The 56,881-nt window shown below is 50.1% G+C and carries 56 protein-coding genes (2 of these 56 only partly in view); 32 read left to right on the forward strand and 24 right to left on the reverse strand.

Annotation, left to right across the window (positions count from 1 at the left end; genetic code table 11):
• The 4 genes from L2712_RS01735 to L2712_RS01750 form a co-directional block, all read left to right on the forward strand.
• A protein-coding gene (locus tag L2712_RS01735; RefSeq protein WP_248976705.1) for a Fe(3+) ABC transporter substrate-binding protein crosses the window boundary here: on the forward strand, positions 1–358 show its 3' portion. 650 nt of this gene lie to the left of the window's left edge; the window shows 358 of its 1,008 coding nt (coding positions 651–1,008); its start codon lies beyond the left edge, outside the window; the stop codon is at positions 356–358.
• A gap of 154 nt (positions 359–512) precedes the next feature.
• A complete protein-coding gene (locus L2712_RS01740) occupies positions 513–2,144 on the forward strand; it encodes an ABC transporter permease (protein ID WP_033537945.1) in 1,632 nt (543 codons plus the stop codon).
• 1 nt (position 2,145) lies between these two features.
• Positions 2,146–3,174 (forward strand): ABC transporter ATP-binding protein, encoded by a 1,029-nt coding sequence (locus L2712_RS01745; RefSeq protein ID WP_033537946.1) that lies wholly within the window; start codon positions 2,146–2,148, stop codon positions 3,172–3,174.
• A gap of 174 nt (positions 3,175–3,348) precedes the next feature.
• Positions 3,349–4,293 carry a Dyp-type peroxidase gene (locus L2712_RS01750; RefSeq protein ID WP_248976706.1) on the forward strand — a complete coding sequence of 315 codons (945 nt, stop codon included), beginning with the start codon at positions 3,349–3,351 and terminating at the stop codon, positions 4,291–4,293.
• Positions 4,294–4,360: 67 nt separating this feature from the next.
• Here L2712_RS01750 and L2712_RS01755 read toward each other — a convergent pair whose 3' ends face one another.
• On the reverse strand, positions 4,361–4,819 hold the full coding sequence (locus L2712_RS01755; RefSeq protein WP_033537948.1) for a cupin domain-containing protein: 459 nt from the start codon (positions 4,817–4,819) through the stop codon (positions 4,361–4,363).
• A 140-nt stretch (positions 4,820–4,959) separates the two neighbouring features.
• Positions 4,960–5,430 (reverse strand): transcriptional regulator ArgR, encoded by a 471-nt coding sequence (argR, locus tag L2712_RS01760; protein ID WP_033537949.1) that lies wholly within the window; start codon positions 5,428–5,430, stop codon positions 4,960–4,962.
• Between the two features lie 309 nt (positions 5,431–5,739).
• On the opposite strand from argR, the gene mdh reads away from it, so the two are divergent.
• On the forward strand, positions 5,740–6,675 hold the full coding sequence (mdh, locus tag L2712_RS01765) for a malate dehydrogenase (protein WP_033537950.1): 936 nt from the start codon (positions 5,740–5,742) through the stop codon (positions 6,673–6,675).
• 108 nt (positions 6,676–6,783) lie between these two features.
• On the opposite strand, the gene ispB is transcribed toward mdh, so the two are convergent.
• Complete coding sequence (gene ispB / locus L2712_RS01770) at positions 6,784–7,755, reverse strand: octaprenyl diphosphate synthase (protein WP_248976707.1); 972 nt, start codon at positions 7,753–7,755, stop codon at positions 6,784–6,786.
• 275 nt (positions 7,756–8,030) lie between these two features.
• Between ispB and rplU the strand changes: the two genes are divergently transcribed.
• The 7 genes from rplU (at position 8,031) to L2712_RS01805 (ending at position 12,261) form a co-directional block, all read left to right on the forward strand.
• Positions 8,031–8,342, forward strand: a complete 312-nt coding sequence (rplU, locus tag L2712_RS01775; protein WP_033537952.1) for a 50S ribosomal protein L21 — start codon at positions 8,031–8,033, stop codon at positions 8,340–8,342.
• Between the two features lie 15 nt (positions 8,343–8,357).
• Complete coding sequence (gene rpmA / locus L2712_RS01780; RefSeq protein ID WP_033537953.1) at positions 8,358–8,612, forward strand: 50S ribosomal protein L27; 255 nt, start codon at positions 8,358–8,360, stop codon at positions 8,610–8,612.
• Positions 8,613–8,831: 219 nt separating this feature from the next.
• A complete protein-coding gene (gene cgtA / locus L2712_RS01785; protein WP_248976708.1) occupies positions 8,832–9,995 on the forward strand; it encodes an Obg family GTPase CgtA in 1,164 nt (387 codons plus the stop codon).
• Between the two features lie 35 nt (positions 9,996–10,030).
• On the forward strand, positions 10,031–10,792 hold the full coding sequence (locus tag L2712_RS01790; RefSeq protein ID WP_248976709.1) for a threonine/serine exporter family protein: 762 nt from the start codon (positions 10,031–10,033) through the stop codon (positions 10,790–10,792).
• Positions 10,789–11,259: a threonine/serine exporter family protein gene (locus L2712_RS01795; protein WP_033537956.1), complete on the forward strand. Its 471-nt coding sequence runs from the start codon at positions 10,789–10,791 to the stop codon at positions 11,257–11,259. Before L2712_RS01790 ends, L2712_RS01795 begins: the two co-directional genes overlap by 4 nt.
• A gap of 40 nt (positions 11,260–11,299) precedes the next feature.
• Positions 11,300–11,782, forward strand: coding sequence for a type 3 dihydrofolate reductase (gene folA / locus L2712_RS01800; protein WP_248976710.1), 483 nt, complete (start codon positions 11,300–11,302; stop codon positions 11,780–11,782).
• A gap of 86 nt (positions 11,783–11,868) precedes the next feature.
• Positions 11,869–12,261, forward strand: coding sequence for a DUF3718 domain-containing protein (locus L2712_RS01805; protein ID WP_248976711.1), 393 nt, complete (start codon positions 11,869–11,871; stop codon positions 12,259–12,261).
• 71 nt (positions 12,262–12,332) lie between these two features.
• On the opposite strand, the gene L2712_RS01810 is transcribed toward L2712_RS01805, so the two are convergent.
• From L2712_RS01810 to lptD, 7 genes are all read right to left on the reverse strand, one after another.
• Complete coding sequence (locus L2712_RS01810) at positions 12,333–14,357, reverse strand: methyl-accepting chemotaxis protein (RefSeq protein ID WP_088905351.1); 2,025 nt, start codon at positions 14,355–14,357, stop codon at positions 12,333–12,335.
• Between the two features lie 103 nt (positions 14,358–14,460).
• Complete coding sequence (locus tag L2712_RS01815) at positions 14,461–15,285, reverse strand: symmetrical bis(5'-nucleosyl)-tetraphosphatase (protein ID WP_248976712.1); 825 nt, start codon at positions 15,283–15,285, stop codon at positions 14,461–14,463.
• A 25-nt stretch (positions 15,286–15,310) separates the two neighbouring features.
• On the reverse strand, positions 15,311–15,691 hold the full coding sequence (gene apaG / locus L2712_RS01820; RefSeq protein ID WP_248976713.1) for a Co2+/Mg2+ efflux protein ApaG: 381 nt from the start codon (positions 15,689–15,691) through the stop codon (positions 15,311–15,313).
• Positions 15,692–15,742: 51 nt separating this feature from the next.
• Positions 15,743–16,552, reverse strand: a complete 810-nt coding sequence (rsmA, locus tag L2712_RS01825) for a 16S rRNA (adenine(1518)-N(6)/adenine(1519)-N(6))-dimethyltransferase RsmA (RefSeq protein ID WP_088905349.1) — start codon at positions 16,550–16,552, stop codon at positions 15,743–15,745.
• A gap of 2 nt (positions 16,553–16,554) precedes the next feature.
• Positions 16,555–17,553, reverse strand: coding sequence for a 4-hydroxythreonine-4-phosphate dehydrogenase PdxA (gene pdxA / locus L2712_RS01830; RefSeq protein ID WP_033537963.1), 999 nt, complete (start codon positions 17,551–17,553; stop codon positions 16,555–16,557).
• Between the two features lie 5 nt (positions 17,554–17,558).
• A complete protein-coding gene (surA, locus tag L2712_RS01835) occupies positions 17,559–18,863 on the reverse strand; it encodes a peptidylprolyl isomerase SurA (protein ID WP_248976714.1) in 1,305 nt (434 codons plus the stop codon).
• 126 nt (positions 18,864–18,989) lie between these two features.
• The gene (gene lptD / locus L2712_RS01840; RefSeq protein ID WP_248976715.1) at positions 18,990–21,311 is read right to left on the reverse strand and encodes an LPS assembly protein LptD; all 2,322 of its coding nucleotides are present in this window, start codon (positions 21,309–21,311) and stop codon (positions 18,990–18,992) included.
• A gap of 156 nt (positions 21,312–21,467) precedes the next feature.
• On the opposite strand from lptD, the gene L2712_RS01845 reads away from it, so the two are divergent.
• The 5 genes from L2712_RS01845 to L2712_RS01865 are packed head-to-tail and all read left to right on the forward strand — an operon-like array spanning position 21,468 to position 25,585.
• Positions 21,468–22,469, forward strand: coding sequence for an aminoglycoside phosphotransferase family protein (locus L2712_RS01845; RefSeq protein WP_248976716.1), 1,002 nt, complete (start codon positions 21,468–21,470; stop codon positions 22,467–22,469).
• Positions 22,469–23,185, forward strand: a complete 717-nt coding sequence (murU, locus tag L2712_RS01850) for an N-acetylmuramate alpha-1-phosphate uridylyltransferase MurU (protein WP_248976717.1) — start codon at positions 22,469–22,471, stop codon at positions 23,183–23,185. Before L2712_RS01845 ends, murU begins: the two co-directional genes overlap by 1 nt.
• Positions 23,182–23,958 carry a co-chaperone DjlA gene (djlA, locus tag L2712_RS01855; RefSeq protein ID WP_088905343.1) on the forward strand — a complete coding sequence of 259 codons (777 nt, stop codon included), beginning with the start codon at positions 23,182–23,184 and terminating at the stop codon, positions 23,956–23,958. Before murU ends, djlA begins: the two co-directional genes overlap by 4 nt.
• A gap of 25 nt (positions 23,959–23,983) precedes the next feature.
• Entirely contained in the window at positions 23,984–24,610 is a 627-nt protein-coding gene (locus L2712_RS01860; RefSeq protein ID WP_033537968.1) for an outer membrane beta-barrel protein, read from the forward strand.
• 21 nt (positions 24,611–24,631) lie between these two features.
• The gene (locus L2712_RS01865; RefSeq protein ID WP_248976718.1) at positions 24,632–25,585 is read left to right on the forward strand and encodes a D-2-hydroxyacid dehydrogenase; all 954 of its coding nucleotides are present in this window, start codon (positions 24,632–24,634) and stop codon (positions 25,583–25,585) included.
• Positions 25,586–25,679: 94 nt separating this feature from the next.
• On the opposite strand, the gene purT is transcribed toward L2712_RS01865, so the two are convergent.
• Both purT and L2712_RS01875 read right to left on the reverse strand, forming a co-directional pair.
• Positions 25,680–26,858 carry a formate-dependent phosphoribosylglycinamide formyltransferase gene (gene purT / locus L2712_RS01870; RefSeq protein ID WP_248976719.1) on the reverse strand — a complete coding sequence of 393 codons (1,179 nt, stop codon included), beginning with the start codon at positions 26,856–26,858 and terminating at the stop codon, positions 25,680–25,682.
• Between the two features lie 363 nt (positions 26,859–27,221).
• Entirely contained in the window at positions 27,222–28,535 is a 1,314-nt protein-coding gene (locus L2712_RS01875) for a methyl-accepting chemotaxis protein (protein WP_248976720.1), read from the reverse strand.
• A gap of 318 nt (positions 28,536–28,853) precedes the next feature.
• Between L2712_RS01875 and L2712_RS01880 the strand changes: the two genes are divergently transcribed.
• On the forward strand, positions 28,854–30,320 hold the full coding sequence (locus tag L2712_RS01880; RefSeq protein WP_248976721.1) for an AAA family ATPase: 1,467 nt from the start codon (positions 28,854–28,856) through the stop codon (positions 30,318–30,320).
• A gap of 15 nt (positions 30,321–30,335) precedes the next feature.
• Here the strand turns inward: L2712_RS01880 and L2712_RS01885 are convergent, their stop codons facing one another.
• Positions 30,336–30,875: a DUF4136 domain-containing protein gene (locus tag L2712_RS01885; protein WP_033537975.1), complete on the reverse strand. Its 540-nt coding sequence runs from the start codon at positions 30,873–30,875 to the stop codon at positions 30,336–30,338.
• 203 nt (positions 30,876–31,078) lie between these two features.
• Between L2712_RS01885 and L2712_RS01890 the strand changes: the two genes are divergently transcribed.
• Complete coding sequence (locus tag L2712_RS01890; RefSeq protein WP_033537976.1) at positions 31,079–31,345, forward strand: DUF1289 domain-containing protein; 267 nt, start codon at positions 31,079–31,081, stop codon at positions 31,343–31,345.
• Positions 31,346–31,355: 10 nt separating this feature from the next.
• On the opposite strand, the gene L2712_RS01895 is transcribed toward L2712_RS01890, so the two are convergent.
• From L2712_RS01895 to L2712_RS01915, 5 genes are all read right to left on the reverse strand, one after another.
• Positions 31,356–32,648: a sensor histidine kinase gene (locus L2712_RS01895; RefSeq protein ID WP_248976722.1), complete on the reverse strand. Its 1,293-nt coding sequence runs from the start codon at positions 32,646–32,648 to the stop codon at positions 31,356–31,358.
• A 10-nt stretch (positions 32,649–32,658) separates the two neighbouring features.
• Positions 32,659–33,372, reverse strand: coding sequence for a response regulator (locus L2712_RS01900; RefSeq protein WP_033537978.1), 714 nt, complete (start codon positions 33,370–33,372; stop codon positions 32,659–32,661).
• Positions 33,372–33,773, reverse strand: coding sequence for a DUF3019 domain-containing protein (locus L2712_RS01905; RefSeq protein ID WP_052125469.1), 402 nt, complete (start codon positions 33,771–33,773; stop codon positions 33,372–33,374). The genes L2712_RS01900 and L2712_RS01905 overlap by 1 nt, the downstream gene beginning before the upstream one ends.
• Before the next feature lie 14 nt (positions 33,774–33,787).
• A complete protein-coding gene (locus L2712_RS01910; RefSeq protein ID WP_248976723.1) occupies positions 33,788–34,669 on the reverse strand; it encodes a MipA/OmpV family protein in 882 nt (293 codons plus the stop codon).
• Between the two features lie 175 nt (positions 34,670–34,844).
• The gene (locus L2712_RS01915; RefSeq protein ID WP_248976724.1) at positions 34,845–35,681 is read right to left on the reverse strand and encodes a LysR family transcriptional regulator; all 837 of its coding nucleotides are present in this window, start codon (positions 35,679–35,681) and stop codon (positions 34,845–34,847) included.
• A 169-nt stretch (positions 35,682–35,850) separates the two neighbouring features.
• On the opposite strand from L2712_RS01915, the gene L2712_RS01920 reads away from it, so the two are divergent.
• From L2712_RS01920 to L2712_RS01940, 5 genes are all read left to right on the forward strand, one after another.
• Complete coding sequence (locus L2712_RS01920; protein ID WP_248976725.1) at positions 35,851–37,026, forward strand: acyl-CoA dehydrogenase; 1,176 nt, start codon at positions 35,851–35,853, stop codon at positions 37,024–37,026.
• Between the two features lie 106 nt (positions 37,027–37,132).
• Positions 37,133–39,385 carry a dehydrogenase E1 component subunit alpha/beta gene (locus L2712_RS01925; protein WP_248976726.1) on the forward strand — a complete coding sequence of 751 codons (2,253 nt, stop codon included), beginning with the start codon at positions 37,133–37,135 and terminating at the stop codon, positions 39,383–39,385.
• Positions 39,385–40,464 carry an ACP S-malonyltransferase gene (locus L2712_RS01930; protein ID WP_248976727.1) on the forward strand — a complete coding sequence of 360 codons (1,080 nt, stop codon included), beginning with the start codon at positions 39,385–39,387 and terminating at the stop codon, positions 40,462–40,464. Before L2712_RS01925 ends, L2712_RS01930 begins: the two co-directional genes overlap by 1 nt.
• A gap of 82 nt (positions 40,465–40,546) precedes the next feature.
• On the forward strand, positions 40,547–41,068 hold the full coding sequence (locus L2712_RS01935) for a GNAT family N-acetyltransferase (protein WP_248976728.1): 522 nt from the start codon (positions 40,547–40,549) through the stop codon (positions 41,066–41,068).
• Between the two features lie 517 nt (positions 41,069–41,585).
• The gene (locus tag L2712_RS01940; protein WP_033537983.1) at positions 41,586–42,152 is read left to right on the forward strand and encodes an acetate uptake transporter; all 567 of its coding nucleotides are present in this window, start codon (positions 41,586–41,588) and stop codon (positions 42,150–42,152) included.
• A 299-nt stretch (positions 42,153–42,451) separates the two neighbouring features.
• Here L2712_RS01940 and L2712_RS01945 read toward each other — a convergent pair whose 3' ends face one another.
• Together L2712_RS01945 and L2712_RS01950 are read right to left on the reverse strand one after the other, a co-directional pair.
• Positions 42,452–43,126: a YiaD family glycine zipper/OmpA-like lipoprotein gene (locus tag L2712_RS01945; protein WP_033537984.1), complete on the reverse strand. Its 675-nt coding sequence runs from the start codon at positions 43,124–43,126 to the stop codon at positions 42,452–42,454.
• Positions 43,127–43,274: 148 nt separating this feature from the next.
• On the reverse strand, positions 43,275–43,757 hold the full coding sequence (locus tag L2712_RS01950) for a YcxB family protein (protein ID WP_248976729.1): 483 nt from the start codon (positions 43,755–43,757) through the stop codon (positions 43,275–43,277).
• A 152-nt stretch (positions 43,758–43,909) separates the two neighbouring features.
• Between L2712_RS01950 and L2712_RS01955 the strand changes: the two genes are divergently transcribed.
• From L2712_RS01955 to L2712_RS01965, 3 genes are all read left to right on the forward strand, one after another.
• The gene (locus L2712_RS01955) at positions 43,910–44,239 is read left to right on the forward strand and encodes a TehB-like domain-containing protein (RefSeq protein ID WP_248976730.1); all 330 of its coding nucleotides are present in this window, start codon (positions 43,910–43,912) and stop codon (positions 44,237–44,239) included.
• Positions 44,240–44,340: 101 nt separating this feature from the next.
• Positions 44,341–44,595, forward strand: a complete 255-nt coding sequence (locus L2712_RS01960; protein WP_088905328.1) for a hypothetical protein — start codon at positions 44,341–44,343, stop codon at positions 44,593–44,595.
• 15 nt (positions 44,596–44,610) lie between these two features.
• A complete protein-coding gene (locus L2712_RS01965; RefSeq protein ID WP_248976731.1) occupies positions 44,611–44,859 on the forward strand; it encodes a hypothetical protein in 249 nt (82 codons plus the stop codon).
• A 40-nt stretch (positions 44,860–44,899) separates the two neighbouring features.
• Here the strand turns inward: L2712_RS01965 and L2712_RS01970 are convergent, their stop codons facing one another.
• Together L2712_RS01970 and L2712_RS01975 are read right to left on the reverse strand one after the other, a co-directional pair.
• A complete protein-coding gene (locus tag L2712_RS01970) occupies positions 44,900–45,328 on the reverse strand; it encodes a VOC family protein (RefSeq protein WP_248976732.1) in 429 nt (142 codons plus the stop codon).
• A 70-nt stretch (positions 45,329–45,398) separates the two neighbouring features.
• Positions 45,399–46,004, reverse strand: coding sequence for an NADPH-dependent FMN reductase (locus L2712_RS01975; protein ID WP_248976733.1), 606 nt, complete (start codon positions 46,002–46,004; stop codon positions 45,399–45,401).
• A gap of 118 nt (positions 46,005–46,122) precedes the next feature.
• Between L2712_RS01975 and L2712_RS01980 the strand changes: the two genes are divergently transcribed.
• The 5 genes from L2712_RS01980 (at position 46,123) to L2712_RS02000 (ending at position 53,296) form a co-directional block, all read left to right on the forward strand.
• The gene (locus L2712_RS01980; protein ID WP_248976734.1) at positions 46,123–46,785 is read left to right on the forward strand and encodes a helix-turn-helix transcriptional regulator; all 663 of its coding nucleotides are present in this window, start codon (positions 46,123–46,125) and stop codon (positions 46,783–46,785) included.
• Positions 46,775–47,485 (forward strand): pseudouridine synthase, encoded by a 711-nt coding sequence (locus L2712_RS01985; RefSeq protein WP_248976735.1) that lies wholly within the window; start codon positions 46,775–46,777, stop codon positions 47,483–47,485. The genes L2712_RS01980 and L2712_RS01985 overlap by 11 nt, the downstream gene beginning before the upstream one ends.
• A gap of 159 nt (positions 47,486–47,644) precedes the next feature.
• On the forward strand, positions 47,645–48,610 hold the full coding sequence (locus L2712_RS01990; RefSeq protein WP_248976736.1) for a LysR family transcriptional regulator: 966 nt from the start codon (positions 47,645–47,647) through the stop codon (positions 48,608–48,610).
• 159 nt (positions 48,611–48,769) lie between these two features.
• On the forward strand, positions 48,770–51,040 hold the full coding sequence (locus L2712_RS01995) for an OmcA/MtrC family decaheme c-type cytochrome (RefSeq protein WP_248976737.1): 2,271 nt from the start codon (positions 48,770–48,772) through the stop codon (positions 51,038–51,040).
• 207 nt (positions 51,041–51,247) lie between these two features.
• Positions 51,248–53,296 carry an EAL domain-containing protein gene (locus L2712_RS02000; protein ID WP_248976738.1) on the forward strand — a complete coding sequence of 683 codons (2,049 nt, stop codon included), beginning with the start codon at positions 51,248–51,250 and terminating at the stop codon, positions 53,294–53,296.
• Positions 53,297–53,311: 15 nt separating this feature from the next.
• On the opposite strand, the gene L2712_RS02005 is transcribed toward L2712_RS02000, so the two are convergent.
• Positions 53,312–54,850, reverse strand: coding sequence for an MFS transporter (locus L2712_RS02005; RefSeq protein WP_248976739.1), 1,539 nt, complete (start codon positions 54,848–54,850; stop codon positions 53,312–53,314).
• A gap of 435 nt (positions 54,851–55,285) precedes the next feature.
• Positions 55,286–56,881, reverse strand: the 3' portion of a protein-coding gene (locus L2712_RS02010) for an ImpA family metalloprotease (protein WP_248976740.1). It continues 1,368 nt past the right edge of the window; the window shows 1,596 of its 2,964 coding nt (coding positions 1,369–2,964); the start codon falls outside the window, past its right edge; its stop codon occupies positions 55,286–55,288.

Genomic DNA, 56,881 nt, shown 5'->3' on the forward strand with positions numbered 1-56,881 from the left:
CTATCTGGGTAAAATGTTACAAGATCCAAAGCAAGTGCCTTGGGCAGAGGCTGTGAATATCAATTTCCCTAATCAGGCAAATCGCGGTTCACATATTAATGTTTCTGGGATGGCATTAGCCAAGTACGCGCCATCGCGGGAAAATGCAATTAAGTTAATGGAGTATCTTTCTGGTGATCAGGCACAGCAAAGTTACGCCGAGTTAAACATGGAGTATCCAGTGAAGCCAGATGTGAAACCGTCTCAGCTGGTGGCATCTTGGGGTGAGTTTAAAGCCGATTCACTGCCTATTCACAAACTTGCCGAGTATCACAGTGCTGCGGTAAGGTTACTTGATGAAGTGAAGTTCGATCTCTAGTGGCGTAGGCCTCCTGATTATATTAAAGCCTTCCCTGGGGAAGGCTTTGTTGTTTTTGCCCTAAGTCGCTTTTACTAAGTAATAATCGTTCGTCTTTAAGCTTAAATTTAAGTTGGTCAATGATAATGACCTCCCTTTTTTACTGAGGCTCTATATGATTTTAGGCTTTCCCAAAAGCTGGTCGACTATCAGTTATCTGACGGCGATCTGCTTTGTCTTACCGTTAGCCGCTATCTGTATTCAGGCGCTGGTTCCTGACGAGGCCGTGTTTGGCCATCTGATGCAGACAGTATTACCCACTTATCTCTTTAATACCTTAGGGTTAATGTTCTTGGTGAGTTTGGGAGCCTTGCTGTTAGCCGTGCCCGCCGCTTGGTGTGTGGCCCGCTGCGAATTTCCGGGTCGTGCCTGGTTTCAATGGGGTCTGCTCTTGCCTCTGGCTATGCCTGCCTACGTCGTGGCCTATGTTTATACGGATCTGCTTGATTACGCCGGTCCAGTGCAGTCTTGGCTGAGAGAGTTTTATGGCTGGCAATCACAGATGGATTACTATTTTCCTGATGTGCGTACCTTAGGTGGGGCCTCCTTGATACTTGCCTTGGTGCTGTTTCCCTATATTTATCTTCTGGCGCGCACCGCCTTTATGGAGCAGTCTCCCAGTCTGCTGCATGCCTCACGGGTCATGGGAGCGAGCCCCTGGCGCAGTTTTTGGCGTCTGAATTTGCCGATGGCCAGACCGGCATTGGCCGTTGGTGCAGCTTTGGTGGCGATGGAAACGGCGGCAGATTTTGCTACGGTAAGCTACTTTGCTGTGCCCACCTTAACCACGGCGGTCTACGATACCTGGTTAGGCTATGGTAGCTTGGCGGCGGCCGCAAAACTGTCGGCCATGATCTTGCTTGTCGTATTTTGCCTGATTGGCGTTGAACGATTTGCCCGGCGCAAGCAGCAACTGTTTCAAAAGCAGACCCCCATTTCTACCCATGACAGATATCAGCTGAAACCTGGTGCAGCTTGGTTGGCCTTTGGGTATTGCGCGATTTTGCTGCTGTTTGCTTTTGGGATCCCCATGTGGGTGCTGCTTGGTTATGCCTGGGACTACTTTAGTGTCAGCTGGAATGATGATTTTTGGCAATATAGCCTGAATAGTTTGCTCATCGCCTTAGTGGTCAGTCTGCTAACGGTTATCGTGGCTTTATTGTTGATGTTTGTAAGACGCTGTAGCCCCAGAACTATTGATATTTTGCCCTCACGCCTCGCCTCGACCGGGTATGCGTTGCCGGGGACTGTTTTGGCCATTGGTGTCTTGGTTCCACTGACCTATCTGGATTTTGCCGTCAATGACCTCTATCGCTATTTTGGGGTCATGGGGCCAGGCCTTATTTTTAGTGGTACGCTATTTGTTTTAATTTTTGCCTTCGCCATTCGTTTTGCTGCCATTGCAATTGGTAGTATTGAGAACAGCTATAAACACATTAATCCCTCTTTAGATATGGCCTCTGTGACCATGGGGGTTAGGCCTGCGTCTATTCTATCTCGGGTACACTTACCGCTGCTGCGTAGTGGTATATTTGCCGCTATCTTATTGGTGTTTATCGAATGTATGAAAGAGCTGCCTGCAGCACTTTTACTCAGGCCGGTGGGATTTGAAAACCTGGCGACCTATGTCTATCAGTTCGTATCTGATGAACAGTTGGAGCATGGGGCGCTGGGCGCTATCGTTATCGTCTTAGTGGGACTTATTCCGCTTATCTATCTAAATCGCTCGCTGGAGCAAGGGAAGTAATATGTCGACACTCTCCATCGAGAACCTACATAGTGACTATCAAGGGCAGCTTATTCTGCGCGGGTTGGATCTGGTGTTACGCCAAGGGGAAATTGCCGCCTTACTCGGTCCCAGTGGCTGCGGCAAGACCACTTTGCTTAAAGCGATTGCGGGTTTACAACCCATAAGCCAAGGCTCGATAAGTATTAACGGCAGGTTGTTGTCAGGGCCGGGGGTATTTGTGCCGAGCGAAAGGCGCGAGGTTGGCATGATCTTTCAAGATTATGCTCTGTTTCCCCATCTGACGGTGGCCGATAACATTTTGTTTGGTGTGAAAGGGCTTGATGGCGCCAAGAGACAGGCGCGATTGGACGAGATGCTCGCCTTGGTCAAGCTAGAAGGGTTGGCGGGGCGCTATCCCCATGAGCTTTCCGGCGGTCAGCAGCAAAGGGTGTCGATTGCCAGGGCTTTGGCCTATGAACCTGAGCTACTATTACTCGACGAGCCCTTTTCGAATATTGATGCCAAGGTGCGGGGCGAGATGATGTTGGAGATCAGGGAGATCTTAAAGCAGCGTAATGTGAGCGCCGTTTTTGTTACCCATAGCAAGGATGAGGCCTTTGTGTTTGCCGACAAGCTGGCGCTCTTTAAAGAGGGACGCATTGTTCAGTATGGCTGCGCCGAGGAACTCTATAGTGCGCCGACAGATAAATATGTGGCTGAATTTCTTGGCCAGGTGAACTATCTTGGCTGCGAAGTCGAATCGACCGATGCCCTGCAGACACAGTTAGGTTTGATTCAAAGTAGCAGTGCTTTATCTCAAGGGGTTGGCTATCGCGGAGAGCTGTTATTGCGCCCCGAGCAACTGCAAATGAGAGAAGATGAACAGGGCGGGGGCACAGTGATTGCCCGGCGTTTTCTGGGTAATGTTTGCCATTACCGGGTGTTAATTGGTGAGAAGATACTTGAGGTACGTTCCGCTTTGCATGGTTTCACCCCAGGGCAGCGTGTGGCATTATCGGTTGAGCCCCATCCTGTGGTCCTGTTTTAAGCCTGATTGATATAACACTTTTGCAACCGACTATGGTTGCGGGCATTAAAAAAAGTTAATCTACCCACTTAACGACGTTTCGCTTTAACGGTTTGTGGGTTGTGTAATACTAATTATCGCTAAAGTTTCGGATAATATTGCCGAAATTGAGACTGACGAAAGGTAGGTTTATTTATGGATAATCTGGTTATGCCACGTGAACAACTGGGTGTGTGTGCCGAAGGAAATTTACATAGTGTGTATTTGATGTTCAACGCTAATGACGGTGTCGAATCTCAACTTCGTCCCTGTGTCGCCAATGTTGCTCAATATATCTATGAATTAGCCGACCAATATGCCGACAGTACCTTTAACGGTTTCGTCGCTATTGGTGCGAACTATTGGGATAGTCTCTATCCGGTGCAGCGCCCCAAGCAGTTAAAGCCTTTCCCCGCTATGCACGCCGATAACCGCGATGCGCCGGCTCATGAATATGATCTCTTTGTGCACTTGCGCTGTGATCGTTATGACATCTTGCACCTGGTGGCGAACGAGGTTTGCCAGATGTTTGAAGACTTAGTTGAGCTGGTGGATGAGGAGCGGGGCTTCCAGTTTATGGACACCCGGGATCTGACTGGATTTGTTGATGGCACCGAAAACCCCAAGGGACGTCACCGTCAGGACGTGGCCTTGGTGGGTGATGAAGATGAGGTGTTCCGCAGTGGTAGTTACGTCCATGTACAGAAGTTTGCGCATAACCTGAGTAAATGGAATCGACTGCCACAGAAGAAACAGGAAGATATTTTTGGTCGTACTAAGATAGACAATATCGAGTACGCCTCTGAAGATAAGCCGCTCATCAGCCATACCAAACGTGTGAACCTGAAAGATGCCGATGGAAATTCGATGGAGATCTTACGTCAGAGCATGCCATACGGCTCGATGAAAGAGCAGGGGCTGATGTTTATTTCTGTCTGTAACAATTCGGTGCATTTTGAGAAGATGCTGCACAGCATGATCCATGGCGACGGAGAAGGGAATCACGATCACCTAATGCATTTCACTCAGGCGTTGACCGGTTCGGCATTCTTTGCCCCCTCGCTGGATTTCATGGAGCGAGAAGCTGATTTTGAGGGCTAACGCCGCGAAGTAGAGTCAATAAAAAACACACCTTAAGGTGTGTTTTTTTATGCCAGATAGAAGTGGATTAGCGGTCGGGATCCCAATAGTTGGTGGGCCGCTTGGCGTAGATCTCGTCGATAGATCTTACCTGTACTTTATTGTGTTCTGGGTACACTACAACATCATGGGGATCTCTGTTACCCAATACTAAGAAGAGAAAATCGGCATCGGACTCATTCTTTAATGTATGCGATACCCCAGAGTTGGCAGTAAAACAGATATAGTCGCCCTGTTTGAAGTCATGTGGCTCACCATTAATAAACAGGGTTGCTTCGCCTTGTAATGCGTAGAGGTGTTCCTCTTCCTTGGTGTGATAATGGGCGACAGAGGAGATCTTGCCTGGTTCAAGGCGCTCCATGGTGACACCTATCTGTCGACAGCCAGCGGCATCGCCGATATGTTTTTGATGACTGGCGTATTGATTTGAGTGTTGCCAAGATTCCCAGCAGAGGTTGTCGATATTAATTATCTTATTGTTATTCATCTCGGGTCCTTAACCATCAGGTGATAGAGGGGATGGTTCTGGCTCAGTGTATCCTATCTGATATACAGTATTCAATTTGGTCGCAAACAAAAAAAAGACACTCAGAGGTGTCTTTTTTATTTAGCCTATTTTAGCTGCGATTAATCTGCGTAGTTAAATAGTGATTTGACAGTGTCTAGGGTCTTGTCCACTTCCTGAATATTCGATGGACAGATAAAGATGGTGTCATCACCGGCAATGGTACCCAAAATACCTTCGGGCTTACCTATTGAGTCCAGCAATCTCGCGATAAGTTGAGCTGCTCCTGGACTGGTTCTGACGACGATCATAGATTGATTATGGTCTACATCCAGGACTAAGTTTTTCAGTGGGCTGCCCGCCGTCGGAACTCCGAGCTCGGCGGGTAAGCAGTAGACCATCTCTTGTTTGGCGTTGCGGGTACGCACTGCGCCAAACTTGCTCAACATACGTGAGACTTTGGATTGGTTAATATTGTTATAGCCCTCTGCTTGCAGGGCATTCACTATCTCACTCTGGGAGCCAAAGCGCTCCTCTTTCAAGATAGCCTTAAAGGTCTTTACAAGTTCGTCTTGATTTTTATTGGCTTGCATATCGAATTATTCTTATATTCAAAAAACTGGCTCATTGTGAATATTTTTGCGCCGTTAGTCAAGTGTTATTCGGATTGTGTGAATAAAAATTCAGGTTCTACTTGGTGTGTGATTTGGGCGGGGGAGTGGAGCTAAGTGGGGCCACTATATCGCAAAAGGGGCGTAAATGGCAGCTTGCAACGATAAAATGAAATTATCTGGCCACACGACTAAGGGATAATTGAATTTTTACCGTGATTCCAGTAATGTTGCGCCATCGGTAAATCTAGATCTATATCACATAATATCCAAGAATTAACGGAGATAACTATGAAAGTTGCTGTACTTGGTGCCGCCGGTGGTATTGGCCAGGCTCTTGCCCTACTACTTAAAACTCAATTGCCTGCCGGTTCAAAACTATCCCTTTATGATATAGCACCAGTCACTCCTGGTGTTGCTGTAGACTTAAGCCATATCCCTACGGCTGTTGAAGTTAAAGGTTTTGCGGGTGAAGATCCAACGCCAGCGTTAGAAGGTGCCGATGTGGTACTTATCTCTGCAGGTGTTGCACGTAAGCCTGGTATGGATCGCTCAGATCTATTTAACATCAATGCGGGTATCGTAAGAAACCTGGTTGAGAAGTGTGCAGCAACTTGTCCTAAGGCGCTGATTGGTATTATCACTAACCCAGTGAACACTACAGTGGCTATTGCTGCTGAGGTGTTAAAAGCGGCGGGTGTTTACGATAAGAACCGTCTGTTCGGTGTGACGACACTTGATGTTATCCGTTCTGAAACTTTCGTTGCCGAAGCGAAAGGTCTGAATGTTGCTGACGTTAAAGTTAACGTTATTGGTGGCCACAGTGGCGTGACTATTCTGCCTCTGCTATCTCAAGTTGAAGGCGTAAGCTTCTCTGATGAAGAAGTGGCTGCACTAACTACTCGTATCCAGAACGCTGGTACTGAAGTGGTTGAAGCTAAAGCCGGTGGCGGCAGCGCGACACTTTCTATGGGTCAAGCGGCTTGTCGTTTCGGTCTGTCACTGGTTCGTGGCCTACAGGGCGAAGCGAATGTGGTGGAATGTGCCTATGTTGATGGTGGCAGTGAACATGCCGAGTTCTTCGCACAACCAGTACTTCTGGGTAAGAATGGTGTTGAGCAAGTACTTGCTTATGGTGAAGTGAGCGAGTTTGAAGCTAACGCTCGTGACGCTATGCTAGATACACTGAAAGCCGATATCACTCTAGGTGTCGACTTCGTTAAGTAAGACACAGTGTGAGTAAGGTTTAGTCCTGAATAAAAAATGGAGCCAATTGGCTCCATTTTTTTATGTGTGATGTTATCGACGCATCGCAAGCTTGAAGACTTGCTCTAATTAGTGATTGCGCGCGACAGCGATTTTAGCAAGGGATATCAAAGCCTGCTTGTAGTCGCTATCAGGGATAATATCTAAGGCGCGTATCGCTTTCTCAGCCTCTTCCTGAGCCCTTTTCTCTGTATAGTTAAGGGCACCACACTCTTGTAGTGCATTTAGTATGGTTTCTATGTGTCCTGTACCGTCGCCTTGTTCGATTGCATCGCGGATCAATTGGCGTTCGATCTCATTTCCATTGGCTATGGCGTAGATCAGTGGCAGAGTAGGTTTACCCTCGGCTAAGTCATCACCTATGTTTTTGCCCAGCTCTTCGGTGTCGGCAGTATAGTCGAGCAGGTCGTCGGTAAGCTGAAAGGCTGTGCCTAAGTATTTACCATAGTCGGCAAGGGCGGTTTGTACCTCTATGCTGCTATCGGCCAGTACGCCAGCGAGACGTGTGGCTGCCTCGAATAGTTTGGCGGTCTTGCAATAGATCACCCGCATATAGCTTTCTTCGGTGGTGTCCGGATCGTTGCAGTTCATTAACTGAAGCACTTCACCTTCGGCCAATACGTTAGTGGCATCGGCGAGCACCTCAAGAACCTGCATGCTCTTAAGCTCGGTCATCATCTGAAATGAGCGGGTATAGAGGAAATCCCCTACTAATACGCTGGCGCTATTGCCAAATAGGGCATTGGCAGTTTCTCGGCCGCGTCTTAACATAGACTCATCAACTACGTCGTCATGCAGTAGAGAAGCGGTATGAATGAACTCTACGATTGCAGCCAATTTAAGATGTGCTTCGCCTTCGTAGTCGATAGCACGGGCAGCTAAGATAGAGAGCAGCGGCCGCATACGCTTGCCCCCGCCGTTGATGATGTAGAATCCGAGTTGGTTAATAAGGGCGACATCCGAATCCAACTGCTTATAAATAAGTCGGTCGACGGCTTTCATATCAGCGTCTGCCAGCTGACGAATGGCATTCAAATCCATATAATGGCTCTACTTTTAGGGTTGCGGAGTAAATCAGACAGCCCAAATTAAGGCGAAAATGTTATAATTACCAGATTCTACCTAAAAATGCCTCGCCTGACAGTAGCAGAAGAGTATTGTGCGAGTAATTCCGATCTTTTTTTGATCAAAGCGAATTAGGACTTGTCAGCCAGGCGAACTTAGCGTAAACTCCGCGACCATTGTCATTAAAGCTTTTATAGCACCCGGCCAAACAAAAAGGGTCTGCGTGCTAGAAATATCGGAGTAAAATAGCTATGTACGCTGTTTTTCAAAGTGGTGGTAAGCAACACCGTGTTGCTGAAGGCCATACTGTACGTCTAGAGAAATTAGAAGTTGCTACAGGTGAAACTATCGAATTTGACCAAGTTCTTTTGGTTGCTGATGGTGAAACTGTACACGTTGGTGCACCTTTAGTTGAAGGTGGTAAGGTTGTTGCTGAAGTTGTCAGCCATGGCCGTGGCGAAAAGGTAACTATCGTTAAGTTCCGTCGTCGTAAGCACCACGATAAGAAGATGGGCCACCGTCAGTGGTTCACCGAAGTCAAAATTACAGCTATCAACGCTTAATAAGGAGTCTGACTAATGGCACATAAAAAAGCTGGCGGTTCTACTCGTAACGGCCGCGATTCAGAAAGCAAACGTCTTGGTGTTAAGCGTTTCGGTGGTGAATCAGTTTTAGCTGGTAACATCATCGTTCGTCAACGTGGTACTAAGTTCCACGCAGGTGTTAACGTAGGTATCGGTCGTGACCATACTCTATTTGCACTATCTGACGGTAAAGTTAAGTTCGAAGTTAAAGGTCCTAACAACCGTAAGTTCGTTAGCATCGAAGCTTAATACTTAGCTCACCAAAGCTAGTTTCTAAAGCCCTGCCTCTGGTAGGGCTTTATTGTTTATGAAGAATATTTACTGGTGAAATGAGCCGAATCCTTGCTCCAGCACCAGTCCAGTATTGTCTTAGCCCCCTAGATGGCAGAGGCAGTCGCATCATTGTTTTTTGGCGGTACGATTCGATAGGCAGTATAATCGGTCTATTGTTCGGCGCCTGGAGTTGGTATGAAGTTTGTCGATGAAGCTGTGATCAGAGTTGAAGCTGGTGATGGCGGTAGTGGTTGCGTTAGTTTTCGACGCGAAAAGTATGTGCCTGATGGTGGGCCTGATGGTGGCGATGGTGGCGATGGCGGCAGTGTCTATCTGGAGGCCGACGAAAACCTCAATACTTTGATCGATTACCGTTTTGAACGTTTTCATTTTGCAGAACGTGGTCAGAATGGCCGCGGCCGTGATTGTACCGGTCATGGTGGTAAAGATCTTATCTTAAAGGTGCCAGTAGGGACCCGCGCTGTCGATGAGGAAACTCAAGAGGCGTTAGGGGATCTTAAAGCCCATGGTCAAAAGCTTTTGGTGGCCAAAGGTGGTTTCCATGGCCTAGGTAACACTCGCTTTAAGAGCAGTACTAACCGCGCGCCACGTCAAAAGACCTTAGGTACTCCTGGTGAAGTTCGCAGCTTGAGACTCGAGTTGATGCTCCTGGCTGATGTGGGCTTGCTTGGTATGCCAAACGCAGGTAAGTCGACCTTTATTCGCTCTGTGTCGCGTGCTAAGCCTAAGGTTGCCGATTATCCGTTTACCACCTTAGTGCCAAACCTAGGGGTTGTTACGCCAAGACATGGCCAGAGCTTTGTGATCGCCGATATTCCTGGATTGATCGAAGGCGCAGCCGAAGGTGCTGGCTTAGGTATTCGATTCCTTAAGCACCTCGAGCGTTGCCGTGTACTGCTGCATATCCTGGATATCGAGCCTATCGATGGCACAGATCCGGTTGACAGTGCCAGAGCTATTGTCGGTGAGCTAGAGAAGCACTCTCCGTTGCTGGCCAGCAAGCCTCGTTGGTTGGTATTTAACAAAACCGATCTGCTACTTGAGGAAGAGGTTCAAGAGCGTGTCGATCGTATTGTAAAAGAGCTGGATTGGCAGGGAGAAGTTTTCTGTATCTCGGCCTATAACCGTCAAGGCACCCAGGAATTGGCGCTCAAGCTGATGGACTTTATCGACTCATTGCCGCCAGAAGTCGAGAAAGATCCCGATGCAGAGGTCGAATTCAAGTGGGATAACTATCATCAGAAGAGTCAGGAAGTGGTCAACGAAGATTATGATGACGACTTTGACGATGATTTCGATGATGATGACTATGACGTCGAAATCATCTATCAAAGGTAAGCTCGTTAAATTACCACTTTCATTCTGAGAGAATTGTGTACGCCGATACTCAAAATGATATTACCCGGCAGGTCGTCCGGGTTGCTCAACTGTTACTGGCCTATGGCGCTGAGTCTGAACTCGTTGAAGAGATCAGTCAGCGTTTAGGTCAGGCATTAGGTCTCGCAAGCGTCGAGATCTCTATCTCCTCTAACTCACTCGTACTAACCAGCTTGGTGCATGGGCGTTGTATTACGACGACCAGACGGATTCGCGAACATGGTATCAATATGAGCATCATCTGCGAATTACAGCGGATCTGCCTGTTGACCGAAAAGGGGATCTACGGCCTCAATGAGGTGCGTAAGCGTGTCGCCCGTATTCAACCCAAGAGCTATCCCAAGCGCTATTTAGTGCCTATGATAGGCCTCTCCTGCGGTAGCTTTTGTCACCTGTTTGGTGGCGATACCGTGGCTGTGCTGATCACCATATTAGCTTCCTCAGTGGGTATGTCGGTTCGTCTCGCTATTGCCAAGCGACATTTTAACTTGCTGTTGAACTTTGCTGTTACCGCCTTTGTCACCACACTGGTGGCGCAGATGGGGTATCACCTGCATCTGACTGATACGCCCAAGTTGCCCATGGCTGCCAGCGTGCTGATGTTGGTCCCAGGCTTTCCTATGATCAACGCCATTTCTGATATGGTGAAGGGACATCTGAATGTTGGGATCTCTCGTTGGGGACACGCCACTCTATTAACCGTGTCATCGGTTATTGGGATCACCATAGCCATGCAGTTAGGAGGACTCTTCCTATGATGGATCTGCTCATTAAGCTGCTAAATGATGCTCTGTTCTCTGCGGTGCCTGCGGTGGGGTTCGCCATGGTATTCAATGTGCCGAGACGGTTCTTACCCTATTGCGCGCTTGCCGGTTCCCTAGGACACAGTCTGCGTACCTTGCTAATGCATTTTGGCATGCCGATAGAGTGGGGCACTTTTGTGGCCGCAGCCTTAGTTGGCGTATTAACCATAGGTTTTGCGAAGAGACATCTTGCCCCACCGCTCATGTATGCGGTTGCGGCGATCATCCCGATGATTCCTGGCACTTATGCCTACAATACGGTTATTGCTTTGGTTCAGTTGACGGCTATGTCTGAGGTGAGTCCAGAACTGACTGCCGAGGTGATCAGTAATGGTTTGAAGACTATCTTCATTTTAGGCGCACTGTCAGTGGGATTGGCTATGCCCAGTTTGCTCTATTTTCGTACCCGTTCAGTGATCTAATTCTTAATTAAAGAAACGGCAATAGACCGTTGGAGAGCCCATGAAAATTGCAATGATCGCCGCGATGGCGAATAACCGGGTTATCGGTAAAGATAATCAGATGCCTTGGCATCTACCGGAAGATCTGCGCCATTTTAAGCAGATGACCTTAGGTAAGCCGGTCGTAATGGGCCGTAAGACCTTCGAGTCCATCGGTCGACCATTGCCGGGTCGCCATAATATCGTGGTCAGCCGTCAGGCAGATTTGGTGATTGAAGGCGTAACCTGTGTGACCTCTTTTGAACAGGCTAAGGAAGTCGTTAAAGGTTGTGATGAGTTGGTGGTGATAGGTGGTGGCCAGTTATATGCCGAGCTTCTGCCTCACGCAGATATTCTCTATTTAACCGAAATTAATCTCGACGTTGCTGGTGATACCCACTTCCCCGAGTGGGACGATGGCAGCTGGCAGCTTCTTCAGAGTGAATCTCACATAAATGATAAAGGTTTGGAATATCGCTTTATCAATTTGGTAAAAAAATGTTAAATTACGGTGTTACCCCGAGTTGTCTTTAAGCTATCGGATTAGCGATAGCCTATTGAAAAAAATAATAAATATTATAGGAGTACCCGATGCGTTTTTTACCGACTACGTTAGCTGTAGTGATTGCAGCGTCTGTCTATACCGTTCCGGCGCCAGTACAAGCTAATGATCAACTTGTTGCGAATATCTGCAACTATGTTCAGGCTGATGACAAAAACCGTTTACGCAAAAAATTGAAAGAAGCCCGTGTAAAGTTACGAAACGTTTATGAAGGTGTGGCCTGTGATGGCGATAGCCTGTTACGTTTCGCCATGAAGAGTGGCGCTAATGACGTGGGTGAGTTTATGGCCAAGCGACTCTCTACCGATGATTTAAGTGCTAAGGAAGCCGATGGTATGACAGTTGTCGAATGGGCCGAGGGTAACGGCCATGGCGGCAGTCCGATTACCGCTGCAATAAAGGAACGTCTTGCTGGTAACTAATCGTTAGAAGACTTTTCAGTTAGCCACAAAAAACCGGACTTAAGTCCGGTTTTTTTGTGGCTGCTTGGTGATTAAACCTTAAACTCACCTACAGAAGCCTGCAGCTCTTCGGCCAGCTGAGCCACCTGATGACTCGATTGAGCCGTTTGATCGGCGCCTGTGGCTGTCTCTTCAGAGATGGCGGCAATATGTTCGAGCTTCTCAGACACCTGCTGACTAACCAGGTTCTGTTCTTGAGCCGCATTAGCGATATGAGTGCCTGAGTCATGGGCGAAATGTACCGCATTGCTGATGCTTTCCAGGGCCTCATTAGCCTGCTCAGTCTTCTCGACACAGCTATTGGCTTGTTGACGTCCCAGCTCCATTACAGAGACCGCTTCTTGTGTGCCCTGTTGTAGCACCTGGATCATCTGCTGGATCTCTTGGGTAGAGTCTTGTGTGCGTGATGCCAGGCTGCGGACTTCATCGGCGACCACGGCAAAACCACGACCTTGCTCACCCGCTCTGGCGGCTTCAATAGCGGCGTTTAAGGCTAGCAGGTTGGTTTGTTCGGCAATGCCACGGATCACATCGAGGATTGAGCCGATAGAAGCGCTGTCGGAATGCACTTTATTGATCACTTGACCCGCCTTCGAGACTTCGTCTGCTAAGGCGAGTATGGTGCGTTTATTCTCATCGGCGATGGCGCGCATGTGCTGGGCTTCTTCATCTGCCTGCCTAATCTGATTCAGAGCCTCATCGGCGCTGGTGCTCACCTGCATAGCACTCGAGCTTAGCTGGGTGGTAGCGGTGGCGACTTGATCCACTTGGTTCTTCTGCTCCTGAATACCCGCCGTCGTTTGAGCCGTGATGGCTGAGGTTTCCTCAGCTGCGGCAGCCAGTTGGTTTGAGCGATCTAAAATTCCCTGGATCAGGGTGCGCAGGCTATCTACCAGTCGGTTACAGTTGCGAGAAAGTTCGGCAAATTCATCATGACCGCTATCGTCGAGCTTATGAGTCAAATTCCCAGAGGCCAGGATGTTGAGGGCATTATTTACTTTATCGAGCGAATGCTTGAGCGGACGGATAACGGCGATACTCACCAGTACGGCGACGACTATGGCGATTAATACCAGCGCCAGGGTCTGATAACTGGCGCTATCGACTTTTTCGATCGCCTTGACACTGACCTCCTGTGAGGTCGACTCAATGGCTTTATTCAAGCTAGCCATGCTTTGATTGACCGCTGTGGCGTCAGACTCAACCCTGGTAAGGAGTTGACCGGCCTGCAGGTTGAAATCCAGCTGCTGTCCTTTACGCTTAAGGAGCGATTGGGGACCGTTAAGCATGGCAAAGACCTTACCCGCTTCGGTATTGATATTGTCCAGGATCTCTTGGTCGATAACGCCTTCCCAATGACGCTCAACGTATTCGAGTTTGTTTTGGGCTTCACTGATGATGTAGTCAAGTTCCTTGAGAATCGTGTCGTACTTGGACTTTTCTTTACTATTGACTAGGTCATAGCTGCTGGTGATCAGGTTGCTGAAGCTGTTGTCTATGTTGCTGGCTGTCGCAGCAATCTCCCTGTCTGTGGGATCTTCGCTTGTCTCCAGATCGATAAGATCAAGTAGGAGCGAGGCGGTATCATCAGCGGCGACTTCAAGGTTATCCAGGTCATCTATCAGAGACTCTTGAGTGTGCAGTGACTGCTCGCGAGCCTGCATCATTTTGAGGCTGTTGTCGGTAAAGGTTTGGTAGCTGGATCTTAGTGTCTTGATCTGATTCCCTAAGTTGGCTTCGTGTCCCTGAATAATGCGATTAAGCTGATCTAACTCACTCAGAAAACCTTTACTAAAAGTGGTAAATTGATTGCGAACTTGAGGGAGTTCTTTGGATTGCTTGCTATGGAAAGCCACTAGGAGTTGCTTCTCCTGTAGGGCAAGGTTTTGAGTCAGGCCATTGCTACTCTTTAGCGCTGGTAGGCTCAGGTCTTGCAAAACAAGGGTGCTACTCTTGATACTGTCGTTGGTGACCAGTGACGCCACTCCTAACACGATAAGCAGTAATGTGACGACGCTAAATCCACCAATGACTCGAGTGGCGACATTCAATTTCATAGGGCACTCCGGTTTTTGTTGTTATATCCCTAATTACAAAACATATTCTCAGGGGGTGCGGGTGATGCCCGCTAGCTTTGTATCGGCCAAACTTGGTTGTAGTTTAACTCTTTTTTAACTTATTTTGGGTAATTTTTTGATTTGATTCAAGATGCCAAAGGGTTAAATATTGACCCCAGCAGCAGCCAGTGTCCAGTGCATGCAAGCCTATCTGGTCGACCTTGCCCATTAGTGCGGCCCAGTGGCCGAAGACCAAAGTATGTTTTTCCATGGCCAAGTTTGGCTGCTTATACCAAGGGATAAGACCAACTTCCTCTCCCTGTGCTGGCGGCAGTTTACAATCAAAGTCTAATCGACCATCGGGATAAAGAAAACGCATGCGGGTCAGGGCATTGATGGTATACACCCAGCGTGCCAGCCCCTGAGCATCTGGCTGCCAATGGCTAGATTCGTTGGTGTACATCTTGCTTATAAGGCAGTCGACATAGTCATCGCGGCTGAGAACTTGCTGAACCTGGCGAGACTCTTCTATTGCGGTTGCGGCGTCCCATTGTGGCGGTATTCCCGCGTGGGCCATCAGAATGGCCTGGTCTGAATGTTCCCTGACCAAAGGCTGTAGCCTTAGCCAATCGATCAGCTGGGCTATATCCGGGGCGCTCAGTAAGGCGTCGAGGTGATCTTTAGGGTTAGGGCGTTTAATCTTGCCATGCAGCGCCATAAGATGCAGGTCATGGTTACCCAGTACTGGTTTTACGGCGCCTTCTAGCCCTTTGAGGTACCTTAGGGTTTCGAGCGACTGCGTACCTCTGGCGACCATATCGCCGACCACCCAGAGTTCGTCGGTCGAGGGATTAAAAGCCACCTTAGCAAGCAGGGCCTGAAGTTCATCGAAACAGCCCTGAATGTCGCCTACGAAATATGTCGCCATGAATTACCTATATCCTTTAGTGCGATTAATGAAGCAGGCCGGGAGCTGCAAGGCGGAAGGGGGCGATAGGGGCTTTAAAGGTTTCACCGCTTTCGGTGACCATCACGTAGTGGCCTTGCATCACGGCAAATGGCGTTTCACATACAGTGCCGCTGGTATATTGATAGGCGCTATTAGGCGCTATGGTGGGAGTTTCGCCGACAACGCCAGCTCCTTGAACCTTACTTTCATGGCCGTTGGCATCAGTGATGCTCCACATGCGGCTCTTTAAGGTCACGGGCTGATCACCTAAATTAACTATGGTGATGGTATAGCTGAACAGGTATCTCTCTTCTTCGGGTGAAGATTGCTCTTCGATGTAGTCGGTTTTGACCTCAATTTTGATTGAGGATTCGAGTTGTTTCATTCGGATCCCTAAAGGTTAAAAAGTGGAGGTGCCAAGGCACCTCCACCTTGATTAGGCTTGTTTTTTATCTACCAGATGATTTGCCATGGCAACATATTGGGCCACAGTGATCTGCTCTGGACGCTTGCTGGCATCGATATTAAGCGTGCTGAAGTCCTCGTCGCTTAATAGCTGCTTTAGATTGTTGCGCAGTGTCTTACGACGCATATTAAAGGCCGTAGTGCACAGATGCCTTAACAGGTCTACATCCTTGCAGGGGTAAGGCTTGTTCTTGTAGGGCACGAGTCGTACAACCGCTGAATCGACCTTAGGCGGTGGTGTAAAACAGCCTGGTGGTACTTCGAGTACCGGCATGACCTGACAGAAATATTGTGCCATTACAGTGAGGCGGCCATAAGCTTTAGTGCCTGGCGCCGCTGAGAGTCTCAGTACCACCTCTTTCTGCAGCATAAAGTGCATGTTTTCAATATGATCGGCAAACTCAAACAGATGGAACATCAGCGGTGTTGAGATGTTATAGGGAAGGTTACCAAATACCTTCATCTGTTTGCCTTCTTCGACCAGCTGCATAAAGTCAAATTTCAGCGCATCCCCTTGATGGATCTCAAGCTTATCCTTGAGGAAAGGATGGGTCTGAAGGCGTTCAACCAGATCTTTATCCAGCTCAACGACTGTCAGTTTGTCTATGCTTTCGGCTACAGGTTCGGTGAGTGCCGCTAGGCCTGGGCCAATTTCAACCATCACGTGATCATTGTCCGGAGCGATGGCGCCCACGATGCGGTTGATCACATTGCTGTCGGTCAAAAAGTTCTGCCCGAAACGTTTTCTAGCCGTATGGCCTAAATGTACTTTATTACTCATTACTACTCTTTAAGTGACTCATTCTTGGTGGCCAGTTCGATGGCCTTGTTTAGCGCACAGACGAAACTGCCGATATCGGCCTTGCCTGTGCCGGCCAGCTCTAATGCCGTGCCGTGATCGACCGAGGTTCGGATATAGGGCAGGCCTAAGGTGATGTTGACCGAACTGCCAAATCCTTGGGATTTTAATACTGGGAGCCCCTGATCGTGATACATGGCGAGGATCACATCGGCATCTTCCAGATACTTGGGCTGGAACAGAGTGTCCGCAGGCAGTGGGCCTACTATGTGCATGTTTTGTTCGCGCAGCTCGTTGAGTGCGGGAATGATGACGTCTATCTCTTCCCGTCCCAGATGACCATCTTCGCCTGCGTGGGGGTTAAGGCCACAGACATAGATCTTGGGGTTGTCTATGGCAAACTTGGTCACCAGATCCTGATGCAGAATCTTGATGATCTGATGCAGGCGATCACGGGTGATCGCCTTAGAGACATACGCCAGTGGAATATGTGTGGTGACCAAGGCAACTTGCAGGCCTGGCGCTGCCAGTAACATCACCACATCCTGGCAGTTAGCCTGATGGGCAAAAAACTCGGTGTGACCACTGAAAGGGATACCAGCTTGGTTGATGATCCCTTTGTGCACTGGGCCTGTAACCACGGCATCGAACTCGCCATTCATGTTCTTTTCACCGGCGTAAGCCAAGGTGTCTATAACATAGCTGCTGTTCTGCTCATCGAGTTTGCCGCATACCGCATCGTTGACCAGCGGGAAGGGCACTATGGTTAAGGTGCCCGCTTCTTGTGGTCTTGGAGGCTGACTTGGCTGATAAGGCCTTAGCTGAATCGGCAGGCCAATCTTTTTGGCGCGCGAGGTCAGCAATGTGGGGTCGGCACAAACAACAAGCTCAGCGGGCCAAGCGCGCTGAGCAAGTTGAATGACTAAGTCTGGGCCCACACCGGCTGGTTCTCCCGGTGTGATGGCGATGCGTTTAGTCGTCAATATGGTTAACCTCGATTAAAATCGGCATCGAATACTTCAATGTAAGCTTCTGCTCGCATTTCATCCAGCCAGTTTTGCAATTCTTCATTAAACTTACGGCGGAAGATGAGCTGATGTGCGCGATTAGTGTTAAATTTATCCGTTGCATCCGTCTTACGTTTCTCCTCTAACTGGACAATATGCCAGCCATGGCTAGAGCGAAACGGCTCACTGATCTCGTTAATCTTCAGTGCGTTAAGTGTTTGTGCAAAGGCGGGTACATAGACCGATGGGTCTGCCCAGCCCAGTTCACCGCCCTTGGTTGCAGAGCCAGGGTCTTCGCTGTACTGACGTGCTAGGCTGGCAAAGTCGGCTTCGCCTGATCTTAGCTGAGCGACAAACTTATCCAGCATCGCCTTAGCGCGCTCTTCCGACAGGATCGGTGAAGGTTTGATCAGTATATGGCGCGAACGCACTTCGTCAATTTCTTTAGTTTGCAGACCACGGGCATCCATCACCTTGATGATGTGGAAACCGGCGCCGCTACGCACTGGGCCAATAATATCTCCGGTTTTGGCGCCTACCAATAGCTCGGCAAAGAGAGTTGGCATCTCATTGACGTTCATATAATCCCAGATACCGCCTTCGAGAGCCTTAGGGCCTGACGAGGAGGCGATAGCGGTTTGTTTGAAGTCAGCATTATCTTGCAGGCGTTTGAGTACGGCATTGGCGCGGTTACTGGCAGATTCAAGCTGTTCACTGTTGGGACTGTTGGGGACTTCGATAAGAATATGGCCTATCTGGTATTCCACCTGTTGCATGCCCTGTTCTTCAATGAGCTTAACCAGGCTGTTGATCTCTTGTGGAGATACCTGAATGCGACGCTGAACCTGAATTCGCTGGATCTCACCTAGGGTGATCTCTTCACGCAGCTGTTCGCGGTACTGACTCCAACTGATACCGTCAGCTTCTAACTGCTCGCGCATCATATCTGGAGTCATTTTCTGTTCTTTGGCGATATTCTCAATGGTTTGATCCAGTTGTAGATCGCCGATGTGCAGACCAATACGGTCGGCCATCTGTAATTGTAGGCGAGTCATGATAAGGCGCTCGATCACCTGAGTGCGCAGTGCTTTATCTGAAGGCAGTGACTGACCAGCGGCCTTTGCATTGGCTTTCACTGTCTTCAACATGTTGACGATTTCGCTTTCCAGCACTATGCCTTCGTTTATTTGTACTGTCACCCTGTCGAGAGGGACGTTTTCGGCCATCGCACCGTGGCTCATCACCAGTGTAAGTAAAGCAAAAATCAGTTGTTTACAGGGTTTCATCCACAAAAATCCTTGGCATATTCAGGTCGGTCAACACGCACGTCGACCGACGATGTAATTCGATTATTTTGATTGGACTACAAGTCCGTATCTAGGTTCAGCTTAAAGCGCACTAAATATCAAAAACTAGTTTCTCAGGTAGAGTGGCTTGCGATAGTTAAAGAGACCATCGTTGAGCATATCCGATACACCTAGTGGGCCTGAGCCTCCCAATCCTTTGATCACAAAATTCAGGTAGAAGCCGCTTTCGAATAGCTCTCTGTCATCGAAGGTCGGATCCAGGTTGTCATCATAATTGGTTTTAATGCGGTAATGATAACTTAAGCGCACGGCCCAGCAACAAGATTCGTATTGAAATCCTGTGTAGCTCTCGACACTACGATTCTCATTGAGATCGTAATACCAGTTGCCGACGATATACCAGTTATCGTTGATTGGCCAAGCGGCACGTAAGCCCGTCTGCGACACATTAACAGATTCGTTGGTGTTGCTGTTAACTAAATCGGGTACGTATCGATAGCTAAATTGCATGAGCTTGTTGACCCCAGGCCTGAAATCCAGGGTGACTTCGCTCTTCTTGTTGTTTTTGTTTTCAGTGTCATATTGAATGGCACCACTTAAAAACCAATCGCTGTATAACTGGGTGTTGAGTTCGGCCGCTAACACAGAGTTGGAGGTGTTTTGCTGCTCAAATATCTGGTTAGGGCGCGAGGGTTCGGTGATCCCTACTTTACTGTCTTCGAAATAGAAGATCTGCCCTAAGCTGAACTTAAAACGCTCTAAGTTGTGCTCATCAAACAGGCGAGTGGTTAAGCCTAAGGTCATCTGATTGGCATCGGCGATGCGATCTAACCCGGAGAAGCGACGATCCCTGAACAGGCCATAGTAGTCTTCTTGCAGCAGGGCGGTGTCATAGATGCCAATATTGGACTGATCTTCATATCCCACATACAAATACTGGAATTGTGGCTCCAGCGTCTGGCGATAGTTAACATCGAAGAAGTCGGTAAAACGCTCGAAGTTGATCTGGCCATGGATACGTACCTGAGGCAAGGTACGGCTGACCGAGCTGTCGAGTGGCTCGGTACCATTGTAGTTGGTGGTATCTTGCCAGTAGTTGGTTTGCATTAACTTAAGTTCGCTAGTAAGCGAGCCTGCCGGGCCATGAATGGGTAGCGACACACTTGGCTCTATGTGCAAACGGCTGGCCGTAGCGTACTGGTTCTCTTTATGACGGAAGTTACTGGCTTCACCCAAGAGGTTGAAATCTAGCCCTTTCCACAGCGCAGGCGAACGGTAGTTGAACGCTATCTGAGGCATCACCTGGTAAGGAGACTCATCTTCGCCCAACACCTTGATATCTTGCACCCTGGCCGAGAGATCCCAGTTGTCCTCGAAATAGGCTATTTCGCCAATGCGAGACAGTTGGTTGTCTGTGGCTCTCAAAACGTCCGATGGCAGATCATTGAAGTAGTTGTTGTCTGACACATCGGTAAAGTTAGCCAGTACTCGCCAGTTTTCGGCAATAGCGCCTTTATGCTGCCAGTGATAGAGGTAGCGATCGGCACGATTTGGCACTAGCTGATCATTACCCAGATATTCAAGGTTGAGTTGGCCTTGCTGATCATCGCCGGCGAGGTATCTAAATTCCGATTTTAAAAACAGACCGCGCGCCGACATGTAATGAGGCGTGAAGGTCAGATCATATTCAGGCGCAATATTCCAATAGTAAGGGGTAGATATCTCGACCCCATTGGTGGTGCTGGTGCTGAAAAAGGGAAACAGGAAGCCGGATTTGCGCTTCTCGGAAACCGGAATCGTCATATAGGGTAGATAGAAAACGGGGACATCGCCTATTCTCAGCTTGGCATCCCAAAGCTCGCCCCACTCTTCACTGCTATCAATCTTAATGGTTTCTGCTTCCAGCAACCAAGAGGTGTCCCCAGGGGGGCAGGTGGTAAAGCTGGTGTTAGACAGATGAAGGTTGTTGTCCTGAGTAATTTCAAGGCTTTCCGCATCGCCGTGTATCTGCTGGCCGTGCATCCAATATTGGGCGCCGCTAAGTTTGGCACTGTTACTACGCATCTCGGCGCTGAGTGAGTCGGCGGTGACGGTAAACATATTGTCTTGAAACACCAGGTTGCCATTGGCATCCAGGCGCTCATTGGCTTGATCCAGCACGGCACTGTCGGCGGCGATATGGCGCCCGCCTTGACTAAAGCTCACATCACCTTCAAAGCTCGCCTTATCACCCATCTTGGCGGACGATGAGTCGGATACTATCTTTATTTGCTGCAGATTTAAGGGGCGCTCATCTGTGCTGGGCTCGGGAATAGGCACCGGAGGCAACACCAGGCACTGGGCACCGGGCGCGGGAGTGGTCTCTGATTCGTCTGCCAAGACTAGCTGCGGGAGTAGCGCCAATGCCAATAAGTAACGGATATGCATCTTTTATCGTTTTAGTGAATTCTTAGTCTAGACAAGTTATCGGTGAGAATAGTTGCATCCCCGTCGGGAAGCAACTTAGCAAAAGAGATAGAATCATCTTAATTGCTGTTTCTATTTTGCTTTATAATAAAGCAATTTTCTTCTAAGAGCCATGAGGTGCCCTTGTCAGATCCAAGATTTCTTGCCCTTAATTCATGGATAGCGCGAACTTTAGGCGATGATGCTCAGGTCGCATTGATTTCCGGGGATGCCAGTTTTCGTCGCTATTTTCGCGTCCAATTACCCAAGCAAAGTTTTATCGCCATGGATTCCCCGCCGGAGCTGGTGCCCGTTGCCCCTTTTATTGCCTTAGCCAACGCCTATCAAGCGCGAGGGATTAAGGCGCCTGAGGTGAAGGCCGCCGAACTTTCCCAAGGCTTTTTACTGCTCTCCGACCTAGGGGACACTCAGCTGCTGGACGCATTAAATTCTAACAATGTGAGTCATTATTACGGTCGCGCTCTGGCCTTGCTGGATCAAGTGCTCACTATCACAGAGGCTGATGGCGAGTCGCTGCCCGATTATGACGACGAGTTTGTCCTGCGTGAGCTAAACATCTTCCTCGAATGGTTGGTTCAGCATCACCTAAAGCTAAACATAGATAATCAGACGCGGGATATGATAGATGAGTGTTTTGGGCTGCTTATCGACAATGTCGCCCAGCAACCCAAAGTGGGCATGCACAGGGACTACCATAGCCGTAATCTGATGTTGTGTGATGATGAGCTGGCGGTGATCGATTTTCAAGATGCGGTGATTGGCCCTATCACCTATGACGCCGTCTCTTTGCTGCGCGACTGTTATGTGCGCTGGCCTGACGAGGTGGTTACTCCCTTGATTGGCCAGCACTATCAGCAGATGCGTACCTTGGGGTTAATCGAAGAAACGGTTTCGCTGAGTCAGTATCGTCGCTGGTTTGATCTAATGGGGATGCAGCGCCACCTTAAGGCGGCGGGGATATTTTGTCGTCTCAACTATCGCGACGCTAAGCCTGGCTATATGAAAGATATTCCACTGACGCTGAGTTATGTGCGCGATATCGGCGCCCAATATCCTGAGTTTACCCCTTTCATCACCTGGTTAGACACCCAAGTTATCCCAAAAATGGGAGCCATGTGATGAAGGCGATGATTCTTGCTGCGGGTCGAGGTGAGCGTTTACGCCCCTTAACCGATACCTTGCCCAAACCCTTGGTGGCGGTGGCCGCTAAGCCATTGATTGTTTATCACATAGAGCGGCTCGCCGCCCTGGGAATAAATGAGATCGTCATAAATCATGCTTGGCTTGGGCATAAGTTAGAAGCGTATTTAGGCGATGGCAGCGCCTGGGGAGTCAGCATTCACTATAGCCCTGAGACAGAGGCGCTGGAGACGGGTGGCGGCATTAAGCGCGCGCTACCACTACTCGGTGATGAGCCTTTTCTGGTACTCAATGGTGATGTCTATATCGATAGCCTACCTATGGTGAATGGTCAGCCTCTGACCCATGCCTTGGTGGCCGAGCTGATGCGCGAGCAAGAAGCCTATCTCTGGTTGGTGGATAATCCCGTGCAGCATCCTCAGGGGGATTTCGCCTTGGTTGCCGGTAGGGTGCAAGAGTCTGGTGAGCCCAAGTTGACCTTTTCCGGCATGGGGCTTTACCATCCGCGTTTGTTTGCGGGGACTCCCGAGGGGCGTTTCGCCTTGGCGCCGCTGCTGCGGCAAAAGATGCAACAGGGTCTAATCGGGGGCGAGCATTACCCGCACCTATGGTGCGATGTGGGTACCCCCGAGCGTTTGCATTTACTGGATAGTGAATTAAGGGCGGCACAATCAATGAGTAAGGTTTCTCGATGAAGATTTGGGGTAAATTTTTTGGTTTTGCCATCGGCTTTATGTTTGGCCGTATTATCGGCGGCATCATAGGGCTTTGGCTGGGGCATCTTTACGATAAGAAGCGCGGCCAGATAGAGCAGCTGATGGGCAAGAGCAGCGATCGTCAGGCGCTGTTCTTTAATACCGCTTTTGCGGTGATGGGGCATGTAGCCAAGGCCTCGGGTCAGGTGACCGAACACGATATTCGTTTGGCTACGGCCTTGATGGATCAGATGCGCCTATCGGGCGATGCAAGGCGCGAGGCCCAAGCGGCCTTTACTCAAGGTAAGGCGGCGGATTTCGATCTTAAGGCGTCGCTACGCACCTTCAGGCTGATCTCTATGGGGAGACGTGAGCTACTGCAGATGTTCCTGGAGATCCAGATCCAAACGGCACTGTCCGATGCCCAGCTAGACGCCAAAGAACATGCCATACTCTTAACCGTGGCGCAGGAGCTCGGCTTTAGCCGCGAGCAACTAGACGACCTGTTAAAGCGTTGGCAGGCTGAGTTTAATTTTCAGCGCCAGGGCAAGCAGCAGACCTCTATTCACGATGCCTATGAGGTTTTGGGGCTGACAGAAGAGGCCTCAGATCAGACGGTTAAACGGGCCTATCGCAAGCTGATGAACGAGCACCATCCCGATAAGCTCGTGGCCAAGGGTTTACCGGCAGAGATGATGGAGCTGGCAAAGCAGAAGGCGCAAGATATTCAGGCGGCTTACGACAGAGTCAAACAAGAGCGCGCCCTGCGGTAATCACTGTCTACAAAAGGAGAGGGCGATGAAACCAGTATTGATGGTATTGATAGGATGTTTGGCGAGCTTGCTAACCGGAGCCGCCTCGGCGAAATCGGATATCTATATCGCCCCCTTTGGTGGTTACAGCTTTGGTACCAGCGAACTCGATGCCACAGACTTAGACACTAATGTCGAGGGCAGTATCGATATCGAGGCCGCGAGCCATTACGGTATCATGCTGGGGATGAAGACCCGCGATCCTGGTGATGTCTACTTTCTATATAGTCATCAGAGCACAGATATGCATGCCGCAGGGATGTTTACCCCCAATCGACTTGCAAGGCTGGAACTGAATTACCTGCATCTGGGTGGATCGCTCTATTTCCCCAGAGGCAATTGGCGCCCCTATGTGACAGTGAGTGCGGGGATGACTCAAATGCGGCCATCGGGAGACTATTCCGATGAGTCACGCTTTTCCATGGGCATAGGTGGCGGCGTCGAATACCTTTTTAGCGATAACTTCAGCCTATTTGCCGATGGCCGAGGCTATGCCACTTTTATTAACAGTGATAATGCACTGTTTTGTGATGCTAACCGCTGTATCTGGAATATCCGTGCCGATCTTATGTGGCAGGGACAGGTCAATGCGGGTTTTAAATACACTTTTTAGTCGCTGAAACAGAGAGGTCCTATGAAGCTCGTTGTACTCGATGGTTATACCCTCAACCCTGGCGATCTCGATTGGCAGCCACTGGCCGAGTTGGGAGAGTTTCATTGTTATGACCGAAGTTTGCCTGATGAGGTGTTGGCAAGGGCGCAAGGCGCGCGGGTGTTGCTGACCAATAAGACAGTGCTAAACCGAGAAACCCTAAAAGCCTTGCCAGAACTTGAGTATATCGGCGTGCTCGCCACCGGCACAAATGTGGTGGATCTCGCCGCCGCCAGTGAGCTGGGGATTAAGGTCACCAATGTACCAGGTTATGGCCCAGATGCCGTGGCGCAAATGGTGTTTGCCCATATACTGCATCACACCCAGCGCCTTGCGGATCATCATAACGCCGTGGTGTCTGGCGCTTGGTCCCAGTCGCCCGATTTCTGCTTTACCTTAGCGCCGCTTCAGTCACTTAAAGGAAAGGTGTTAGGGCTGGTAGGATTTGGGGATATCGGCGCTCAGGTGGCGACCATCGCCCTGGCATTTCAGATGCAGGTGCTGGTCAATACGCGCTCGCCTAAACAGGGCCTGCCGCATGGCGTGCGCTGGTGTGAACGTGAAGAACTGTTTGCCCAGGCCGATATCATCTCCTTGCACTGCCCACTGACGAGTGATACCGAGCAATTAATTAACCGTGAGCGCCTCCTTGCGATGAAGCCAAGTGCCATCTTGATTAACACTGCGCGCGGTGGCTTGGTGGATGAACGGGCATTGGCTGATGCCTTACGAGCTGGCGAGATCGCCGCCGCTGGCGTGGATGTCTTGTCGACTGAGCCGCCAAGTGATGATAATCCCTTGCTGAGCGCCGTCAATATCAGTATCAGCCCCCATAATGCCTGGGCCACACTTGAGGCTCGGCAGAACCTGCTGGCCATTGCGGTGGCAAACCTTAAGGGGTTTCTGGCGGGAAGCCCTCAGCATCTGGTTAACTAACTGGTTTGATTTTAGTGCTTTGATTTTAGTGCTTTGATTCAGAGCAGAAAAATAACAAGGGCGCCAGTTGGCGCCCTTTGGCTTATGGCTGCAATTAATCCAGCAGCACTTCGACTTGGCCTGCGACATTAAGGGCCTTGTCGATGGCCTGGTCAACCGTTTCGCCGCGGGCGAGCCCTACGCCGAGGCGGCGGCGACCGTCGATATCTGGTTTGCCGAACAGTCTCAGCTGGGTGTCGGGCTCAATTAGTGCGTGTGCCATGCCGCGATAGGCGATGTTGTGGCTAGTGCCTTCGGCAAAAATAACCGCCGAAGCCGATGGGCCATGTTGGCTGATGTTGGCGATCGGCAGGCCTAAGATGGCGCGCACATGCAGGGCGAACTCAGATAGGTCTTGACTGATCAGGGTGACCAGACCGGTATCGTGAGGGCGGGGGGAAACTTCAGAGAAGTAAACCTCATCGCCTTTGATAAACAGCTCGACGCCAAACAGGCCATAGCCACCCAAGGCTTCGACCACCTTGCGACCAATCTCTTGCGCCTTGTCGAGAACAGCCGGGCTCATCGCCTGGGGTTGCCATGACTCGCGATAATCACCATCTTCCTGGCGATGACCAATCGGCTCACAGAAGTGTATGCCATTAACTGCACTGACGGTGAGTAGGGTGATCTCATAATCGAAGGGCACGAAGCCTTCGACAATCACTTTACCGCCACCGGCGCGGCCGCCTTCCTGGGCATATTGCCAGGCCTTTAAGATCTGATCCTGGCTGCGGATAACGCTTTGTCCCTTGCCCGATGAACTCATGACAGGCTTGACCACGCAAGGCAGGCCTATGTTAGCCACCGCCTGTTCAAACTCCCCTTGGGTATCGCAGAAGAAGTAGGGTGAGGTGGGCAGTCCTAAGGTCTCGGCGGCGAGGCGGCGGATCCCTTCACGATCCATGGTGAGTTGGGTCGCTTTCGCCGTGGGGACCACATTAAGTCCTTCGGCTTCCATCTCGACCAAGGTTTGGGTGGCGATCGCCTCAATTTCTGGGATCACCAGATGGGGCTTCTCTTGCTCTATGATAGCGCGTAGTGCTGCGCCATCGAGCATATTGATCACATGGAATCTGTGGCTGACCTGCATGGCCGGTGCGTTGGGGTAGCGGTCGACGCCGATCACTTCAACGCCCAGACGTTGCAGTTCGATGGCAACTTCTTTGCCGAGTTCGCCACATCCAAGCAGCATGGCGCGCACGGCGCCTTTTGAATAGGGGGTGCCTATCATAGTGTGGGTACCTTTTGATGATGAGTGGGTCTCTGTCGGACCTGCTTCAATTATTTGGGGATTATCTTACCCTGACAAGGAGGATATTGAGATCTTTTCCGCCAACAAGTGTGTAGTGGATCAAGATTATTCATCCAATTAGAAAAGAAATATCAGCAGTTTATGTCTAGTATAAATACAGCGAGCTTGAAGGTGTCCTAGTGATATCTATGGTGAGGTCGACTAGCTCTGCCGTTTCAGGGAATCAATAATATTAAGGAGTGGGCCGTGTTTTTGGATTACTTTAGGCGTCACATAGCTTTGAAACATTAAAGCCCGCGATGCGGGCTTTATTTTTTGGGGAGTTAGTCAGCAAGTGGGTGGTTACCTGTTGTTGACCAGATTGTTGACAGTATCGGCGACTTGCTGCGCGCCATGGCGTATGTCATCAATCAAGCGTTGAGTCGTTGCCAGTTGTTGGTTGGACTGGGAAACCTTCTCCTGAATCGATTGCATTCCCCTTTCTGATACCTGAGTTAGCTGGCTGTTGCGGGCCACAATATGCTCGATATCCTGGGTGGCATTGGAGGTGTTGGCGGCGAGAGTTCTCACCTCATCGGCCACCACGGCGAAGCCACGGCCCTGGTCTCCGGCGCGCGCCGCTTCAATGGCCGCGTTGAGAGCGAGTAGGTTAGTTTGATCGGCAACCTTGGCAATAGTGTGCACAATTTGGCTGATCTGCTGTGACTGCTGTGCCAGTTCGGCCATGAGCTGAGTGGCCTCAGATACGGCGCTATCAATATCGTTGGCCAGGTTGGTGGCAGCGTTGAGCATTGTCGCCCCTTGTCCTGCAATATCGACAGTTTCTAGGGCACTTTGATGAGCAAGTTGTGAAGCCTCATGCACCGCCTGCTGATCAATGATGCGAGGGGTGATGTCACTGGCCAGTTTGACAACGCGAACAACCTTTCCGGCATCGTCGAACACAGGATTATAGGTTGCCTCTAACCAGATGGGCTGGCCCTGTTTGGTGATACGCTCGAACATCCCCGATTCAAATTGACCCTTGGCCAAGTTTTGCCAGAAATGGGGGTGATCGCGTAAGAAGGTCTCGGTACAAAAGAGACGATGATGTTGTCCCTTAAGCTCTTTCAGGCTATAGCCCATGGCGCGGCAGAAGTTAGCGTTGGCAAAGATGATCTCCCCCAGGGGGGTAAATTCGATATAGGCCAAAGACTTATTTAATGCATTGAAAATCGCTTCTTGCTGTTCGGCCAGACGTTTCTTCTGGGTTACATCGCTGGCTATTTTGATCACCTTAGTGATGCGCCCAGTGTCATCGGGAACGGGCACATAGGTGGCCTCTATCCAGATGGTTGAGCCATCTTTATGTTGGCGCTGAAAGGTGCCGTGATTCGCCTGGCCTCTGGCGAGGTTTTGCCAAAAGTTGCGGTAGGCAGCGCTACCTGCCAGTGATGGACTGCACAGACGGCTATGGTGTTGCCCTTGGATCTCGTCCAGAGAATAGCCGATAACCGACAGAAATTGTTCATTGGCGGTCAGTATCTTACCGTCAATGGTAAATTCGATGTAGGGGGCGCTGCGTCGTATTGCCTTTAACATTTGGCTTTCATCGCACAGGGCTTGATACTGCTGTGCCTGTAGTTTATCTGTTTTGGTACGATTGAAACCAAACATCTGGGTATACCTTTATCGATTAGGTGAAACGCAAAGAGAAAACGATCTCAGGTGACTGAATCGTTATCCATTATCTTAGGGCTCTTGCGTGTATTGATGTCCTTGATTACGCGCATGAGTCCAATAGCAGTTAATAGACGCAATAATTAAAGCGACATATTGATACGCACGGAGTGACTTTTTGGATCAGTGTGACGTACTAAAATATCCCTTGCCTGGTCGGCGTGATTGAATTTGCCCTAAGAGTGGGGTATCAATAGGCTCAAGCTGCATCCAGGCCTAAGCGACTTGGAGACGACACTTTCTTTAAGGACTTCTATGCAAGATATCAGGGATCTTACTGCTGTACTGCGCTCCAACACTCCGATAGTCGTGATTGAAACCTATGAAGAGCACCGGGTGATCGACCTGCTTAAACGGGTATCGAGCATCTTGTATCAACCGCTGTTTACCTGGAGTATTACCCAGGGCCTAACTCGCGCCGACGTAAAGATGGGCACCCAGAAGTTCAACACAGATCCTGGGGAGATCTTAGGCCAGATAAAGTCGACCAGTCAGCAGGGGATCTATGTGTTGTGCGATTTTCATCCTTTTGTGGAAAACGCTCCTAAGAATGTGCGTCTGTTAAAAGAGATCGCCCTCGAATACGAGGCACTGAAACATACGATAGTGCTGGTGAGTCATGCCTTCGATATTCCGCCTGAAATTAAACGCTATTGTGCCCATTTCTCTCTTTCGCTGCCCAATCCCGCCCAACTAGAAAACCTTATCTATGAGCAGATAGACAAGGCGCGTAGCGACGGCTTATTGCAGAGTGTCGATGAGGAGGCGGTGGCGAAACTGGCGGACAACCTCAGAGGGCTGACCTTCGACGATGCACGGCGCCTGGCCCATAAGGCGATAGTCGATGACGGAGCGATCACCCACTCAGATGTGGACAGAATTAATCAAGGTAAGTTTAAGCTGCTGGATATGGAGGGAGTGTTACAGTTTGAGTATGACACCAGTGACTTCTCTCAGGTGGCGGGCTTACACAACCTCAAGAAGTGGCTTTCTCAGCGTAGTCCTGCCTCAAGTGGTGAGCCAGGCGTCGAGCATCCAAAAGGGATCTTACTTCTTGGTGTGCAAGGCAGCGGTAAGAGTCTGGCGGCTAAGGCGGTAGCGGGCATGTGGCAACGTCCCCTGCTGCGTATGGATATGTCGGCCCTCTATAATAAATATATCGGTGAGACTGAGAAGAATCTGCGCAATGCCTTGGCGCTTGCCGATCTGATGGCGCCTTGTGTGCTGTGGATTGATGAGATAGAAAAGGGACTGAGCAGTGGTAGCAGCGACGATGGCACCTCTAAGCGGATCCTCGGGGCGCTGCTGACCTGGATGGCCGAGCGGCAGTCAGAGGTTTTCTTGGTCGCAACGGCCAACGATATCAGTGCCTTGCCACCAGAACTGATGCGCAAGGGACGAATGGATGAGATCTTCTTTGTGGATCTGCCTGACGATAAGGTGCGTCAGGCGATCTTCTTGATTCATCTGCAGCGCAGGGGGCTGGATCCCCTCTGTTTCGATCTGGCCAAATTGGCTCAGGTGAGTCAGGGCTTTTCGGGGGCAGAAATAGAGCAGGCGGTTATCTCGGCGCGTTACACGGCCAGGGCACTGGAGCAAGTGGTGTCTCAGGAACTCTTGGCTAATGAATTGATGAAGACGCGACCGCTCTCAGTCGTGATGCGTGAAAAATTAAATGTCCTACGCCAGTGGGCCAATGGGCGTACGGTGAACGCCCATTAATCGCCTTGTGGACGATTAGCGAGGCTGTGGTGGGAACTGGGCGAGGATCTTGTTGACCGTCTCCCGAGTCTCTTTGGCTTTCTTTTCGCCGCCATCATCGAAGTCAAATGCGTCGCTGCCTCGCCATACTAGTTTGTTGCTGGCGCTGTCGACGATATCGATCTGGATGATCTGCATCTTGTTGCTGTCGCTGCCCATTGGCACACCCACACTGGTCCCTACGCTTACGCCGCCAGAGCTGCCCCAACTGCCGGTTCCCAGACCAATAGAGAGCCCGGAGCGCTTAGGCTTGTCTACTACCTTAAAGCCATAGGTCACCATAAATTGTGCTTGGTCGCTTGTCTGAACATAGCCACGTGCTGTGAGGTGTTCGACGATAGCGGTATCTATGCGTGAGGTGCTGAGCGGATCGCTAATATTGGCAGGCTTTTGCAGAGTAAATTGCTTCAAGTCATTAAAATTATATTTAATATCATAATCTTGAGTAGGTTTGCTGGCACAGGCGCTTAGCAGCAATGCCGCTAATGCAGGGATAATAAAGCGAAGTGAGGTCATAGGGTTCCCTAATGATGAAAAATTGATGCTATCAGCTTATTTACGCTAGAAATTTTAGTCTAACCTGATGAATAAAGTTTAGCCAGTGACTGTGAATTAGGTTATGTTTTAACTATAGGCTCATTTAGCGACCGCTTAAGTGGGCCATGGTCAGAGGTTCATAGATAACAGGTTCAAAAGGTAAAAGGTTGCGGCTATCCCTCATGGAACAGTTAGAGTTTTTCGAGATCCCAAGTCCCTGCATCGGTGTTTGTCAGACCGATGCCAGGGGCTATTGCAAGGGGTGTCTGCGCAGCAGAGAGGAGCGCTTTAATTGGCTGAACTTTTCCGATGCGCAAAAAAATGAGGTGATACGTCTGTGTAAACAGCGTCATCGTCGTCGCCGTCTGGCGCTGTTAAAGGCTAAGAAAACCGCCATCTTAGAGGAGCGCGCCGCAGCGACCCAGTCGCTGGACTTCGACATCGAATAAGGGGCTTATCTTACTGGGTTTTGTGCTTTAATTTAGCGCTACTCACCCTCGGCCAGATCAGGGTAAAGATGGTTTCTCCCGGTCGGCTCTGTAGTGTTACCTGTCCACTGTGCCTATGCATGATGCGTTTTATGATGGCCAGCCCCAGGCCGTGACCCTTGTTGCCATTTTGCACCACCTTGCTGCGATAGAAGGGCTCAAAGATCTTTTGTTGATCTTCCTCTGCGATTCCTGGTCCATCATCAATCACCTTAAGCTGTACCGACTTGTTATCTTGGCTGATAACGATAGTGATCTCGCGGGTGGCGAAGCGCTGGGCATTAATGATCAGGTTTTGCAGGGCGCGCTCTACCAGGGACGGGTCGCCCATCACCTTAAGCTCAGGCGTCTGAGCATTAAAATGGATCGCTATTTCGTGGTTGTTTTGTAACCGGCTGATGGTTTGCTGGGTAAGCTTGGTCAGCTCACAACATTCAAATTCCAGATCCTGTGGTTGAGATTCCAGGCTGGCGTAGGTAAGCAGCTCTTGCAGCAGGGTCTCCATCTCTTTTACATCTTGCTGCATCTCGTCGAGAAACGCCTGACGCCGGTCGGGATCCGAATCTGGCGCGCAATACTGGGGCACTAGAGCCAGGGCAAATTTAAGTCGCGCCAAGGGAGTGCGGATCTCATGGGAGACGGCATTAGAGAGGTGCTTTTGGTTTTCGATCAGGGCGCTGATATGCCTTGCCATCTCATTAAAGGTACTGGCCAGGGGTTGTACCTGTGAGCGGTTCGACAGTTGTATTTGGGTATCCCATTTAGCCTGACCAAACTCCTTGGTCGCCAGTCGCAGCGTCTTGAGATCCCGGGACAGTGGCCAGACCCAGATCAGTGCCACCAGGGCGAGGGACAGGTAGAAGAGCAGGGTAAACAGGCCGCGTAGCTGCTCTCTGGGATCTATCTCTATGGGGCCGGCCATTAAGATCTGTTGATCATCGACCCTGATAAAATGCAACTCATGCTCCTCATCGGGAGCGGTGACCAGTACGCTATCTTTGCTGAGAAGCTTGCTTTCATTCATGGCGACCTGCTGACGGGACAGTAGCCTTAGGGGGTAACTTTCTTGTGTCGAGAGCTGCTGCAGGAAGGCTTCTCTCTGCCCTATGGGTAGCTTGCCGATCAGCTGCGCCAAAGCGATCAGCGGCGCATCTTGTGCACCGCTGTCATCGACATTGTTTTGCCAAATACTGTCGAGTGTCCAGCCTATGCCGAGGAAACTGAGGCTCAGTAATAGGTATAGGCTGATGAAGAGTCGTTTCAACGCTGCTCCGCTAGTTGTTCCAGGCTTCTGGGGCGAACAGGTATCCTTGACCCCATACCGTCTTAATTCTAAACGGGGTTTCGATATTGTCACCTAACTTCTTACGTAACCTAGAGATGCGCACATCGATTTTTCTGTCTTTGCCGTCGAAATCGATATTGAGCAGATACTGATAGATATATTGACGGCTCAATACTTGTCCCGCTTGAGACGCCAGCAACCATAGGAGTTCAAACTCATGGCTGGTCAGATCCACTTCCAGATCGCCCAGACGAATCGCCTGAGTGTGCGGATCTATGCTGAGTTTACCAAAGCTAAGGCAGTGAGATTCTGCCTGTGGCGGCTTAGCATTGCGGCGCAGTAGATTGTTGATACGGGCAATAAGCAGTGCGGGATCGACAGGTTTAACGACATAGTCGTCCGCCCCGAGTTCCAGTCCCTTGATCTGATCTTCATTCGAGCCTAGAGCGCTCATTAAGAGGATTGGGCCGGCGAAGTAGTCGGGCAGCTTTTCGCATAAGGTAAGGCCATCCATCCCTGGTAGCATGATATCGAGCAAGATGATATCTGGTTTATAGTTGATCAGTCGGGTCAATACGGTATCCCCGCGACGCTCAACTTCAACATGCATTCCATGCGACTTTAAATAATCCACAATCAGATTTGCCAGACGAATATCGTCTTCGACGAGCAAGACTCTATGGGTCGATTGAGATTCGGTCATTAGAATAGACTCCAGGGGTTGCGATAACGACGCCTCACTTGAGGGGTCGAAGTGGGGGTAACTTTTAGTTTCACGCCTGCCAATGTCTGATGGCTTTGTTTGTCTATCATGACAAATTGAATATCGTGTTGTGTCTTCACCTTGACGGTGAGCGAGTGAGTATTAGGCGAGTCCGCGCACCATTTCTCCAGTGCATTGTGATCCGACATGATACAAACCACCTGAGGATAGGGGGTCTCCCAGCTCAACACTAACTCGATTTCACAGCTTTGTTCGACATCGGCCGTGATGCAAAATTGGGGTGACAAAGACAAGCTGGCCGCGGACTCTTGGCCCATGGCATAGGTGATATTGCACAGCAATAAGATAACAAGAATTGCCTGTATCAGCTTGAAAGTCATTGAAAAAACTTACCTTAAAATCTATAGGCAGCGCCGATAAAGTAAGTGCTAGAGTGATCTTCATTGACGAGCGGACTGGCGGTTATTGCGTCGGCCAGATCTGTGTAGCGAACCAGAAAGAGTAACTCCCAGTGTTCATTCATCATATATTGTGTCGTCAATTCTAATCCTAAATTAGTGCCTGAACTGGCTTGATAGTGTTCGCTCCAATACTCATTTTCGCTGAAGCGTACGCCGTAATAGTAGTCGATGATCTCTTTGCTCTTCCAGTTAGCGGTAGCAGAAAGCTCAAAGATCCAGTCATCTAAGGTCATGTTGTAGAGCCATTTTAATTTGCCCTCCATGCCTGAATGTACATCGAAAAGATCATGTGCCACAGCGATATTGATTATACCTACTGGTGTGTAAATAAATGCTTCTGCTCCGCCAAGAAGTGTAAATTTCCTGTCTTCTAGTTCATTAAATACAGGCTCAGACTCTGTACCAAGGGGGACACGACGTGAGGGAAACCCCGAAGAAGGTGAAGTGAGCTGACTATTACCTGAGATAAAGATATTCGAAGGATCCCAGCGATAGAAATAAGCGCTGTCGCTGCTAAAGCTAGTGCTCAAGTTGAGGCTGAAATGCTCTTTATCGGCCAGGGTATACCCCAGGTTGCCGTTATCGAAAAACCACTTTTCACCATAATAGGCCAGGGTCGGTGCTAAATAGATGGGGATGTCATCATAGTCGCGGATCGGATTGGAGCGTTCGCCATAGCCAAGCGCCAGGCCAAACTGCCATTTTCCTATCTCAATACAGTCATCATCTGAAAGACAAGCTTGCTGCTCATCAGCCAAAGCGGTAGATGAGAGTAAGAGTATGGTTACTAGGCTTGTCAGCAACTTGTTTATCATGGTGATTGATACACTATAAGTCAGGTCAATACAGGGTCTGAGCAAAAGATTACCATTTACGTCATATATGCACAGTTTTTTCGGCATTCATGATGCAAAATGATACAGCTTCAGGGCTTGTGTTGGATAAGGTTTAGCGGGTTGTTATCCGTGCTTCTTGTTTGGGTGAACACTTCTAGCTATAGAGTTTACTCACTTGTTGCAACTGCCTTTGCTGCTCTGTGTATTCACCACCTCTGGGCAGGGCTAGCCCTACGGTGCGCTTAAGCTGTAGATCGCCAATGGCTTTATAGATGATGTTGTTTTGCTCCATCAGTACAGGAAGGGCAGGAACCAAGGCGATGCCGACACCTGCCGCTACCAGGCCGACTGCGTATTCCACGGTTTGGATACGGGCGCGGATCTGCATCTTAATGCCCTCTAAATCCATCAACTGCTGCAGATCGGCCAGAGCCTCACAGGGGGCGCGGTGGATAAAGGGCTGACCACTGAGGTCTTGCAGACGTATCTCTTTTTTCAGCGCCAGGCTCATGGCTGAAGGGATAGCCAGAAGATAGTCATCGTGCCAAATGGGCTGGAACGCCTCATCGGATTTTAACTGGCTGGTAGTGATGATACGTGCATCACAGGGTTCGTTGGCCTCAACCAGGGTGAGCTCCATATCATGGCAGGCCTGGGTAAAGTCTTTGAGCAGCATGCTCATCCGCTGTACCCCTAATGAGTTGATCAACCCAAGTTTAAAAGGTTGGCGTTGCTCCGGTGTGTTAAATAGCGACTGAATGGCCTTAGATTCGTTCAGTAGCTTTTGCGCCAAAGGATAGAGGCGCTCGGCCGACTCCGTAGGGCTGACGCCCTTACCATGTCGCTGAAAAAGCTGAGTATTGAGTTCACTCTCTAGCTGGCTGATGGCCGATGATATCGATGGCTGGGCAATGTAGCACTGTTTGGCGGCGGCGCTGATGGTGCCCTTATCATATACGGCGACAAAGTAACTCAGGGCTCTCAGGTTCATATTAGGCTCTTTAATTTACCTTTACGTAAGGTATAGGAAATAACTATAGAAGCTAAACAAAAAGAATATTTTTTATACGGATAAATTATGCCTATGCTAGTCGAATTAGCAAGTGATGAATTAGTCGTCAGTTGCGATCACAACAATAACGACAGCAAGGAACAGACTCATGGCTCGAGTGAAATTTGATTGGCAAGATCCACTGCAATTTGATGCGCTGCTTAGCGAAGATGAACGCATGATCCGTGACATGGTGCACGACTATGCGCAAGAGAAGTTGATGACCCGGGTATTGATGGCCAATCGCAATGAGCATTTTGACCGTGAGATCATGAATGAACTGGGTGAGCTGGGACTCCTGGGGGCAACCCTGCCCGAGGCTTACGGCTGCGCCAATGCTAACTATGTCAGCTATGGGCTGGTCGCCCGTGAGATTGAGCGGGTCGACAGCGGTTATCGTAGCGCCATGAGCGTGCAATCTTCCCTGGTGATGCACCCCATCTATACCTATGGCAGCGAGGCCCAGCGCCAGAAATACCTACCTAAGTTGGCGACCGGCGAGTGGGTGGGCTGTTTCGGCTTAACCGAGCCGGATGTGGGCTCAGATCCCGGTGGCATGAAGACCCGCGCCGAGCGTATTGACGGTGGCTATCGCCTTAATGGTGCCAAGATGTGGATCACTAACTCGCCCATCGCAGACGTGTTTGTGGTGTGGGCTAAGCTCGATGGTGTGATCCGTGGTTTCATCTTAGACAAGGGCATGAAGGGACTGAGCGCGCCTAAGATAGAGGGCAAGTTCAGCCTCAGGGCGTCGATCACCGGCGAGATAGTGATGGACAATGTCGAGGTGGGGGAAGAGGCGCTGCTGCCTAATGTCGAGGGATTAAAAGGGCCGTTTGGCTGTTTGAATAAGGCCCGCTACGGCATTGCCTGGGGCGCACTCGGCGCGGCCGAGTTCTGCTGGCACGCGGCGCGTCAATACAGCCTAGATCGCATTCAGTTTAATCGTCCTCTGGCGGCGACTCAGCTGATCCAGAAGAAACTGGCGGATATGCAAACCGAGATCACCACAGGTTTATTTGCCTGCCTGCAGGCGGGCCGCCTGATGGATCAGGATGCCCTGCCGGTAGAGGCTATCTCGCTTATCAAACGTAACTCCTGCGGCAAGGCGCTTGATATCGCCCGTACCTCCCGTGACATGCATGGCGGTAACGGCATTAGCGATGAGTATCACGTGATCCGTCATGTGATGAATCTCGAAGCGGTCAATACCTATGAGGGCACCCATGATATTCATGCGCTCATCTTGGGCCGTGCCCAGACAGGCATTCAGGCCTTCGGATAACCCTTTCCTTCATTCGGAGCGACGGTGTCGCTCCGCTTTCTCGTCGCAGCGGCCTAGTGAACGCCTGTGGTATGGGCTTTGTTGCGCCAAATTGAGGTAGGTCAAGTTGGAAGATAGAGCTATCGCCCTCGACAGGCAATTTGTCGAACGTGTATCACAGCAAGATTTCTTGGAGATAGAGCAGGGCTGGGATCATCTCAGCCTGGGTCTTAGCGATGCCGATTTTGTCGGCATGTTCGAGTCACAGATGAAGAGCCGTCTGCTGGATCTTGAGTCCCGCAGCATGCGCGCCCGTAATCAAGGTTTCTACACCATAGGCAGTTCTGGCCATGAGGGCAATGCCGCCTGCGCCGCGGCGCTGCGCCCAACAGATATGGCGTTTCTGCATTATCGCAGCGCGGCCTTCATGATAGAGCGTGCCCGCCAGGTGCCTGGCGAGACTTCCCTGTGGGATATGTTGCTCTCTTTTGCGGCCTCCAGCGAAGATCCTATCTCGGGTGGACGCCATAAGGTGCTCGGCAGCAAGCGGCTGATGATCCCGCCGCAGACCTCCACCATCGCCTCTCATCTGCCCAAGGCGGTGGGCGCGGCCCTGAGTATTCCCTTGAATCAGAGGCTCAGTATCGATAGCGTCTTGCCCGAGGATAGTCTGGTCTTCTGTAATTTTGGTGACGCCTCGGCTAACCATGCTAGCGCCCAGACGGCGATCAATGCCGCGGGGTGGGCCGCCTATCAACAGGTGCCACTGCCGCTAATGTTTGTCTGTGAAGACAATGGCATAGGGATCTCTACCGCGACGCCAAGCGGCTGGATTGCGGCTAATTTTAAAGATCGCGCCGGGATCAAATATTTCTACTGTGACGGACGGGATCTGCTCGATTGTTACCGGGTCAGCCGTCAGGCGGCCGATTACGCCAGGTATAATCGCAGGCCAGTATTTTTACATGTACGAACGGTGCGCCTGATGGGGCACGCCGGTAGCGATGCCGAAATTGCCTATCTCAGCAAACAGAAGATTTTTGATAATGAGGCGCAAGATCCGCTGCTGCTCAGTGCCAAGCAGATCATCGAGGCCAACCTGATGAGCCCGGAAGAGATCGTCGAGCAGTACCAGACCCTCAAGGCGCGTATCGCTGCCATCGCGAAGGTGGCGGTTGAGCGACCGAAACTGACCAGCGCCAAGACGGCGATGGCGGCGGTGATTCCGCCTGTGCGCCAGACGCCAGTGGTCCATCAGAGCCTGAGTGACGAGTCCTTTGCAAAGCTCTTTAGCGCCGACAAAAACTCTCTGGGCAAGCCGGTGCACATGGGCAAGCTGATCAACATGACGCTGACCGAGCTGATGGCGCGCCAGCAGAATATCGTGGTCTGCGGTGAAGATGTTGGCAAGAAGGGCGGGGTCTATCATGTGACCTCGCGCCTAGTGGAGCGTTTTGGCCCTAACAGGGTGATCAACACTCTGCTGGATGAGACCTCAATTCTGGGGCTGGCCATCGGCATGGCCCACAATGGCTTGCTGCCAATTCCCGAGATCCAGTTCCTTGCCTATGTGCATAACGCCGAAGATCAGATCCGCGGTGAGGCGGCGACCCTGCCTTTCTTCTCCAACGGTCAATTTAGTAACCCTATGGTGATCCGTATCGCCGGCCTGGGTTACCAAAAAGGCTTTGGTGGTCATTTTCATAACGATAACTCCCTGGCGGTGTTTCGCGATATTCCGGGCCTTATCCTGGCCTGCCCCTCCAATGGCGCCGATGCCATGGGGATGCTGCGAGAATGCGTGCGCCTGGCGGAGCAGGAGCAGCGGCTGGTGATCTTCTTGGAGCCTATTGCGCTTTACATGACGCGGGATCTTCATGAGGAAGGTGACGGACTATGGAGCCATAGCTACTGCCCGCAAGATCAGGCTAAAGCCTTGCCCTATGGCGAGCTAGGCGTCTATGGCAAGGGGAAGACACTGGCGATTCTCAGTTATGGCAATGGCTACTATCTTAGCCGTCAGGCCGAGCGAGAGCTGTCTAAGCAGGGGATAGACTGCCGAGTGATCGATCTGCGGTATCTGATCCCGCTCAATGAAGCGGCAATCACCTCTGCGGTCAGCGAGTGTGAACATCTGCTGATCGTCGATGAGTGCCGCCGCAGTGGTTCGGTAAGTGAGGCGATTGTCACTTGCGTACATGAACGACTCGGGGATCTTGCGCCGCAGATGGCAAGGCTTACCGCTGAAGATTGTTTTATCCCGCTGGCTGAGGCGGCAACCTTACCACTACCCAGTCGCTCGCAGATCGTCGAGGCTGCGCTCGCCTTGCTTGGCGATAGCCTGGAGCAAGAACTGCTAACGGGAGCGAGGGAAGCCTAATGACAACACCAACAAATAGGAGTGAGGGCGGCGTGAGCAATAAGCTAAGGGCATTGGTGGTTGCACCGGGACGTGGCTGCTATAACAAGGAGGAGCTGGGATATCTGGCTAAGTATCACAGTGACAAATCAGGCTTTATCGAGGCGATAGATGCTTATCGGCGTCAGCTGGGCCAGCAACCCATTAGCGACTTAGATAGTCAAAGTAAATATTCCTTTAAGCTGCATACACCGGGTGAGAATGCTTCGGCGCTCATCTATGCCTGTGCCATGGCAGACTTTATGGATATCGACCGCAAGCGCTTTGATATAGTGGCGGTCACTGGTAACTCCATGGGCTGGTATATCGCTCTGGCACTGGCTGGTGCCCTCGATGAGCGCAGCGCTATTAAGGTGATCAACACCATGGGCAGCATGATGAGTGACGGCCTGATTGGCGGGCAGATGATCTATCCTGAGATGGATGCCGACTGGCGTAAAGATCCGCATCAAACGGAGTTGCTCGACAGGGTGATTGCCGAGGTTAATGAGCTTGATGGCTGTGAGCTTTATACCTCTATTTATCTTGGTGGCTATCGGGTCTTGGCGGGAAATGACGCCGGGTTGACCGAGGCGGAGGCCCGCTTGCCAAAGTTGGATGAGCGTTATCCTATGCGCCTCTATAACCATGGCGCCTTTCATTCGCCTTTGCTCAGTGACATTGCCCGCCGGGGGCAAGAGGCTTTGCCTGTCTCACTGTTTCAGCCCCCTAAGCTGCCTATGATAGATGGCAGGAGCCAGATCTGGAGTCGATATTCGAGTGATCTGACTCGGCTACACAGCTACACCTTAGGTCATCAAGTGGTGGCTCCCTATGACTTTAGTCAGGCGATGACGGTAGGGGTTAAGGAGTTTGCGCCAGATTGTGTGATAGTGCTGGGGCCGGGCAATACCTTGGGCGGGCCAGTGGCCCAGTCACTTATAGCTCACTCCTGGTTTGGCTGGCAGAACAAGTCTGGCTTTAGCGCGGCGCAGCAACAAGCGCCCAAATTAATCGCCATGGGCAATGAGTTACAAAGAGGTGTGGCCACAGGGCGATAGCGGTATTGCTAATACTGGCATTGCTTAACCTATTGCTCCTATGGCATATTTTCTTCTTTTATAAGGATATATTAAGACCTTTATGGCCGAGCCCAACACGAGTTTACCGACAACAAGCGAAATTGAGATCCGTCACAGCACAGATGCTGATATAAAAGGGATCTTTGCTCTCTATAGTCAGCGCAGCTGTTATGCCGGGACGCTACAGCGTCCCTATCCGTCACTGGCGTTCTGGCAGAAGCGACTGCAGGAGCTACCGGATAATTGTTATAGCCTGGTCGCAGTGCATGAGGGCAAGGTGGTGGGTCAGCTCGGCATGGAGGTATACGCTAATGCCAGGCGCAAGCATGTGGCTAATTTCGGTATGGCGGTGTGTGAGTCGGCGCGTGGTCAAGGAGTTGGGAGCGCGTTGATGGCAGCCATGATAAATCTGGCCACCAATTGGCTGGCGGTCAGGCGTATAGAACTCGAAGTCTATACGGATAACGACGCTGCTATCGCGCTTTATAAGGCCCATGGCTTTGAGATAGAAGGGGAAGCCAAAGATTACGCTTTTCGTGACGGCGTCTATGTGAATGTCTATATGATGGCCAGATGCAGCTAACCTGGCTAATGACAGTTAAGCGCCGCTAAGGCGGCGCGCTCCTGACTATCTGCTCTGATCGTCAGATCTTACCTATTTAGCGAGCCATCGCTGGGCAAAAGCTGATCTAGATCAGTAGAAGGTAAACTAATATTTTATCCTCCACTTTTGCCGGGAAAGCTCTCAAAAACCCCAAAAGCGTGACCTTTAGCCCGTCTTGCCTCACTTTCTATACCGCTAGGGGATAAACGCCATGAGCGTTGAAGGTGGATTCGTGGGTCGCTTAGCAAACCGGCCTCTTTATGTGAGGTTGGTCACACGCCAGTTGCAGCCTCTATTTATCTTTATGAATTTATTGAATATTTAACTTTTTTCTAACGCCTTTCTTTGTGGGTTTTTTCGTATTTCACTGTTTTATATGGCTTTTTTGGTATTTTCCTTGCCCATTGTGGCGTCATTAAGACTTCTCTAAAATCCGCGGCGACTTTGATCGCGCCATTGGGCGCCTAAACGAATAGCGATAGTGAGGGGAAAGTAGATGTCGACAAAATTGGCCAATCCAGCACCATTAGGTTTAATGGGCTTTGGCATGACAACCATCTTATTGAATATCCATAACGCAGGTTTTTTTGCCATCGATGCAATGATCTTGGCGATGGGGATCTTCTATGGGGGGATAGGTCAGGTGCTGGTGGGCATGATGTGCTTTAAGCGCGGAGATACCTTTGGCACCACGGCGTTTACCTCTTACGGTTTATTCTGGCTGACACTCGTTGGTCTGATGATCTTGCCAAAGATGGGCCTGGCTGAGGCGAGTCCTCACCATTTCATGGGCTGGTACCTGACGCTTTGGGGCGTGTTTACTGCCTTTATGTTTGTTGGTTCCCTGCGTTACCCACGCGCCAAACAGGTGGTATTTGGTTCTTTGACTGTGCTGTTTTTCCTCTTGGCGGCCCGTGATTTTACCGGCAGTGCATTTATCGGCATGATTGCTGGTTTCGAAGGCATATTCTGTGGCGCCAGCGCTATCTACTTCGCCATGGCGCAGGTGTTGAATCAGGAATATGGCCGAGTCGTTTTGCCAGTGGGTGAGCTTAAGCGTTAACCATCATAGATAAGCGCCATGATTGCCCGGACGATCTTTTTGCCATATCAGGCTTTGTAGGGATCCGCAAAATCCTGCAGTTAGTGATAACACTGACTGCTCGTCTGGGCTTTTTTACGCTTTCAATAGCTTATTAGCTAAAAGAGTTGGCTCTGCGATGCCTTCGCGTGTTGTGAATTGGCCTAGCGCTGGCTTGTCAGTTGGCTTGGCGGGTCGTTTGGAATGCGTGAGGAGAGTGGGGAGATGAGTCCCTCACTCAGCGTTGAGTAAGGGACAAAGATTTGCCTTTTAGAAGAGTCTTAGCCTTGTGGCATAGGACTTAAGACAATCTCTACACGGCGGTTTTGCGCGCGGCCTTGGGGTGTGGCGTTGTCTGCAATAGGACGTGATTCACCCATGCCGATAGAGCTGATGCGCTGATTCTTGATCTCGCGCGACATCAGGTAGTTAGCTACTTCTGCGGCACGTACCTGAGACAGACGCAAGTTGTAAGACTCGCTACCAGAGCTGTCGGTAAAGCCCATGACGTTTAGCATGGTTTCATCATATTCTTTGGCGACTAGGGCGACGCTGTCGAGCACATTCTTGGCACGGCTGCTGAGCACCGATTGGTCAACACCAAAGGTCACCTCATTAGGCATGTTCAGAATGATGTTGTCACCGCTGCGGGTGACGCTAACGCCAGTCGATTGTAGTTGCTTGCGCAGCTCTGCTTCTTGCACATCCATGTAATAACCGATACCGCCACCGACGGCTGCACCCGATGCAGCACCAATCAGTGCGCCCTTACCTCTGTCGCTCTTGCTTGATGAAGCAACACCAATTGCAGCACCGGCAATTGCGCCTATGATGGCACCATTGGTTGCCTTAGCATTTTGAGATTCATTGGTATAAGGGTTAGTTGTTTGGCACGCTGAGATAAAAAGCGTTGAACTCGCTACCAGTGCGGCGACTAATTTTGGCTTAGTGATCATCGTTACTCCATATCAGGTATGCCTTAGGATCGAGTTCGTCCTAAGGCTTGTTATTATTTACGTTCTGGTTCCATTTCGTTTGCATAATAACAAAGAGATGACCCTTTGTTTGAATCTATCCAAATTTTAATGAAGCCATTTAAGGATATCAGTTGTCTTTGGCGCACTTTTTGCGCAGGAAGTCCTGACTCTCGTCATTGAGATGGCTTTTAGAAAGATAATGCTGGCGATTACCTGAGCGTAGCAGATACCCGGTTTCTGTCTCTTTTAATTCGTCAATGCTGTCCCACAGCAGCTGTTGTTTCACATAGAGTGATTCTGTGGTGATCCCCTCTTCATCCAAGGTGAGGCAAGCCTCATTGCCCGCTGCCTTACTCATCATCTGGCGCCACAGGTACCAAGGGCGTTTGTATTTAACGCTGAGCGCCTCCAAGACGCCGAGTCCAACAATAAACCAAGAGGCATAGGCGTTAACGCCTGTCATCAATAATGCCAATCCCGCCAAGAGGAAGCCGATAGCTTTAGTGTAGTCGGCTAATTGTGGGGCCTGTGTCACCGAGGCGTCGAAACACTCGCCATAGTATGCCTTGTCTAAGATAAAGTGTTTGCTGTAATGAAATGAAGCTGTCATGGGAATATCGTTATCTGAGTTTTCGCACAGTGTAACGCTATCTAAGCGAAGTGCAATCTCGCCAAAGGCCAGGTTTAGATATTTGCTGAAATATGCGCTAAGTTTAGCTATCTGATGAATCGGCTTATATGGCGCTGCAAAGGGAGCTTAAGATGTCATTTGTGCCTAAAGGATATGTGAAGTGTAAGAAGACGCCAGTCTTTGGCGTGCAGGATATGCCTGCCATCTATCGGGAACGTCATTTTACCCGTCCCGGTGTTTATGAGCAGATCCATGTGATTCAGGGAGAACTGCTGTTTTTCGGTTATCGGGATAAGCAGGGGCTGGTGGAGAGGGAGATAAAGCTTGGGGCAAATGAGACCGCTATCTCTCACCCTGGCTACTGGCACAGTATCGAGCCCTTGACTCAAGATACTCAGTTTGAAATTCACTTCTTTATTAAGCCCCTGGGATTGGCTGAAGAGGCATCAGCAGCAGAGTGAGATTAGCTGCTGTGACCGAAAAAAGGTGAATAAAAGTTAACCTGACTTTATATTGTTGAGGTTTTACAGTGACCTAAATCCTCTCTTGCTAAGGAAAGCAGATGACGCCCAATCAAGAGGCTGTAAAGCCGCACGACCCACAAGATGTTGCAAAGCAGAATAATCCACTAAATAGGGAGCCGTTAGGGTCTCAGTCACTAGTACCCACCTCATTTTGGCAAGCGCTGTGTGAGATGGACACAGGGTTTGCCCTGCTGCAATCTATGGCGCGCTCTAAGACGCTCACCATTATGGTGATCATCTTTGTGCTGGCAGCAGTAGGCTTTGTTTGGTTTCTCAGCAAGATGGCAGCTTAATCAGGGGAGCGGACTATGTTGGCAGCGAGTCTAACCGAACTATTCATCTGGTTTTTCTGGGAGATTATACTCTCCTTTGTGCTCTATACCACGGGCGCCGTGGTGATTGGGGGGCTCACCTTTGGTCGGGTGCAAAAGCCCCTGTATTGGCCAGCGCTGTTTCATCAGGAGAAACGTCTGGCAAAGAATGATTTTTACAGCGTCTATCTGGCAGGCTTCTTCTTTTACCTACTGCTGTTTACCCTAATTGTTTATTTGGGATAAACGCGAGTTTATCCCCTAGGGCATATGGTTTTATCTTGCGTTAGCTGGGGAGATCGTAACGATTACGCTGCGCCGGCAGATCGCTTAGGTATTGCACAAACTCTACCTCATAGCCGTTTGGGTCGATAAAGTAGACGTTGCGGCGATAGGGATCTTCTTGCCCCGCTTTGTCGACTTCGAAGCCCGCCTGATTCAGCCTGGTGATCACGCCATCGAGATCTTGGGTTACAAAGGCGAAATGAGCCAGTCCCACTTGATGACCTTTGAGATCGCGGTTTTCGCCTTCGCCATCGTCGTTAAAAGCAATATATTGATAGTCATCGCCAAAGTGGATCCAGTTTCTGGGTTTGCCATACCAAGAGCCTTGACCGCCGCCACGGACTGTCCAGTGTGGAAAGGCCGCGCGATAGAAGTTAAGGGCCCTGTCTATGTCGGTGACGACGAGATTAATGTGTTCCAGATGAAGCATGATTAAGTTCCTTCTTAGTTAGATTTAAGATATTCCATCGAAATTTTAATGATTTAGTTTTTATCCTAGGCTACATGCCATACACATACTCTTGCTGTTTAGGATAGGGCAGGTCTTGGTGCTGCAGGCGTATGCTGCTCAATGCTACTGAGTATTGAGCCAGCATATGCAGACTATAACCAATGCGTTCTCTAAGCCCCTGATCTCTGCTATCGACCACCCTCTCACCCAGTACCTGCTCGACATTACGTATGATTAGGTGATCGGGAGTCGGCACTAGCTTATTGTTTTTCAGCGCATTCATCTTGAGCTCTGCGATGGGATAGCTGCCGCTGATACCACTGGTGACCGCCACTAACAGGGCGGGTTTGTGGGCGGTATCCTGGTTATCGCATAACAAGAGAAAGTTTTTCAGCATGGGGGAGGCCATGCCACCCCATTCGGGCGTGATAAGAATCAAGGCATCGGCCTGTTTTACCAGAGGGCTGATGCGGTGCCAGTCGCTCGCTTGAAGTGCGGCGCTTTCTCTGTCGCCATCCCAGAAAGGCAAGGCGTATTGGCATAACTCTATATGCTGTATCTCATTGAATTGGTTCGCTTGTTCGCTAAGGTATCCGGCGACTCTGGCACTTTGGGAGCCGGGACGTTGACTGGCACTGACGATGAGAAGTTTCATTATGTAAATCCTTTTGTTTATTTATTGTTTTGTACAGTAATTGCTTTACTTAATTTTGTAAAGACTAAAGTAAATAAAAAAGTTTACTTAATTACTGGATAGGTAATAATGAGCTCACATGAGTCAAGGGGAGACAGCGGTGAGTAAGAAGACCAGCGATAAAATCATCGATTACATCAAGATCCAGGGGCCCTGCACCGCCAAGGTGTTAGCCGAGCAATTTGCACTGACCACCATGGGGATCAGACAGCATCTACAGGCACTGGAAGAGGAGGGGATCTTGAGCTTCGAAGATAGAAAGGCCAGTCGCGGTCGTCCCACCCGTTATTGGGCACTTACCGAGAAAAGCTACCAAAAATTTCCCGATCGCCACGATGAGTTAAGCAGTCAGCTGGTTGACTCGGTACGCGTGGTCTTTGGTGATCAGGGGTTGGAGCAGCTTATCGCGCACCGAGAGCAGACTAGCAAGCGCATCTATCAAGAGGCACTGTCGGCCCATAGCGGCCTGGTCGAAAAGTTGAAGACCCTGGCTGAGATCAGAACTCAGGAAGGTTATGTGGCAACCATAGAGATGCAAGATGGTGTCTACTGGCTAATGGAAAATCACTGTCCTATCTGCGCCGCCGCCAGCCGCTGCGCCAACTTTTGTCGCTCAGAGTTACAGTTATTCCAAGAGCTTTTTATTGGTATGGCAGAGGTTAGCCGTGAGGAGCATATCATTGCTGGTGCCAGACGTTGTGCTTATAAGGTAGCCCCAGTGGCAAGCGATGATGTCAGCTAAACGTGCCCGGTTAGACAGATTTATCAGCCAACAATGTCAGATCCCGCGCAAGAAGGTGCGGCTCCTGTTGGCGAAAGGCCGGGTGAGTGTCGATGGGCTTGTGGTGAGAGATGCCGACTGGCAGATAGATCAGTTTTCGGTGGTTATGCTCGATGGTGAAGTGCTCAGACAGGAGCAGGCCATCTACCTGATGTTACATAAACCCGTGGGTGTGGTGAGTGCGACTAAGGATACCCAGCACAAGACAGTGATGGATCTCTTGCCTGAATATCAGGACAAGGGGCTGCATATCGTCGGGCGTCTGGATCTTAACACCTCGGGCCTGGTGCTGCTCACCAACGACAGCCGTTGGTCGAAACAGATCATGTCTCCCGAGCATAAGGTGGCGAAGCAGTATCTGGTTGGCCTGAAGGCTCCGCTGACTCAGGCTTATGTGAAAGCCTTCGCCGAAGGATTTTATTTTGCCTATGAAAATATTACCACTCAGCCTGCAGAGCTGGAGATCCTCGATAGCCACCTTGCGCGGGTTAGCTTGCTAGAGGGACGCTATCATCAGATCAAGCGTATGTTTGGCCGATTCCGTAATCAGGTCATGACATTGCACCGATTCGCCGTGGGCAATATTCACCTGGATGAGTCACTTGAACCTGGTGAGTTCCGAGCGCTAACAGCCGAAGAGGTAGCTAGTATATCCCAGTGAGATGATGAGACTCATAGGGCTGAAGTTTGTCATAGAGTCTCTTCTAGCACTTACCGCTGAGTTAGATAAGCCATCGCTAAATGTGTGACTAATGGCTATATCGTTTACTGTAAATCCTGTGTTATAAATATTCGATTACTCAAATAAACAATAGTGTCGATGAGCAATCAAACCTTAAAGAAAATCAGCGAACTCGATGTGTTTTGTTTGATGGTGTTTAAAGTCATTTTTCAAACCGGACACGCCAATATCGCTGCGAAACAGTTAAACGTTTCCGCTCCTAAAATTAGCCGTTGTTTGAATATGTTACGTGCTACTTTTGATGATGAGTTGTTTTATCGGCGACAACTTGGCCTCAAGCCAACCCCCATGGCTGAATTTCTCTATGAGCCCGTATGTCAGTTCTGTGAAGCCGTTTTAAAAATAGAACAGTCTATCTGTGAAAAGAGCAGTGAGCTGGCCAGTGAACGTCTGAGAATCGCAGTCACTCCGAGTATCTTGGCCAGCCTGTCACTGGCTTATTCCCGCAGCAACGCCAGAGATGCCTTTAGTCAGCTGCAGTTTGTGATTTGGGGGGATGATTCTGCCGATCTTATTCATAACGGCGAGCTGGATATGGGCATTACTTTTGATGCCTGTAGCGAACATCACCTGTCGGTAGAGTCCTTGGGTGAGTTGAGTGGTGTTTGTCTGGCGGCCAACGAAGAACATGCCATCTGGTCCCAGAGCGAACCTTTGACCCTGGAAACCGTCTGTCGTCATCCTTTTCTCTGCTTGGACGGTAAAGGGTTTAACGACAAGATCGATCCCTTAGAGGTGTTTGCTCGCCAACACGGTGCCGATATCGACAGCATAGAAAGAGTCAGCTCGCGTGATGAATGGTATAGCCACCTGCTGACCATGAACTCGGTGGCCTTCTTGCCCTGCTCAGAGGCGGATATTTGTGGCAGTTTGCCGGGGCTGCGTGTGGTACGACTCTCCGACGAGGAGGTGGCGAGGTTACACGGTGAAAGCATGTCACCACAGTACCTATTACTTGAAAATCCGGCGGAATATCGTCGTTACTCTTTAGAGCAGCGAGAATTAATTATCCAGCTTATCAAGCAGCTACTCGTCAAATGTTAATTTCAAAATTTGAAATTAACGGTTTCAAATTTTGAAATTTCTGTTAATGAATCTTTAAATTGCAGTCACAACTTGGACTCAATTACCTAACAATTTATCGCCACTTCCTTATATTTGAGGTACTGCAATAGCAGAAAATACCTACAAAGGGATATGGCGATGAAAAAAAATAAAATTACCTTATTAGCCATGGCACTCTTCTGTGCCATTGGTGTGAGCGCGTGTAGTGATGGTGATGACGGTAAAGATGGAGCCCCTGGTGAACCAGGCGTTCCTGGTACTCCAGGTGTACCTGGTGCACCAGCGGGATCGACCGTTGATGCTGTAGCCACTGCCGCAGACTTCAAACTAACTCTAGAACCTGCCGACATCGTAGTAGTAGGAGCTGATGACTTCTCTATTAAGTTCACCGCGACAGGTAAAAATGCTAAAGGAGATGATGTTCCGTTTACCGGTCTGGACAAGGTTGCTCTGTATGTGACGAACCAGATCGCTAACTCCACCGATACTGGTGCTCCTATGCTCTGGTCAAATAATGCCTTGGTCAACGAGTTTGGCTCTAGCATGTACTGTACGCCGACGGGTAAGGCGACAGCACGTGGCGGCGCCGAAGTTGATGCTTGTACCTTGGTAGAAGATGCTGAAAATCCTGGTACTTATACTGGTACATGGGAACATGATGGCAATGCGCCTGTCGTGGTTGCCGATGGCGATCCTAACAGCCTGTTCCGCGTCATGGTGCGTACCTATAACGTGACCGATGCTACTGGCGCATCGATATCCGATAAATTGCTTTCTACCCCGCTCGACTTTATTCCTGCAACGGGTGAGTTGGCCGTCTCGGAGAAAGATTCAGTATCCAATGCAGCCTGTATCCAGTGTCACAGTGAGTTAATGGGCTATGGTGAAGGCGATCAACGCATTGCTAACATCGGTGCTCACCACAACTACCAGAAAGTGGAAAACTGTGTTGCGTGTCATAACCCAGCTTATGCCTCAGACCAGTATGATCCTGAAAAGGGCTTCAATGCTAATTGGAATGCAATGATCCATACCATTCACGTTGCTGGTCATGTAGCGCCTTATGGTTGGGTTAAAGGTGAAGCGTTAGAAGAGTTTGGTGATGTTCACTTCCCTGGCGAACTCAATGAGTGTACTACCTGTCACGACAATGGCACTCAGTGGAACGACAATATTTATGCAGAAGCTTGTGTAGGTTGTCACCTCACTGTGAACTTTGAAACTGGTGAAGGCCACTCTGAGTTCCAGTTGCCACAGGCTGATGATTCACAATGTATGAACTGTCACATTGGTAATCTGAGTCCACAAAAGGTACATAAGGTAGGTAACAGAGCCATTGAACAGGAACAGGTTGTATTTGATTTCCAAGACGTAACTGTGACTGACAACCTTGACGGTACCAGTGCATTGACAGTAACCACTAAGGTGACTATCAATGGTGCAGCGCCTGCAGATGGTTCAATGCTAGATCCATATATTGCCATGGCTGGCAAACTGTTAATTGGTAATATTGATGGTAATCAAAACCCAATTACGGGATTAGGCATGTCTGTTAAAGGTGTGGCGATGACTGGCGGTATACTGACCACTACAGCGAATTTCCCATCTGAACGTCTGACAGGTTCAATCTATGTGACTGGGGATATGCTGGTTTGTGCGGCCGATGGTGAGGCTGTTAAGTGTGCTGACGTTAATCGACCTTCTAAAGTGTCTTTAGTGTCACCGGTTAAGTACTTCAACTTGGATGATCCAACTGTTGCTGCTGCTGAGGCTCGTATGAGTGACCCTGCGCGTGTCACTGTATCTGAAGCTAAGTGTAATAGCTGCCATGGCAACCTGACTCATGCCAAGGAAGGACACCATGGTGTGAGCGAGTTTACCCAGTGTATGGATTGTCACAACAACAGAAACAATGGTACTTACTACCCACAAGCTAAGTACCAAACAGGTGAAGTTGACGAAAGCGGTAACCCAATCACTGCGCCAATCGAAGGTGTAACCTTCTCGCACAAAGATCTGATGACCGCGGCTCACCGTTTCCACACAGGTACTTACGGTGGTGGCATCTACCTAGACAAGAACCTGGAAACAGTAGGTTACCCAGCCCTTGCGACAGACTGTGAAGCTTGTCACAAAGATGGGGCGAAGTTCTTCGCGGCTGACGGTGGTTTGACTTCTGGTAAGCGCTCAGTGCAAGTCTCTGCGACAGAGTTTATCTCTCCAGTAGCTGAAACTTGTCGCTCATGTCACTACAGTGCCTCTGCACTCGCTCACTTCGAGAGCAACGGTGCGACTGTACAGGGTAAGCCAGATACAACTGCTGACCTGCCTATCGAGTCTTGTGCAACCTGTCACGCCGAAGGCAAGACATATGGTGTTGATAAAGTTCACGCCGGAGGCGCTCACTAGAGCCTACAATAATAATTCTCGCTAAGTGGGCATACCCCTGCTAACTGCCCACTGAGAAAGTCGTAATCTTGGGGAACCTGATTTAGGTTCCCCCTTTTTGTGCCCGGCTTTTTTGCCCAAGGGGCGCTATTGGACTGGCTAATTGTCTGTTTTCCCTATCTTGGTCTAAGTTAAATAGACCTGTTAGGCCAAAGTAGAGCATCCACATTGGCGGTCAAAGAAACCTCCTCCAGCCTGTTTTTAATAGCGATAAAAGAGTCTTTTATTGCACTCTTGCCTTTTATCTTTGTGAACTCATTACTGGCGCTGGTGCTGGCTTTGGTGGATGTGTGGCAGCCAGGCTGGCAAACCAGTGATGCCTATGTGTGGCTGAGTCAGTTCGGTCATCTTCTGTTTAGCTTTTTTCCCTTAATGGCGCTGCTGTCGCTTTCATTTCATTTTGCCAAATATCTGCACGTGTCGGCCGTGGTGGTGGCATCACTTTCTATCGGTACTCAAATCGCCTTGCATATTCATGGGAGCGTTATTTGGGAGACGAACCAAGGGTTCGATTTTCTATTTGGCGATGCCAGAGCCATTATTACGCCGATTTTGGTGGCCTATCTGCTACGTTACCTGATGGGCATTAAGGCGCTTAATCTGTTACAGAGCACGAGTTTAAGCAGCTACCTCAAGTTGCACCTCAATCTGTTTATTCCCTTAATTCTTTGCTTTGTCATTATTACCAGTGGCACCTACCTGGTCAGTGAATTAATGGGGCAGGTGTTTAGCTCGCTGGCCGACTCACTGGCCGCCAGTGGTACTGTGTTTCAGCTATTTGTTCGTGTGCTTGCAACCCATGTTCTTTGGTGTTTCGGTGTTCATGGTGATATCGCCTATATGTTGGTGCTCGGTGTGGACAATGGGCTGCAGTCGGTAGCCCCCAATCTGACGCTGTCGCAATTTACCGATCTGTTTGTGCTCTTAGGTGGCAGTGGGGCCACTCATTCTTTGTTGATCGCCTTATTTATTGCCTCTAAAGATCGCAATGCCGTCAATGTGGCTAAGCTTGCCTTGCCATTTGCGCTGTTTAACATCAATGAAATTTTGATCTATGGCTTGCCAATCATCTTTAACCCCAGGTTGATGCTGCCTTTCGTGTTGCTGCCCCTGTTTAATACCCTGATAGGGGTCTTGCTGATCAACGCTGGCTGGATAAGTTTTACTGGCAATGGCTTTGCCTGGGTCACACCGATATTTCTCAATGGTTATGTGGCTGGGGGCAGTCTGGCGCTACCTTTAGTGCAGCTGCTTTTAGTATGCGCCGGGGTGTTTATCTATCTGCCTTTCGTCAGGCGATATAGCCTCTTGGTGAGCAATAAAGGGTTTGAGCGAGACCTGATTAAGCGGGTACAACTGCAGCACGATATCGACCAGATGAGCGAGCGAAACTATGCGCGGCAGCAATCGGAGGAGCTGGCGGCCAACCTTAACCTGGAAAAGACCATTAAAGAGGTGCTCAACGGTGAGTTGCTGCTCTACTACCAACCTAAGCTCAGCCTGAGTAACAGGCATGTTGTTGGCTATGAAGCGCTACTTAGGCTGCGAAACGAGCAGGGTAAGGTGGTGGGCCCCTATTTTATTCCCGCCTTCGATCAGGCTGGTTATTTCAACTTAATCGACAGTTTTGTGATTAAGCGGCTGCGTGACGATATGCAGCGATGGGCTCATCAAGGTTTCTATCCCAGGGTCAGTATCAACTTAAACCCAAATAGCGTGTTAAGCCCGGATATTCAGGCGATGCTGATCGAGCAGCTGGGCGATATGGCCGAACGGGTGGATATTGAGGTGCTCGAGTCTATGTTTGTGGCCGATCTCGATGCTGTAGAGGCCAGTATGGCCTATCTGCGCCAATATGGATTCTCTTTCGTGCTCGATGATTTTGGTACCGGCTTTTCCAGTATTAGCCTGCTGAGTAAGATCACCATAGAGGGCGTAAAGTTGGATCGCTCTATTTTGGACAATATCAAACATCACAAAGGGCAGGTCTTATACCGTCACACCTGTATGTTGTGCAGAAGTTTGGGCTTTAATTTAGTTGCCGAAGGGGTTGAGACTAAGGCTGAAGAGCGCTTCGTGGCGTCAGTGGGGGTCGAGACAGTGCAAGGTTGGTTATACGCCAAAGCCATGCCGGCCGATGAAGCCAAGCGCTACGCCTTGTTACAGCAGGGCTTTGGGAAAAAAGCAGTCGAGACACAAATAAAAAGGGAGCCATAGGCTCCCTTAACTGCGTTAGGCTTGGGCGCGCTGTAAGTTCAGCAGCCATTTGCCGTAGATAAAGATCCCTACCGCTGAGATGGTGCCGATGGCAGCAATGATATACCAGGCCATGCCTATGTTATGGGCGTTATACAGCAGGGTTGTAAGCGCTTGTGCCGATTCGCCGGTGAAGCTGACCAAGGTGGTGAAGGCTTCCCCTTGTGGAATGGCGGCGACATCGCTGGCGCTCATGCCGCGCTCAAGAAGCAGCTCACGAGAGAAGATCTCTTTCGATGCGTACATCTCATAGAGTTTAGGGCCAAAATAGCCTTCCAGTCCCCAGCCTATCCCTTGAGGCAGCATCACGAAGCCCAGATACATAGCCTTCTTGCCCTTAGGGGCGATGTTACCCATAAACTCGTTCTTCTTAGGGCTGATCATCATCTCGCCGAAGGAGAACATGGCAATGGCCAGGACGATCATCCAGGCGGCGTTGGTGGCACCGATAAGAACGAAGGCGATAATGCTGAGCAAACAGCCTGCCAGCATGGCGGTAGTAATACGGTATTTCGCAGTAAGCGCCGCCACCAGGAAGCAGCTGGTCATGATCATACCTGCGTTAAGGTTCAGCATGCCCTCAGGCATCACCTTAGTGCCCGAGTTATCCAGGCCCAGCCAGAACTGTAATACGCCGTTTGAGGTGCCCTCACTGCCAAACAGGCTGGTAACGATCACACTGGTATCGACCCACTCGGCAATATGAATTGGTAGCACGTCAAACAGTGCGTTAAACAGGAACCAGAAGCCAGCAAATACCAGCATATAGTAGATCACAACCGGCTTTTTCAGCTCATGTAGGGCGTCTTTCCACAGGGCTTGCTGGGTGATCTCGCCACTTTTTATCTGACGGTTGCGCTCCATGCGCTCCTCTTTGCCTGGCTCCTTGTAGGCCAGTAGGAAGAGGAAGTTGAGCGAGATGATGGCGGCGCAGGCATAGAAGACGTTGTCCCAGGAGAGCTGGCGCATATGAACCGCCACCAGTGGGCCGAGGAAACCACCGATATTCACCACCTGATAGAAGATGCCCCAGGCCATTGAGGTATTTTGGCGTCCTGTCGAGAGGACTAGTGTACCCTGGATCCCGGGTTTAAATATCCCCGTGCCGCCGGCCAGTAGCATTGCGCCGAAGAGGAAGCCCCAGAAGGTAGGGAAGAAGGCCATGACCAGATAACCAGCGATCTTAATCACGGTCGAGGCGAAGATGGTTTCCTTGTAACCAACACGGTCTGAGATCCCGCCGGTAAACACTGGGATAAAGGTTTGCATCAAGGCCCAGATAGAGATGATGACACCATAGTCATGCAGACTGATCCCCAGTCCGCCTTCAGACACAGGCGCTTTGGCATAAAGACCGGCACTGGCTTTCACACCATAGTAGGCGATACGTTCGACCAGCTCCATGCCGCCGACGATCCAGAAAATGTAACTTAAACTGGCAATGGAGGCCCACATTCCCAGCTGCTTGACTTCGCGCAGATCGTTTTCTGCGTAAGCATCATTGGCGTCGCTCATACCCTTCCTCAATTTTTATCGTTTTGTTGTGCTGCTTCATCTGCAACATCTAGTGTTGGTTAGTGATACCTATGCTAGTAAATCGCCGAACATCCTAGCTTGTTAACACGTTTGGTAACCGCGTTACTATTTTCGACTGTAGAATAACGACTTATCGAAAAATTAACCCTTGTTATTAAACGTATTTGTTACGCTATTTCTGAACCCCTATTTACTGTGATTGGTATGATAAGCACTCGCTATCGAGGCGAGCACTGCACATTTGACAGCACACTTTACCTAAAAATGACCTTAAAGACCAAAACCATTCACATTGAGTGACACTGGTGTGATGAGCAGGTAAAAAAAAGCGAGCACTCCGGCTCGCCAAAAAGGGGGTGACAACAACGGTTTTCCTGTCGTCAAGGGGAAAGCAACTGACCAAATTGATCCAAACTATAGCGGCCAGGCCTGTTCGCCATCGACGGCAACGGCTTGTAGATCTAGGCCATAACAGTAATCTCCCGGCGCATAGACATAGATAGCCTTAGGCACGGCAGGATAGGCGAAGCTGGCGACCTGGGTCTTGGCGGCCTCTGAGGTCGCCAGTCCCCACATCTGGTAGAAGTCGCGATAGTCGAGCCCGGTGGAGAAGCTCATGGCGATCATCAGAAAGTCGTTGTTACTCAGCTCCTTGGCCGCGGCCAGGTCGAAATGGCTAAAGCCCAGTTGGTCACGCTTGGCCAGCCAGCTGGTCTCATCGGCCTGAGCGCGCTCAAACTCCCGCAGCAATATGTGCAGTCTGGCCAGCAGATGCCAACCATTTTGCAGCGCCCCCTGTTTCTGGGCGGCAATCATAGTTTGCAACATGGTCGCCATGCCGCTCGACCAGCTGGTGAGGTTGGCCGCCTGCATATAGGCGAAGGGATCGGCCTGGCGCTGACTGGCCTGTAATACTTCAAACTCATCCTGAATCGACAGGCCCTGGCATTGGGGAAGCTTACCTGTCTCAATATAGGCCCGTGACTTAGTGTAATAGGAGTAAGGGTTGGTGGAGGCGTGCCCTTCGTGGCCATCGAATCTCAGGCGTTTTCGCTCCAGTCCATGGCCAAGCTCGTGGATATCGCCATGGCCCGTAGGGCTAAATGACCAAGAAGCATCGTAGGGGTTACCCGAGCAGCCCGAACCACAGGTAGGTTGGTCGGCATTCATATGTTTAACCATATCTAACTGATTGAGCTGCCACCCCTTAGTCGCCGCAAAGTTAACAATTTCGTCGACGCTGTCGATACCCGGGCCCTTAAAGCCAGCTAATAGGTGGGGATAGTTGTGCACATAGCTGCCGATGGCCAGGCTCATCTTCAGCGGCGTGTCCCACATGGGCTCCTTGCTCATGGTCTCTTGCATCTTATTGAGTCGTGAATGCACCTCAAAATGCGCTGTGGCCAGTTCGGCCCAATCATAGTCGCCCTTGGTCAAGGCTTGTAGGAAACTCTGCTCATCCATGCCGTCGCGCCAGAAGGGGTGCAGGCCGACCTGGCTAAAGCTGAATTCGACTATCTGATCATTGTCGCTAAACCTTATTTGCACTGGGCCACCATAGGGGGAGGTAAGGGTGAGGGTTTCTCCCGGCTTTATCGCTATGGCTGGCGACTGCAGATACTTGGGGCGGTTATAGCCATTGCTGGCATATTCGTGAGTATAACCTGAACGTTGAGTATTGATAAAGATCTTGGTTTCTACCGCATTGGTGTCTGTGCGCTTTACCTTAAAGGTCTGTCCCGGTAAGGCGTAGACGCCCGCGGCGCGAAACGGCGCCTTGCTGGTCAGGGAAACCGTTTTATCTACCGGACTAATATGGGAGAAGTCGGTGCGGCTGAAATTACCCAGATCCTGTGGCACAGGATTGAGGTGACGGGTATTGTAAACGCTACTGTCGGCAAAGAGGGCCTTAAGGTAGCTCATCGGCGCGGTAGTGGAGACGTCCATGGGGTATGTTATCTCGCTACGGTAACGATCGCCGAGTAAAATCAGATACTTGTACAGCTGATA

Source organism: Shewanella marisflavi (assembly GCF_023283925.1).
Classification (GTDB): Bacteria; Pseudomonadota; Gammaproteobacteria; order Enterobacterales; family Shewanellaceae; genus Shewanella; species Shewanella marisflavi.

What these genes read in the sequence shown, in the direction of transcription:
- L2712_RS01740 (WP_033537945.1), top strand. Translation starts at nt 513, where the DNA reads ATGATTTTAGGCTTTCCCAAAAGCTGGTCGACTATCAGTTATCTGACG.
- L2712_RS01745 (WP_033537946.1), top strand. Translation starts at nt 2,146, where the DNA reads ATGTCGACACTCTCCATCGAGAACCTACATAGTGACTATCAAGGGCAG.
- L2712_RS01750 (WP_248976706.1), top strand. Translation starts at nt 3,349, where the DNA reads ATGGATAATCTGGTTATGCCACGTGAACAACTGGGTGTGTGTGCCGAA.
- L2712_RS01755 (WP_033537948.1), bottom strand. Translation starts at nt 4,819, where the DNA reads ATGAATAACAATAAGATAATTAATATCGACAACCTCTGCTGGGAATCT.
- argR (WP_033537949.1), bottom strand. Translation starts at nt 5,430, where the DNA reads ATGCAAGCCAATAAAAATCAAGACGAACTTGTAAAGACCTTTAAGGCT.
- mdh (WP_033537950.1), top strand. Translation starts at nt 5,740, where the DNA reads ATGAAAGTTGCTGTACTTGGTGCCGCCGGTGGTATTGGCCAGGCTCTT.
- ispB (WP_248976707.1), bottom strand. Translation starts at nt 7,755, where the DNA reads ATGGATTTGAATGCCATTCGTCAGCTGGCAGACGCTGATATGAAAGCC.
- rplU (WP_033537952.1), top strand. Translation starts at nt 8,031, where the DNA reads ATGTACGCTGTTTTTCAAAGTGGTGGTAAGCAACACCGTGTTGCTGAA.
- rpmA (WP_033537953.1), top strand. Translation starts at nt 8,358, where the DNA reads ATGGCACATAAAAAAGCTGGCGGTTCTACTCGTAACGGCCGCGATTCA.
- cgtA (WP_248976708.1), top strand. Translation starts at nt 8,832, where the DNA reads ATGAAGTTTGTCGATGAAGCTGTGATCAGAGTTGAAGCTGGTGATGGC.
- L2712_RS01795 (WP_033537956.1), top strand. Translation starts at nt 10,789, where the DNA reads ATGATGGATCTGCTCATTAAGCTGCTAAATGATGCTCTGTTCTCTGCG.
- folA (WP_248976710.1), top strand. Translation starts at nt 11,300, where the DNA reads ATGAAAATTGCAATGATCGCCGCGATGGCGAATAACCGGGTTATCGGT.
- L2712_RS01805 (WP_248976711.1), top strand. Translation starts at nt 11,869, where the DNA reads ATGCGTTTTTTACCGACTACGTTAGCTGTAGTGATTGCAGCGTCTGTC.
- L2712_RS01810 (WP_088905351.1), bottom strand. Translation starts at nt 14,357, where the DNA reads ATGAAATTGAATGTCGCCACTCGAGTCATTGGTGGATTTAGCGTCGTC.
- L2712_RS01815 (WP_248976712.1), bottom strand. Translation starts at nt 15,285, where the DNA reads ATGGCGACATATTTCGTAGGCGACATTCAGGGCTGTTTCGATGAACTT.
- apaG (WP_248976713.1), bottom strand. Translation starts at nt 15,691, where the DNA reads ATGAAACAACTCGAATCCTCAATCAAAATTGAGGTCAAAACCGACTAC.
- rsmA (WP_088905349.1), bottom strand. Translation starts at nt 16,552, where the DNA reads ATGAGTAATAAAGTACATTTAGGCCATACGGCTAGAAAACGTTTCGGG.
- surA (WP_248976714.1), bottom strand. Translation starts at nt 18,863, where the DNA reads ATGAAACCCTGTAAACAACTGATTTTTGCTTTACTTACACTGGTGATG.
- lptD (WP_248976715.1), bottom strand. Translation starts at nt 21,311, where the DNA reads ATGCATATCCGTTACTTATTGGCATTGGCGCTACTCCCGCAGCTAGTC.
- murU (WP_248976717.1), top strand. Translation starts at nt 22,469, where the DNA reads ATGAAGGCGATGATTCTTGCTGCGGGTCGAGGTGAGCGTTTACGCCCC.
- djlA (WP_088905343.1), top strand. Translation starts at nt 23,182, where the DNA reads ATGAAGATTTGGGGTAAATTTTTTGGTTTTGCCATCGGCTTTATGTTT.
- L2712_RS01860 (WP_033537968.1), top strand. Translation starts at nt 23,984, where the DNA reads ATGAAACCAGTATTGATGGTATTGATAGGATGTTTGGCGAGCTTGCTA.
- L2712_RS01865 (WP_248976718.1), top strand. Translation starts at nt 24,632, where the DNA reads ATGAAGCTCGTTGTACTCGATGGTTATACCCTCAACCCTGGCGATCTC.
- purT (WP_248976719.1), bottom strand. Translation starts at nt 26,858, where the DNA reads ATGATAGGCACCCCCTATTCAAAAGGCGCCGTGCGCGCCATGCTGCTT.
- L2712_RS01875 (WP_248976720.1), bottom strand. Translation starts at nt 28,535, where the DNA reads ATGTTTGGTTTCAATCGTACCAAAACAGATAAACTACAGGCACAGCAG.
- L2712_RS01880 (WP_248976721.1), top strand. Translation starts at nt 28,854, where the DNA reads ATGCAAGATATCAGGGATCTTACTGCTGTACTGCGCTCCAACACTCCG.
- L2712_RS01885 (WP_033537975.1), bottom strand. Translation starts at nt 30,875, where the DNA reads ATGACCTCACTTCGCTTTATTATCCCTGCATTAGCGGCATTGCTGCTA.
- L2712_RS01890 (WP_033537976.1), top strand. Translation starts at nt 31,079, where the DNA reads ATGGAACAGTTAGAGTTTTTCGAGATCCCAAGTCCCTGCATCGGTGTT.
- L2712_RS01900 (WP_033537978.1), bottom strand. Translation starts at nt 33,372, where the DNA reads ATGACCGAATCTCAATCGACCCATAGAGTCTTGCTCGTCGAAGACGAT.
- L2712_RS01905 (WP_052125469.1), bottom strand. Translation starts at nt 33,773, where the DNA reads ATGACTTTCAAGCTGATACAGGCAATTCTTGTTATCTTATTGCTGTGC.
- L2712_RS01910 (WP_248976723.1), bottom strand. Translation starts at nt 34,669, where the DNA reads ATGATAAACAAGTTGCTGACAAGCCTAGTAACCATACTCTTACTCTCA.
- L2712_RS01915 (WP_248976724.1), bottom strand. Translation starts at nt 35,681, where the DNA reads ATGAACCTGAGAGCCCTGAGTTACTTTGTCGCCGTATATGATAAGGGC.
- L2712_RS01920 (WP_248976725.1), top strand. Translation starts at nt 35,851, where the DNA reads ATGGCTCGAGTGAAATTTGATTGGCAAGATCCACTGCAATTTGATGCG.
- L2712_RS01930 (WP_248976727.1), top strand. Translation starts at nt 39,385, where the DNA reads ATGACAACACCAACAAATAGGAGTGAGGGCGGCGTGAGCAATAAGCTA.
- L2712_RS01935 (WP_248976728.1), top strand. Translation starts at nt 40,547, where the DNA reads ATGGCCGAGCCCAACACGAGTTTACCGACAACAAGCGAAATTGAGATC.
- L2712_RS01940 (WP_033537983.1), top strand. Translation starts at nt 41,586, where the DNA reads ATGTCGACAAAATTGGCCAATCCAGCACCATTAGGTTTAATGGGCTTT.
- L2712_RS01945 (WP_033537984.1), bottom strand. Translation starts at nt 43,126, where the DNA reads ATGATCACTAAGCCAAAATTAGTCGCCGCACTGGTAGCGAGTTCAACG.
- L2712_RS01950 (WP_248976729.1), bottom strand. Translation starts at nt 43,757, where the DNA reads ATGACAGCTTCATTTCATTACAGCAAACACTTTATCTTAGACAAGGCA.
- L2712_RS01955 (WP_248976730.1), top strand. Translation starts at nt 43,910, where the DNA reads ATGTCATTTGTGCCTAAAGGATATGTGAAGTGTAAGAAGACGCCAGTC.
- L2712_RS01960 (WP_088905328.1), top strand. Translation starts at nt 44,341, where the DNA reads ATGACGCCCAATCAAGAGGCTGTAAAGCCGCACGACCCACAAGATGTT.
- L2712_RS01965 (WP_248976731.1), top strand. Translation starts at nt 44,611, where the DNA reads ATGTTGGCAGCGAGTCTAACCGAACTATTCATCTGGTTTTTCTGGGAG.
- L2712_RS01970 (WP_248976732.1), bottom strand. Translation starts at nt 45,328, where the DNA reads ATGCTTCATCTGGAACACATTAATCTCGTCGTCACCGACATAGACAGG.
- L2712_RS01975 (WP_248976733.1), bottom strand. Translation starts at nt 46,004, where the DNA reads ATGAAACTTCTCATCGTCAGTGCCAGTCAACGTCCCGGCTCCCAAAGT.
- L2712_RS01980 (WP_248976734.1), top strand. Translation starts at nt 46,123, where the DNA reads ATGAGTCAAGGGGAGACAGCGGTGAGTAAGAAGACCAGCGATAAAATC.
- L2712_RS01985 (WP_248976735.1), top strand. Translation starts at nt 46,775, where the DNA reads ATGTCAGCTAAACGTGCCCGGTTAGACAGATTTATCAGCCAACAATGT.
- L2712_RS01990 (WP_248976736.1), top strand. Translation starts at nt 47,645, where the DNA reads ATGAGCAATCAAACCTTAAAGAAAATCAGCGAACTCGATGTGTTTTGT.
- L2712_RS01995 (WP_248976737.1), top strand. Translation starts at nt 48,770, where the DNA reads ATGAAAAAAAATAAAATTACCTTATTAGCCATGGCACTCTTCTGTGCC.
- L2712_RS02005 (WP_248976739.1), bottom strand. Translation starts at nt 54,850, where the DNA reads ATGAGCGACGCCAATGATGCTTACGCAGAAAACGATCTGCGCGAAGTC.